The following is a 41,562-nucleotide window of genomic DNA, read 5'->3' as shown; positions in this document are numbered from 1 at the left end:
ACTAGTTGGGGAATATTTTAGAATTTCCCCAACAGGGGGTGTATTCTACCTATTCTCCTAGGATTTAGTTTTTTAAAGTCCATTAAGGAGGACAACATGTATTTAGTTCAAAGATACAAAGAATTGCGCGGACAAATCAAAGATTTTATGTGGATAGATGATCTATACACAGATGATTTGAAATGTGCATTCTTGACAGCTAAGGCATTAGAGGAAGATGACTATATCACAAGAATCTTAGAAGAAAAAGAAGACATCGGGTGGTGTGAAAAATATGTTACCAATGTCTTTTCTGACACAAGCATTCAAGAAATAGCATTGTCTTGCTAAATCTAATACAACAAAACACATAAAACACATAAGGAGAAAACAATGGAACAAACACAAACAAACTTGCAAGAAATGGTTATCGCGGCATTTTCTCACAGCGACTCTATGGAGCAAAACATTCAAGTTTTTTTCAATAAAAAAGAATTTGAAGAGTATTTGCTCAAGAAAATAGAGTATTACGAAGAAGTCAATGAAGATTTCAACGTAGATATTGTTAGAAGGGAAACTGCTATCGAATTTGTCGAACACCTTACTATTTCTGGGGATTATCTCGCAATGAACTGGGATAACGAAGGTTGCGGAGAATTTGGAGTAACAGCAAGGCTTATGGGTCCCATAAATGGGCATACTATCTATGGTATTACATCGTGCAGTGTAGATCCTACAGAGGCAGAATCTATGCGTTCTGAAACTTTTGCTACAGCAAAAGAAAGAGATGCGCGTTTTGTAGAAATCGCCCAAGAAGAGTATCAAGCAGTTCCAGAAAGCTGGGTAGGAGAAATCCATACGGTTGATGATGCAGAGACTTTCTTTGAAGAATCTACAGAAATCACACGCTTTTACAAAAGGACAGAGGATACTTTATAAGCCAAACCCGTTACTTTAAGTATTTTAGAAAATTCCTGGAGGGAATACATTTTATTCCCTCTTGGGGATTAATGTGTTCCTTTTATGGAGTTTTTTTAAACTCAAGTTGGTAAAAATTTAAAAGTCTTACTTGCCAGCGGTAAGCAAAGGAGCATATTATGGGTAGCATTACACCATTACAACAAGTACAAGGTGCGGTTATTACGCAAAATGAAGGGAAAGCTAAGGCGTTGGAGTATTTAAATTCTATGAATTTAAAATTGCCTGTGTCTCAGCAAGAGCAGTTTATTGAGCTTTGCAGCTCTTTGTGCTTAAATCCTTTCAAGAGAGAAATCTATGCAGTTCCCTATGGTTCACGCTTTAATATCATCATCGGTTTTGAGGTGTATCTAAAAAAAGCTGATGCAACAGGCAAATGCCAAGGTTGGAAAGCTTGGACGGAAGGTTCTTTGGAAACAAATAACCTTAAGGGTTGCATTGAGATCTATAGAGCGGATTATATCCACCCTTTTTACCATGAGGTCGATTACGATGAGTACAAGCAGGAATTTTTCAAAGATGGTAACCTTGTTCGAGGTTTTTGGCAAAACAAACCGAAGACAATGATTAAAAAGGTTGCTATTGCGCAAGGATTCCGCTTTGCTTTTCCAAATGATTTCAAGGAAATGCCTTTTATTGAAGAGGAGTTACAAGGTGCTGGAAACGAGGTTGAGCATCAAGCTGAAATTATTGATTCAGAGCCAACCAATCTTTCTGACATTCAAAAAGCCCTTCAACCACTAGGAATTACCCTTGTTGTTGATGGTAAAACCGCAACACCTCAAGGTAGTGCTGTATTTCACAATAGTGCGCTATTAAAAAGCTTGGGCTTCACTTATAATGCTTCCATTAAAAAGTGGCAGCATAATAATATCGTTCAAGATAGCAATAAAAGCGCAGAAAATAGCATCTTAGATGCTGTTGTAGAGACACTAAATGAGCAACCAGTGCATCATAAAACAATGCAAGAAATTGCTAGTTTTGAGGCATTGGAGAAGCATTTAGAGAGTTTGGGTGTAAAAATTGAGATTGTCGAAAATCCGAAAGGAACATATTTTGGCAAAATCAGTAATGTCCAATCAGCGCAAGAAGAAGCTATAAAAGCTTTAGGTGGTGTTGATCGTGGCAATGGAATCTATGCTCTTTCTATAGATGAACTCTATAAGGAGCATAAAGCACAGAAAAAGGCTATTCAAGAGCCTGAACTGCCATTTTAAGAGGAGCAATCCTCTTGTTTTTGGAGTTTCCTAATCTCTTTAAGATTTTTAATCCTAAAGAGGGAAGCTTCTTTTTTTAAAAAATAACTTTTTAATTACTGCCTCTTGCTGTTTTCATTCTTTCTTACAATATACATCGATGTTGATTTTTTTGGTTCTATAGGATTTGCTAAAAATGAGATAGAGTAGATATTTGGAGCATAAAACATTTCCTCATAGAGATTTAAGCTTTTCTTTTTGTCATCGTTCATAATCTCCCATTTCTCGCCTAGGTAATGATCACCCTCTAAAGTATAGACATGAATTAATGTTATGCCTAAATCTTTATATTTATATGTCTTTTTAATATTTTTAAGCTCATAACCTTTAGGTTTTTTGTCTTTATACATTGCAGCAGTTACAATGCTTAAAACTTTCTCGTGTGAGTTATTCTCAAGCCTTTTTATATTGCTTCCATTGCGAACATAAACATCTTGTTCTCTGATAACATAATAGCCTACACTAGAATTTTTATTCTTTTTGGAATTGACGACAATATTTACCACCACAGGGTATGGTCCGCCCCAAATTATAGCTTCAGCCTTACCAGTAATTGATGAGTTGATGATAAGCTTGTTTTCTTTTTGTGTAATAGAAATAGGCTGTCTTTGTTCGGCTGCATTTTGTGAGTTTGAGGCAGTAGCTAAAGAATCTGCTTCCTCTTGTGAAAGCATAGCTTCAAACTCGCCAAATTCGGCTCTTATTTCAAATGGAAACTCGATAACAGTGTATTTCTCTTGTGTTATGGGTAGCACAAGCTCTGTCCTCATTGTAATAAGCTTTGCGCCTACAGGAATAGGCATATTTGCATAGTCTTTTTTTGTTCTTACAGGATTTGTAGAGTTTGGATCATTTGTTACCGATGGTGTTTGATTCTGCGCAGGCATTGGTTGGTTTTGCATAAAACCAGTATCTTGTTGTTGCGTTGGGGTGTTATTTTGAATGCTTGATGTATCCTCAAAGATATAGTCATCTGCAGGATTTGCCCCATTTTGCATTTTTTCTTGATTGATTTCTTGTTTAAGGTTTTCCATTACATCATTAATCTTGTCGTTTCCATTCGCGTAGCCTAAGCTCCCTAATATTAATGCACTAACTATTGCTGCATGTAGCTTATTCAATTGTAGCCTCCTCATTTGGTGTTTGCTCTATTGGTTGAGCAGTGTTTTGTGATGTTGCAACATCATTGTTTGCATTTTGTATTTTTGCATTTTCTTGGGTGTCTTGCAAATCATTGTTTTTTGAAACGCTTTGGGGCTTATTTTCGCTTTGAATAGGTTGGGTGCTATTCGGAGTGCCTTGAGCTTCATTTTTGTGAATTTGATTAAGCAGAGCTTCTCTATCGATAAGCTTTTCTTTTTTCTTACTTCTTATCTCATTTTCAAAATCTGCTTGCTTTTGAACCTCTTTGTTCAATGTCTCTCTTTCAATTATCTTGTTATCTATATTTTTGTCGCTTTGTGGTTGTTGAGAACGCCTTACAATATCCTCTCTATCCTCGTCTATAGCTTTCTTTTCCTCTTTTGTTAGCTCTTTTAATGATTCGTTGTTTAAGCAGTTTGTGTAAGCGGAATCTTGAAAAATGCGCCCATCGCTAATAAAAAAACCAAATGTGTAATTGCATTGTTTGGTTATCTTTGTGAGATTAGCAATTTTTTGAATAGCAAAACCCTTATATGTAACGGTTGCTGTAGAGCCTCCATTATCCAAAACAACATCAACTTGATTTTCATCATATTGGTATTCTTGCTCTATTTTATTGGTCATAATGGATTTGTAGTAGTTATCAAACTCTGATTTTTTCAGCAAATAAGTTTCTCTATCAAAGACGGCACCAGCGCGCACAAGCTTATCTTTAATGGTGCTTGTGTTAAAGGAAGCCATATTGGTTAAAACATAATCAGCAAAAACTCTATAATAAAGTGGGTCAGCTTTCATTTTTGCCACTTCAAAATCTCCGTAAGGTGGCATTATGACTGTAACTTTCTTATCATTAGCAAGTTTAAAATAACCATAGCTCAATATCAATAAAACAAGTAGTAAGCCACCCATTATAAGCTGTAAAAGCCTATTGTTTAACAATAGCTTATCTACTTCATTAATCGCATCTTTGCCCATTGGTCCATATTCATTAATCTCTAAACTCATTGTCATATCCTTTTGGTAAAAAATCTATTGGCAAATCCTCTTCGCCTTCATATTTTGGATCTCTCAATCCTCTAGTGTATGCCCAATGCTCTAAAAAACCTCTTTTAAACTTTTCCTTATAAAAAACATATACATAGGTTGCTGTGCCTGATATACCTGCGCCGATTAAGAAAGCCTTCCCCTTTAATCCGAGGAAAGCTAACAGGAACACGATTCCTACAAAGCTAACAGCTGCAAGAAAGAATACATCAGCCTCTATTACGGTAATTAGCCTATATCTATGTATCCTATCTGGAAAGCGTATTATTCGCTCTTTTGCCATCTCTTACCTTTGTATCAAGTTCCAACCGTGCTTGTTGGTTTAAAGTTTTTAGCCCATTCTTTAAGCCCTGACAATACTCCTGGATACAAGAATAATCCAGCACTCAAAGCAATACCTGTAACAACTGCAGGTAGCCAAGGTAACCCACCAAAGCCTATGCCCATAATGATGGTAATCCAAAGAATACCAAGAACAATAAATGCTATATATTCCTCAAGAATCTGAAAGAATCCATTTTTGATAAACTCAAAAGGGTTGGTTCCAGCAGCAAGAGAAATAGCTACACCTGCAAGCAGGAACAAAAACATAATGCGAGAAACAAAGTTTTTGTTCTCAATAGTTTCTGCTCTATTGGTCAAGCAATAAGACATGCTATTTGTCATTACAAACTCCTTTTTGATTTTTTTTTGTTGAGACTGCCACTTTGTGTAGGGCTTCCTAAAATCTAATTAGGCATTTGGGTTTAAAGTCTCCAAAGGCTTGTCATTACCCAAAACGACTGTGAATATTAGTTGAGATATTTAGCGGTATTGAAACATCTCAACTAGGGTGGTAGACAATGGGTTATCCATTTAAGTAAAGAAAGATCGTTGAAGCTTATACTTGATAGGAATAGAGCCATCTCTAGCCTCCTTAAATACTAAATTTCGCCATCAAGAACATTTTTTGTTGCTTCAGCTCTATCATATTGAGCTTGAAGTGCATAGACATTCTGATGTTGCATTTTTGTAAAGCGTTTATTTGCCCAATAAACAAACAGGAAGTAGGTTACAACAAGTATAATGGATACCCCTGCTGTATGGAACAATGAATTTTCAATGATTTGCGGTGTTAATTGCACATAGTTTTTGCTGAGTTTCTGTATTTGAGAAAACAATGGTGATAAGATGTTTGCCCACTTATCAAAGGTGTATTCAGCTACAATAAGTCCTATTGATACCATAACCAGTATAAACTCAACAAAACGCCAGCCAGCTTTTACTTGGGCGTAAAACTGCTTTGTTTTAGGTTGTTTTTCACTGGGTATCACAAATTGTCGCATAGAATAAACGACATAGGCGTAGAAAAACAAAGAGCAGAAAAACATTATAAGGCTGATTGGATACACAAACGCATTTTCTGATTGTAAAACGCCAGTAAGCACAAAAAATCCAAAAGTAATGAGGAAAAAGAGGAATATAAACATTAAGCCTTTGCCCACGATCCTAAAAATCTTGAAGGGAAGCATACGATATTCAGATTCCGTAATATCAATGGTTTTTTGTTCTGTAAATGCTGAACCGCTCGCATAAAGTGATTGCAACTCATCTTGCAATTCTTGCACATCTGAGAATATTGGGTATCTACTTTTTTCTTTTGGCGACATCGGTTGTTGCCTTGGCTGAGAGCCTTGATGGTTCTTTAATTGCCAATATGCTTCTTTCTCACTCTTTGCATCTTGATACTGCGCTTTCCAATGCTGATTGCCAAAGCCTCCAGCTTTGCCCATTCCATTTCCGTTCCCGTTGTTTTGTCCAAATGAATTTCCAAACATTTATTGTTCTCCTTTTTTTAGTATGGTTGAGACTTCATCAGAAGCCTTTTTATAGGCTTCCTCAATCTGCTTCTTCATCTCTATCTTTTTTGAGATGTCAATTTTCTTGCTTTTTAACTTTCTTTCAATCTCTATAGCCAGTCCATAATATTTAACTGCTTCTGGTGTTTTAACTAACATGAAAAAATCTCCCTATATGCGGCGATATGACACTGCTGTATTTATCCCAAAATAAAAAGGCAAGAGTGATTAACAATAGAGGCAACACAATAAACATCTCAATGCTACTGCCTGTTCTTATCCTTAATATTTGTGGCAACAAAACCGCCTTGTGTTTTAAAAAACCAAAGCTAAATGGGAAGAAATAGCTAGGTATCCCACTTTTTGTAAGCATATCGCCTACTTGGTGCATAAAAACACCAAAACAAAAGGCATAGATGTAATCCTTGCAGTTTGGGAAAAGATAGATTCCAGCCAAAAGCAAAAGAACAGGGAAGATCAAAAAGTGGGTAAATCCTCTATGCCCAAATAGACACGAAACCATGTGGGAAAATCCAGGCATTTTTTTCCCAATAAAGCTATTTGGTTCATCAACATCTGGGAATACTGCACCTAAAGCTACTAGTGGCAGTAAGCCAAATATTTGCTCTTGGGTATAAGGAACTAATTTAGGCATATAGCTTAAAGCAATTCCTCCAATAAGCCCCAAAGTAATATGTGATCTAAAAGTCATCGACTTTCCTTGTCCTCAATTTCGAGCATGTTTTGTGGCAACTTTTGCCTATTAATGGCTCTTAACTCTTGTTCTCTAGCTGTTCTATCGCACTGATTGAGCATTCTTATAAACTCGTTTTCTATGACATCTTCTGGTTTCATATCTGCATTGGCAGAATGATGAAAATAAATGGCATCGCACATAGAGGCAATAAAGTCATTGCTATATTCATTCATGCTGTCCATTACAGCATTAAGATATTTAGCACTTGTATGGTTATGCTTTTCATTATTGCTTTCTCCAACAAAGTCAAATACCTTTTGGCTTTTTCCAAAATCATGCACAAGAGCCAAAAGAGATACTTGCTCTGCAAATCGATCTGGAACATTCTTATTGATTTCTAAAGAGATTAAAAATACTCGAACTGTATGAGATAAGAGATTGATTGTTTTTAGCTTATCATACCTACTTTGGTATTTTGTGTATTGTGGCTCAAACTTTTGAGGAATGGAGCTTGTCTTTTCAAAGTTGAGTCTCTCCATATCCTTTAGAAGGTAGCCAATGAGCCTCTCAAGCCTTCTCTCTGGGTATCGTTGTTGGTAAAGCGCAAAAACACTAGCAATCCTAGCATCTTGATAGGTAAAATTATTTGAAGTGTGTGCTATGCTATAAACCATCTCTTTTTCTTTTCGAGCCTTGTTGATACTTCTAAGAAGCTTTAAATTGCGGTAGAGAATCTCTACTATGCCTAACTCTTTCTTTTTGCCAAACATAAACATCATCTATTTGGATTCTCTCAGTGCCACAACAGCATTTAGAACTTCAGTGGTCATGTAAAGAATATTTTTTCGATTAAGCTTATATTGCGGAATATTTGCCTGTTTAACAAATTTCTTTGCTGTTCTAGTGCTTGTCCCTAAAATTTCAGCAACTCCATTTAAATTAAGAAATAGTCCGTAAGATTCTGATTTTAAAGGCATACTTTCTGGATTAGTTTGATTTTGCATGAAAATCCTCCTAGCTAAAATTGTCAAACTATTTTGTTTCAAATTATCGGTGCGCAAAACATAACTCTCCCTTTTTTAAAGCAAAGGACAAGACACTTTCGTGCTTTTTATGTATTGTTTGTGCATTTTTATGGAAAGAAAGATACATTTTATCTAAACTTCAAGTCAAAATCAATATGTTTTATGCCTTTGAAAGCCCTAAAATACGCAAAAATTGTAATATTACAATTTTTTTGCAATATTTGCCTACTTTAGGGGACTACAGAGGATATTTGCTGTCCCTTATTTTGCACTTTTTGAAAATGAAGTGTTTCAAACAAGGGCTATCTTTCAACCTATGCTAGGGCGTTACAGCGATTTTTTTTGCACCCCTCAAAAAAAGCACGATAATTTTAGGGGAAAATTACGCTCGTATTTTGCCCTCTCAAATCCACAGCATAGAATACTTTATTTTCCCTTATCTTTCTAGCTAAACCTGCTCCTAGCATTTTTGATATTGCTGTAATCATAACTTGCTTATTCCCATTTCCAGCAAAACCTGGAAATCTAGCAAAAAAGTTCTCGGAAAATAAAATGCAGCCTTCCTGTTTATCAAGTAAAACCATTCCGTTTTCTATGTCGTCTTTTTGAACATTTGATTCCAAAAACTCTTTGAGCTTATCCGCAAAAGCACTATCACCTACAACTTGTATCTTAAAGTCAATATTCTTTGTTTGTTGTGATTGAAAATTTTGAGATTGCTTAGATGGGTTTTCCTCTGACTTAGTATCTAAAATATTTTCTTGTTTTTGTTGTGCTGGGCTTATAAAATCATTATCAACCTGTGGCAATTTATCTGCAATATTTTCCTCTTGCTGTTTTGGTGTTCGCTCATTTTGTTTTTGCTGCTGTTTTCGTTTCTCTATAATGTCTTTTTTTGTGTTCTTTTTAGGCTGTTGCTTTTGCTCCTTTTTGAGCTGTTCATTTGGATCTAAATCATTCAAAATGTCATCAACATAAAACTCGTCTGGTTTCATATCGGCGAGCTTATCTATTGTATCCTCAACCAGATCATCAATAAAATCATTTGAGATGTCTATTTTTTGCTCTTGTTTTGCTTTTTGTATTTGTCTCTTTAAGTCCTTAGCTTTTGGTGCAGTTTTTTGGATTTCAATTTTTTCCTCTTGTGGTTGATTGAGCCAAGCAGAGTAGATGTCATTTTCTTGTTTTTGTTCTTGTCCTTTTGTAAATGTTAGTTCATTGTTGGTTTCTTTTGCAAATTCAGCACTCAATTTTTGTTGCTCAACATTTTTGTCTTTAAAAGAAACGATATTGCCATCGCTATTAAATCTTACCTCGATATTTGCAGGTAAAATCTTTTTAAGCATATCTTGCCCAGATAGCATATTGCTATCCTCAATTTTTTCTTGTTCAACTGCTTTTGTTTCCTCTATTTCAATATCTTTTTTAACCTTGTCAAAAAGAACCTTGCCGTCCTCACTACTAAAGTAATTGTATTGCTTGAAGTTTTGTATCATAAACAATGCAGTAGAGAGTGGAACTTTTAGTGGCTTGTCTTTTGCCATATCTTTTTCGATTTTACTCAAAGCTCTTGCCCTATTTAAATTCTTAAACACACTCCAAAGTCCCACTTTTTCTTCATTTTTAGAGAAATTGCTTCTATTTAGCGTTCTTTTGGGTAAAATTTCGCTTTTAATGCTTTTTGGGTGTATCTGCCTAGATTTTGGTATAAAAAGGTTTTTAAGGGCAAATAAAGCCCTAAAAAGAGTATTTATTATAGCAACGAGAAAATATACTATCAAGATTCCAAAAACCACAATAACAACTTGCTCAAAAATATTATACTCCGCACTGGTCCAAGTGGCAACAATAAGATCCTTTGTTTTTAAAAGCCACTCTTGTATTTTACTAAACTCCATTTTCGTTCTCCAGATTTTTATAAGCGTGTTTGAATTTTTTATTTCATAAAAAATTATTCACATAAAAAGACATACCAAACATATCAAACATAACTAACATACCATACATACCATACATACAAAGATTATAAGACATATACAAAATACTCCATCATAAGCAGAATATTGTGTATATATACTTATAAGACTATAAGACTAAAGAGAATAAAGAGTTTTTACTAGCTTTTTGTTCTTTTTCCAGTAGTCCTTGCACTGCGTATTTCCATAGGCAACCTGTTCATAAAGAACTTTCTTTGAAACAAACCTGCTAAGGCTATCTATAAGTTCCTCAGCCTCTTTGCTATTGTAAAATACATGCTTTAGCATTTCAGCTCTTATCGTAAGGCTAGCCATTTGCACTGCTTCTCCTGTTTCATTTACATAGACTATAGGCTTATAATATGCCCTTCCTCTAAACCTATCAGGATTGATAAAAACTACCCCTAGTGTTTCAAGCACAAAACCTAGCATTAGTGGCGCATTTGACTGCTGTCCTCTTGTTTTGCCTCTTGTTAATCCAAAATCAAGAATAAAGCTTCGTCTTGTGTCCTCACTAAAGCTTAGGCTAACACCCTCGATAAACGCATTGTATTCCACATTGTAGGCATCAAATAGCACTGTGTCTAAAATAAGTGGGAATGCTAGTTCATCGTTTTTTTCCTGCTTAATGCAAAGGTTATTTACATGTGCTAGCGCATTATAAAGCGTGTTGAACATGTTCTCCTCGCGAAAAAGCATAATGGCATCTAGTATTTCACCATACTCAAACTTCCCTACTTCTTTAAAAGCAATCTCTTTTGCTGGTGGGAATATGTTACTCATAGCTTACTCCTTTGTTTCTTTGTTTTCTGCTGGTATTTGAGTAGCTTCCTCTTTTGGGTGATTTGCTTCAAGCTTAAAATCCCTTTTGGGTGCTTTAAACCTATTGGCTCTAGCTTCCTCCTCTTTCTGCCTCGCTTTTTGCTCTTTAAGCTCATTGGCTATTGCCTTGACAAGCTCTTTTAGCTCCTTGAATTGGGTTGTTTTCATAAGAGATACCCAGCCTATTTCAGTTACGATAAACTTCAAGGAATCGTAAAAGTCGTTAGGAATCTTAACGCTTTCCCCAAAAACAACAACCTTTTTAAAGCCACTTTCTTTGTTAATTTCATTTACAAAAGACTTAGCTTTTTTGATGTTATTTTGTTTCATTTTTCACTCTCCATTTCAATTTAAAATTACTTCTTTTCTCAAAAATTCCGCCTACTGAAGCCACAAATTTGTGAATATTTTTATTCCAAATCTCTATATTTACCTCCTTTTTATTGATATAAACACCAAGAATTTTGTATTGAAAATCCTCTTTTGTGAAGGTGTTTTTTGCGTTGTTTTTAGATAAAAATTTTCTCACCATTGAGTTAAAAACTTCCATAAATTCCAGCTTAATAACACCATTATCTTTTCTTGTGCAAGAGAGTATAAAGTGTGATTTTCCAAACTCAATGTCCTTGATTTTGAGCCAAAAATTGTGTCCTATTTCCACAATATCATTTGCAAAAAACTCACTTATTTCAACATTTATAATGTAATTTCCTACCTTTTGCCCATTCTTTAAGATTGAAAAAATAACCATTTCATCTGCTATTTCGATGATATGAGCCTTGATATATTTGCCACCTATTTTGTTAAAAAACGCATTCCTTGCTATTGATGGATTGTTTTTTATGATATGTTTTTTGTGCTTATCAAGCTCTTTGATTAATAGCTTTTTGAAGCCATTAATATCCTTATTTCTTGGCTTAAAATACAAGAAAGTATCATCTTTTTTGTAGCAGAAAAGTTGCTTTTCCATATCAACAAAGATGATATTTTTTCTGCCCTTATAGAATCTTTTAGCTGTCATTAAAATGAGGTTATTTAAGCCATTTTCAGTGAGAAAATACTTCTCACAAAGCTCATTTATTTCTATAAAATTAAACATCGTATCCCTTTAAAAGCATATTTTTTGCACACCAATGCTGTTTGATAAGTAATGGTTTTGTTGCAAAAAGTTTAGTGGAAATGAAAGTATTATAAGACATTTTTTTAGCAAAAGCAATATCATTTAGCATATAAAAAAAGCTTGATATAAAGGGCTTCTTTCACTTGACTTTTGTCAAAAAAAGATTTAGTATTATGCCATCACTTGACTATCCATATTTGAACTTTACTGAAATGTATTTTTTGTTAAAACTATGCCTATGTTTTGACAAAAAGCCCATATTTTCCGAGTTTTTGGAATTTAAAGGCACAAGAATTTCGGAGAAAAAAAGCCATTTTTGTAAGCCAAATTGGAGAGTTAAGTGTCTTTTGGGATATATCAGGATACAAAAAGCTTCCCAAATGTAGCCCAAAAGTTTTCCCTAAAGCATAAAATTCTTAAAAAGCAGTTCAAAAGTTTCCAAAAAGATACCAAAAAGTATCCCAAATGGAGCCTTTATATGCTTGTTTTCAAAAAAGGTGCCTAAAAGCTTCTTAAAAGATGTCAAAAGGATTTCTAAAAGTTTCCAAAAAGCAAACTTTAAAATCTTAGAAACCTAAAAGTATCATAAAAGCTTCTCAAAAGTAGCTTAAAAGAAGCCTAAAGGTGTCTTGAAATTTTATGCTTTATTTTCCCATCTTTTAAAGTTCCCCGAAAGTGTCTCAAAAGTATCTTTTTGGGTGTCATTGTAAATGCAGAAAGATAAATTGATTTTTTCGCCTTTTATTAATGTATATATACATCAATATAGGGAAATTTTGTTTTTTTGCATTTTTTGTCTTAATCTTGAGAAAGGAGGAAGCTTGAAATACGGATTAACATGCCGTGGTAATGTTGAGAAGTTTTTGCAAAGACTTGGCAAGCAACGCTCTATAATTGTTACTGATTTGCTCTATGAAGTCATCAGCAATCATAAGAACACACTTGAATCGGTCTTAAAAAAACACAAAAACGATGATGAGGTTGATGAGATTTTGAGTTTGTTTTCTAATGCTAAGACTCAAAAGTCCCTCGCAACGCAACAACCACAAAAAATTCAAGAAAGCAAAAAGGTTGCCCCAAAGGCTGAGAAACAAGAAAAGCAAACTTATAGCGAAGAAGGTTCCACTTCCCTTAATAGCATAACAAATGAGTTTGACATGACAAAGTAAAACCAAAAAAGGAGATAGCATGAAACTAGGCATTGATACAGGATTTGGACATACCAAATACTGCTTCAAAAACAAAAAGGGCGACATATCGTTAAAGAAGTTTCCAAGTGTAGTGGCTTTATGTCCAGATGATATAGAGGAAGATGAGAGTATTTGTGTAATGGATGGTAAAAATTACTATGTAGGCTCTCTTGCTCTCAAACAGGACTTTAGGCTTATTAAAGAAATCTCTACATATAAGGACTTAGAGCTTTATGCGCCTTTGTTAATAGAGGAGATTAGGCGCAAGGAAAATCTAAAACCTAGTGATATTGAAGAGATTACCGTGGGATTGGCACTTGCTCATAAATCACATGCAGAATCTTTCAAAAAACGCTTAGAACACTTTACAATAAACGATAAAGATTATAATATAAAGGTTACCGTTATACCTCAAGGGGTTGGCGCAGTAAAAGCATTGCAAGACTTCTGGAAAGGTAAAGAACAAGAGCCACAAGACTACATTCTTGTAGATATAGGCTTTAGCACGGTTGATATTGTGCTTGTGTATGATGGTGTTATTCAGAAAGGTAGGCTAAATGAAGCCAACTCCTTTGAAAAAAAGGGTGTTGTTCAAATAGCTGAAAGTATGCAAAAACACATTAAAGAAAAGTTTAATACCAACATTACAAATAAAGAAGCTTTAAAAATCATCGTAGAGGGCAAGTATAAGCTTCGTGGCGAAGAACATGACTTATCTAGCTATATTGATGAATTGAAAAAAGCCTACACTCAAGATATAATGAATTTCTTAGAATCTAAGTATTCTAATGAGATAGATAAGCTTGATGCCTTTATTTTTGTGGGTGGTGGTGGCTACTTTATCGATACGCAATACACCAAGCACATTAGAACTTTTAAAAATTCTGAATATTATAACGCAATTGGTAATTTGCTTGCAATCGAGCCAATGGCTGATAACCAAAAGGTTAGCAAGTAAAAACCACAATTTGGAGGTTATAATGGAAGAGTATATCCAAAGACTTAACATAGCTTCTGCTTTGGCAAGTCATTTTCTGCATAAAATAAGATATTCGGAGACATTAGATAGAGTAGAGCTGGAAGAGGCTTTTAGCCAAATCCTGCTTATCTGTAATAATGTTATCTTGGATATACAAGATGATATTAATGAGCAAAATGATGGCTTATAGGGTGTAAAAATAGCACCTTTAATCCATAAATAGGAGGTGCAAGATGGTGAAGTAAAATAAATTCCCCATAAGATACATGGGCTAGGTGCGTTATGTAGGTTAGAGCGCAAGCAAATATCAACTCCTCTTTTTAGGGGACAAGTTTAAAACTTACACTACTGGATATGTCGGTAGTAAAAAACAAGGAGAAATAACATGGCTAAGAAAACAGAAGCTGTAACACAAGAGAATACAGAAACTACGACAAGTGAAGCTACTGCTACGCAGGGGAATCAAAGACAAAATAGAACACCTGCTCAAATAGAGCAGTATAGAAAAAGACAGGCGCAATACTACAAAGAAAGAAGGCGTAATATTACAAACTATCTCAAACAAGACTTTAGAAGTGGTGCTGATATTGTGCGCCAACAAGATTTTGCAAGGCTCACTAATATCTTGCTTCAAAACCTACCGCAATTAAGAAATGTTTCAATTTTTATTGCAGATAGGGAAACAACAAGAGATCTGAATGTTATCAGAAGGCTTTCAGACACAGCCAATAGGATTAATGACGCGCTTACTTACACCAACATTAACGATGCCTCAGAGGTTATTGAGATGAGCAAAGAGATTAAAGAAATTCAAGCGCAAATTTCATCTCAAATTCAAGAGTATGCTAAAAAAATTGATACTCTCTCTCAAAAAATAGGCAAACTTGGTGCCTAAACACTCTTTTTAAGGGGCTTCCCCCTTAAATCAAATTTTTATCAAAGGAATACTATGAAAAAAATAGGACTTATACTTTTAGCAGGACTTTGTAGTTTTGTATTTGCCGATAAGGTTTCTCAAGCAAAACTAGAGAAACTTTTAGTCGCAAAAACAGGACAAAATATCAAAGTGGTAAAAGAAACACCCATTAAAGAAATGGAGGGGCTTAATCTTGTAACGCTAGAATCTGGTGGACAACAAATGCTCTTTTTTGCAGATAAAAAAGGAGAAACGCTTATTGGCACGGATTCTACGCTTTTAACAGGAAATGATAAATTCTTGTTGGCTTTACAAAAAGAACTTCAAGATGTTCAAATGTTTAACAACAAGAGCGTATCTGATAAGGTTATTTATGGGCTAAAAGAGAATAAATACCCTGTTATTAGCCTCAAAAGCAAGAAAAAAACAAATAAAACGCTCTATATCGTAAGCGATCCAAATTGCCCTTATTGTAAAGATGAGTTGGCTCAAATCAACCAACGCCTAGAAGATTATAATGTTAAAATGATTGTGGTGGGTATTTTGCACCCAACTTCATTAAGCAAGGCTACTGATATTTATAATGAGCTTAACAAGTTAAAAAGCAATGAGGAAAAGATTGCTGCACTATCAAGAATTTATGCACCATCTTATAACTCTTACACAGAACCAAGCCAACAGGCAAATGGTATTACTCAACTTATAAGAGAAAGTGGTATCACCTCGGTTCCATACAAATTTGAAGTGCTAGAATAATGCTTTAAGCCTTTGGGCTTAAGCACTTAACTTCTTTTGAATCTTTGCCTGACACATTGCAAGATGTTGGTCTGCGATTTCAAAGATACTAGAAAGATCCATTCCATATTCAACTTTCCAGCTATCAATACAAAAGAATTGCTTTGTAGTGTTATCTAAAGTGATGATTTCAAAGTAAAATGTATTGTCCATTTCGCTTGGTCTAAATTCCAAAAAGCAGTCCTCACTTTCACCCTTTGCATTATTCATGCTTCCTATATGCAAACTGCTTGTTTCATTATCAAAGCATTTATTTAGCTCGATAAATTCCTCAAGTTCTTTCTTGTTGATTTTTAGTGTGCTTGCTGTTTGAGGTTTCATTGTTCGCTCCTTGTGTGTTTTGATGAGGTAATTATAATGCACTAAAGAAGCGAAAACAAATGAGATTTTAGCGGTGTTAGGATAGGGCTAGTAAAGACAGAAGCTTTCTCTTTTTATAAGCTTCTGCGCTTTTTAATAGAGGAACTAGCTTCTTTTGTAGCTCCTAGCAAAACTTCTTTATCGTCTTGCTCTAATTTATACAAATCACCATCTTCAAAATATGTTAATCCCTTAAGAATCTGGATTGATGGGTAGTCATCTCCAAAAAACTTAGAAACATTTTCTAAACCTGTTGTTAGGTTTGCTGGTGTGTGTTTTAAAATGCTCGCAATATCAAAATAATCTTTGTATTCCGCCCTATCACAAGTAGCTTTTAGTTTTGTGGCAAGCAAGGCTTCTATGTCTGCCATTATGAGTGTTTTATCATCAGTTACTACTTTATTGGCAGATTCTACAAAATCCAATCCACCAAAAAAAGACAATTTCACATTACTATCTGTAATAAAAACCAGCGTGTCTTTGTCTTGTTGTAGTATTTTGTCAGCCTTTATTGAATTAAGATTTAAGAGAGTATCCATAACCAAATCTATATCAAATTTTGCAAAAAAATCAAAATCTATAGATTGTCTGTGTCCTAACTGCAGGGCAAGTGCTGTTCCACCAAAAAGAGTGAAATCAAGTTTGGTTATTTGCCCCAAATGTTGATAGATCTTTAGCTGTTCTGGTGGTAAAATATCTAACCTTGGCTTTATTGTTTTTGTTTCCATTTATTTCAAGAATCCTCTTTTTGGTAGTGGCGGAATCTTTATGTCTAATCCATAAAGCATATAATGCCAATAATGCCAGCTTTTTTTATCAAACCAACCAGCTTGTGCTTGAGAGAGAGCTTCTTTCAATGTATCATCTCCTGCTTCTAGAAGTTTTACATATTCATTTGTGTTATTTGCATAGCGCATAGCATTTGCAATAACTCGTAGTGGGTTTTCTCTTATGATGTCATCAGGCTTTTCCCACCACACATAGCAAGCAAAATGTCTCAATACTTCTTGGTTAATCAAGCCCTCTCCTTAAGAGATTATTTTCTCGTATTATACTATAAGCCATTAAAAAGAGAAACTACAAACCCATTTTCTTTTTACAAGCAAAGCAGTTGGTGATTAATCCTCATTGATAAACATAATCGTAAGAACAGGTTCTGCGCTATCGCCTCCACTACAAATACATTTAAGCTTGTGCATATCGCTTTCCTTAGTGTTTGGAGTATTAATATGGACAGAAAAATCAATCCTATCGGTTTTCAAATCTTTGGTACCTGCAATTTTAAGGCGCAAAATATTTAGTATATCCCATAATCTCCCCTCAAAATCCTCTGTCTCAGGCTTATTTTCATTAAGCAAGGCATAAAGGGAACTGGTAATGGCTGTAGGATATTTAAACCCTGCTTCTTGTGCCATTTTACTTACATCAACTAAAACACCATCTTCTATAGCTTGTTTCCTCGAATAGGAGGAGACTAATTCAAAATCATTCATTATTGTTTTCCTTTTTTTGTATCCCTAATGATACTAGAATTTAATTAAAAGAGAGAAGTCATAAAACCACTCTCTTTTTTCATAGCTAGCCCTCATATTGAGCCAAGAACTCTTTAAGCTCCTCTTTAAAGTCATCTACGCTGATTTTAGTAGTATCGATAGTTATAGTGCCATCAAATTCGATTTCTACCAAATCATCATAGGTTTCTGTCGTTGAGATGAAATCCAGCATGCAATGCTCCTTGTTATTTGATTTTGTATTCAAATATAGGAAGTTTTCCTTTTAAAAGCCAAGCTTCAAAGCTTACAACCAATTTGCGCCCTTCTTTTGACAAAGAACAAAAGCTAAAGGTTTTACTAGAGTTTCTATAGATTTTAGCCCCTCTGGCACACGAAAAGCAGTATTCGCATGCTTTGATTGCTTTTTTTATCTCATTTTTAGAGATTTCAGCTCTTTTGAGTAGCTCCATAAAGCTTTTATCAGCAAAGATTGCTTTCAAAAGTCTTTGCTCCCCTTTATTAATGTTTCTAAAAAAGATTTCTGACTTACTCATTTAATACCTCCATTGCTTGTTTTACGGTGGCAATCTCTTGTGAGTTATTCTAATACCCTAAAATTAAACTATAGCCTATGTTTCATTTTCGCCTCCTTTAGGTAAGATTAAGCCCTTAAAGTAGTTTTGGTGGCAGTATTATAGGGCGTGAGCTTCGGGGTTTCAAATGGGGAAAATTTAGAATTTGGAAGTGAAAGTTAAAAGATAGGAGAGATTTTATGAGTTTTCTAAAGGCACTGAGATTTTAGATTATGTTTTCCTTGCCAATTACCACACCACAGCTAATTTCACCATGCAAATTTTCATTTGTGATAGCACCTAACAATACATTGAGCTTCGCATTGCCAATTGGTTCTATAATAATCTTGCCATTCTCAACTCTTACATCTACACTACTGCTAGAATTAAGATTAAGCTCGCGCAAAATACTATTTGGAATCCTAAGCCCTACGCTGTTACCCCACTTGTTGAGTGATACTTGCATGTTTAACTCCTTATGTCATAAGCGTACAATATATCATATTTTCTAAGACTCTGATTACTTTTTGAATGAAGTTAAGAAGTGGGGTGGGGACTCTCTATAAAATCCCCAAAGGATTGAAATTATATCCAAAATAGTTTAACAATGGGATGTCTTTAAATAAACACAACGCCTCTTTGTTGCGCGAGAGACAAGAATATCTTATATTTACTTATATCTTTGCCAACTATTCTTTTGCCAGCAACTTCTTTTTCCTGTTGCTTTTTTAATAGCTCTTTATGGGTTTTAGGGCTATGGGTTAAATATTGAGCCAGTAAAGAATGGATGAATGCCAAGCCTGCTGGAAACACAAGCGTTTTAGCATGTGTTTGTATGCCATAGCTTATTGGTCTGTTTCTGACAACCACTGCAAAATAGCCTTTATCGATATATTCTTGGTAGGGATGATTGCCAATTGTTAAAATGCCTTCATTGCGCAAAAAAGCATAGAGTCTCGCCTTATCCATTCCTTGGATATTGAGGACTTTAGCAACTTCTTGCATTTCCATAGCTTCCTTAGGTTTTCTCACCATATCATGAAAAAATGATATAGCTTGTGCATTCTTCTCTAAAAGATCCTTTAGCTTGGCATTTTTGCTTTCTAGTTCTTTGATTTTATTCATTTTCAAACTCCATTGTCCAAGATAGATAGGCTTTGTATTCCTTTGTTTGTTTGAAGTTCTCTTTAGCGAATCTAAAAAGTTTCTCATTTCGAAAGTAGTCATCATCCCAAACAAAGGTAATCCTGCCGCTTTCTATGTCATTAAGCAATTGATCAAAATCAATACCAAAAGCTTTTTTGATCCTGTAAGCAATATCTAAATTATGTCTCACATCATAAAGCAAGTTTAGTCGCAATGAAATGAGATGTTCTTGCCTATTAACTTCATAGCAAAGAGGCTTGTTATGCAAAAAGGCTTTACCTTCGTCATCTTTGCTAAATAATCTAAATTGCCTCTGTTTATCCTCATGTTCTATTAGCACTACATTGTATTCTGAATAAGGGCTGAGGTAGCTTATATCTAATCCTGCTTTAATAGCTTTTTGTGTTGCTTCCTCAAAACTATTTGCTACAACCTTGACACAGGAATCTGTATCAAAATGTGCTAAATCTAAAGTTTGGGGTAGTAGCTCCCTATGTTCTATGATTTGAGTCCCCTCTCTTTTGAAGCCATAGATCTTATAATTTTCCTTAGGAAAACGCACATTGTGAAAGTAATAGGTGGCATTTTGCATAGGAGATAGCTCAAAAATATATTTATCAAACTGCCATGTAGTAGAATCTATTTTTTGCAAATATGATGCAAAATCTTTGTAGCATACCATAACTGCCTCTTGGTATGGTTCCAAAGGTTGAATGTGTGGTTCAGTGAAACTATCTTGGTGCCTAAAGCTAAAGGCAAGCGATAAATCATTTCCTGTCGGCAGTTTGTGGCAAATCAAGTCTTTATATATTCTTATCTTTTCACCTTTTTCAATAAGGTATGATTTCACTCTAGCACTTGATTTAAGGTGCGTGTAGAATTCATCTCCTAAAATCTTATCTCTTGCTAAACGCTCCTTTTCTTTTGCTTTTAAGCTCTCTTTTTTTCTTGAGAGAAAATCCATTGCCGATTGGCAATATTCTAAAGATTCTCTTATGGTATGCAAATCCATATCCTGTGTCATAATGACTCCTTTTGTTTTTTGCCACAATTATATATGGATAGAAAATGGGTTTCAAATGGGAAAATTTTAGGATAAAAAAGATACCCAAAAGTTTCCAAATAAGACAAAAAAGATTTCCAAAAGTATCTATGAAGTGGTGTCAAGCACGAAAGTAGTAAATATATTCCCAAAAGATACCCAAAAGCTTCTCAAAAGATTTTCATAGAGATATAAAAGTTTCTAGGTAAGAAGCTTGTTGTGTAAAAATTTGGAATGTCAAGTGGGAGTTACTAGTTGATTTGTTGTTGCAAGAAGAGATCGATTCTTTCTTTAATAGGAGGTAGATATTCTTTGATGGTTGCCTCAATAATTGCGAAATTAAGTCCATCGTAATCATGTGTTGCGATATTTCTAATAGCTTTAAATCCCCTCATGTCTTCTTTTGTTAGAAATTCAAATACATTGTTCCCGCTAAAAACTATCTTTTCTATATTTTTTTTGCACACGATAAGGTGCATAACAATAGCAGGTTGAGCCATCTTTGAATCTTGTAATGCGTTGCAAATGCCACCAAACTCATTACAAATATCAAAGATATTTTGTAGTCTCATAGAAGTATCTTTTAATCTTTCAAGGCTTTTTTCATCAAGCATATACGCTCCCCTTTAGCATTAAGTGAATTTGCGAATCCTCAACAACTCTTTTGCTTGTATGTCTTGGATGAAATCTAGCATTTCTGCATCCATCGTCCCACTTCTCAAATACGCAATATATGAGGCTTTGTATTTTTTTGGAATAACAATAGGCACTAGATTATTTTCAAGACAGCTGTAAATAATTAAAAGTCTGCCTGTTCTACCATTGCCATCGCTAAATGGATGTATTCGTTCAAATGCTATATGTGCTTCAAAAATTGCTTCAAGTTTTTGACTATCATTGCTAGCACGCTCAAGCCTAAAATACAAGTTATTGCACATTTCTTTAAGTAGAGTTGGCACTAAATAAGGTTTGGCAGTATCAAATTCAGCTCCTATTATAGCATTATCTAATTTTTTAAACACACCTGCTTGCTCATGTAAATCGCGCATTATGAAAGAATGGAAAAATTTAATAAGTTCATTATCAATAGCTACTTTATTTTTCAGCTTCTCTACAAAATGGGGCAAAAGCAATTTATAGTTTCGCACCTCATAGAATTCTCTATCATTTATGGCGCGAGGAATAAAATCATTTAGAATAATAGATGCAGTCTCATCTAAACTAAGTGTATTGCCTTCAATAGCAGTGCTATGATGTGCCATTCTAACATATAAATCAAGAAAATACTCCCTATTTGTAAGTAAAGCTCCTAAGTCTATTGTATTGCCCACTGCCTTTCCTTTGTGTTTTCTGCAGGCATTATACCACCAAAATACGCCTGCATGTGAATGCTTAGAATTTTGTTTTTGCAAGATTTTCACAACAAAGATTCTAAGCAACCAAATCGCCTTACTATTGCCACACCAACCTTATCCGCTAGTGAAAAGGAAAAAAAAGGTTTAATTTTTAGAGGGGGCGCGGGGTCTCCCCGCAAGTGGAGTGGGTGTGGGGATACTTCCCCACGAAAAGAAAGGTTGTTTTAAGCAGTATTTGCTTATTTCCTTTTTTTCTTAAATTCACACACAAATTTCTCTCCTTCCTCATATTTTATTGTTCCGTCCTCGTTTTTTAATAATTTGAAAGTAGTGAGGGTTACCCCATTATCCTTTGGAGATTCTCTGAAATTGATTGAATTCCCCTTGTCGTCTTTAATTGCTGTTTCATAAATAACTTCTCCATTACAATAAAACACCATTTTGTTGGGAATTATGTTATACAAAATACGATACTCGCTAAAATACTTTGCCCTACCGATTGATGCGGTTACAAATATGAAATAGATTGCAGCCGCGCCTGCCATTATTCCTATCAAAATTTGAACAATTGTTACAAATACCTTTGCAACGGGATTTAAATCCGAATGCACTTTTTGCAGTTTTTCTCGTATTGTTCGTATTTCCCCACACTTTAAGGCTTTGATATCGCTAACCGTATTTTGCTCTGTGTTTGTAAGTTCTTTAGTTCGTTTAATGATTAGATACGCCACTGTAAATGAAATCCCAATTATTGCACAAACAATAACATCTCCCATGTCGCCAATCAGAAACAATATAGGCGCACAGAATATGAAAAACCAAATCCAAATAGAATCTTTCATTTTTCACCTCCTACAGACTCTAAAAGTTCGGGGTTTTCATGGATATTGCCAATGACTTCAAACTCTGTCGCACTAAAATGCGTTACAAAGCCCAAATCATCTTTATACTCGCCAAAGTCAAAAAGCCAAGTGCAGTTTTCATACACCACAATGCCAGCATATTCCTCGCCTTTATCCAAAACGCGCACAATATCGTTAGAATATACGCGATTGCCATTTTTATCTACTAGCCCACTCCACAGCTCTATTTCTGCACCTTCTGGCAAACCCGCATAAAGTGCGCTTAGTGCTTGCTTGCCGTAGGTAAAGCCATTGCATTTGCAGTCTTTATTTCCGCAAAGCTCCTTACTCCACACCCTAAAATCAAACTCACTTAGTTTCATTTTATTGCTCCTTTTGTTTTTATGGCAATATTATATTGGTACTTGCTTCATATATCAAATGGGGTTTGATGCCTTAAGCTCTCTATACAGCTTTAAAGCATCATCATACACTCTTTTTTCTTTTAATAGCGCAGTCAAATGCTCGGTCATATAATCATCGTAATTCACATATCTTTCGTCTTTTAGCAAATCATCAAGGCTTTTCTCTTGCAGATCGTATTTCACGCTCTCACATTCTTCTATACATTCTTTTACTATGTGTTTTGAAAGTATATGTTTTCGTGCTTTTAAGAATCTATCCTCATTCTCTTTCAAATATGCAAAAAAACTTGATACATCTGCAAATAATTTAATGTCATCTGGGTCTTCTTGGGGCTCAATGAATATATTCACAAATTTTTTTAATTCATGAAAGCGTGAGTAAATATTCTCTAAATCTCCACCGAGTGAAGCATAAAAACGCTCTAAGAGTTCATAAAACTTAAGCTCTGGCGCGTATGTGCCTAATAAACAATTAATCACAGAAGGGGAGGCAAAAGAGTATCCAACACCACTTTCTAGTAAATAGTAAATATACAATGCCTTTTCGCAAACATTATTTTCTTTAGCCTCTTTCTCTAGCAAATCTTTAAATTCTTTGTAGTTCATTTTACACTCCTTTTTTTTGGGTTTAATTTCTGCAAGCTTCATAATCTGCTTTATACCATTTGGCAAAGATTATGTTATCGATCTTGTTGTCTCCTGAGCCTACATCAAATACAACTTTAATCTCAAATGAATTGTCAAGCTCTTTTATTTCCGCTTCTTTCACACTTTTTTCTTTAAATAAGCCTTCTTTAAAACATTCGGCTTCTTGTAGGTTGTAAAAACCTGTATCTTTAACAAACTTTTTAAGTTTATCGTCATACTCGCCTGTCCTGCTAGATATTTCTTTGATTGTTTCTTTCATGCACAGGTAAGGGTTGAAGCCTAATCCCTGTATAATATTAATACACACTCCTATAAATCTTTTCAAAAATAAGCCTACACCATTGGTTAATATATCTGTAGGACGAGGATTAAAGTTATATGTCTTACTTACTACAGATTTGCTCAATTCTTCTAATAAAGAAGATGTATCTTTTTGATAACTAAAAACTCTTAATTCATCTGTTTTAAAAGCGTTTAAACAAAATACTACCATATCACACAAAGCATCAATTCTTTCTAAATCATCTTTAGCTCTTGCATACTCAGTTAGCTCCTCGAGTAAGTTACCAATTAAACCCTCTCTTTGGCTTTCCTGTGTTAAATGCCTTTCATCACGCCATTTTTTAAGCTCGTCTTGTATTTCTTGAAATTGTTCTTGTGTCATTGTAACTCCTTTACTTTTTTAAGTTCTTCATTAATCATTTTTTTGAACCTCTTATATATGAGATCTACATTCGTAGCTGAATGTATTGTATGAGCTTTACAAGGCTTTCTTAAATAAACCCAAGTAAAATTACCTGTTAATGATAAATCCCTTATATCACCATACTCGTGATACTCAATATTAAAGCTATTATGAAATAAATCAGCTACTTCCTCATAGTCATTTATATGAATATCATAGCCTTGTTGTTTTTTGTTCCTTGTATTCTTTTAAAACTCTTTCTTGTAAGTCTTTAAGTGCTGTGTCAATCTTAATTCTTAGATTTTTCATTTCATTTCCTTTAAATTTTGTGGTTTCATTGTTTTACTCCTCTTGATTTGCTTTTATGGCGGTATTATATAGGTCTTTAGTCTATGTTTCAAATGGGATTTGGCATCTTTGCGAAGAGCTAAATCTGTTATTATTGTCGGCTTATTTTAGGTATTTGTATTGTTCTTTTTAGATCTCCTCTTTTTAATTGGTCCAAACTTTTCACCATTTGAAAGATCCGATTTTTGTGCCTGTGTCAATTCTGCTTTCATTGTTTTTGTCCTATTGCATTTTGCAAGCACTATACGCTAAGAAGTGCTTATTTTCAAGTAAGCTGGTAAAAAAGGGGGAGCAAAAAGCTCCCTTTCCTTTGCTAGCCAAAGTTATCTATAGTAAAATTCCCACATAAAGCGTAGCCGCTGGGTATGTTTGCCTACTCATACGCGCATTATCGTGGTAGTGTGGTGATAGGTAGAAATTATATCCTATTTTGACTTCTATAGGATATGACTTAACGCCCAAAAATACATTCCCCTCATCAATTAGCCCGCCTTTATAGTATGAAGCACCTAAAAATAAGGCTAAATCATTTTTGAAATAATAGAGAAAGTTTAACTCCATAGGCACTGCGTAGGATATATAGGTTATATCCTTATAGTCTCTTTTTAGGTAGTTGTAGTCAAATGCCTGCCACGATACAAGATTTAAAAAATCATTTAGATTGCCACTTGTTACAGCGGCTTGTATTTGTTGTATTAATTGTGGGTCTGTAATCATTGACTGCAGTTTGGTTAGATCATCATTGCTTAAAGAAATTGGAATTCTTTGGGCATCAAATCTTGAAGTTTGCATACCTATGCCCACATAAGCACTTACGCCAAAGCTTTGTATTGGTCTATAAGTTAATCCTGCTTTTAGCATTAATGTCGTAGTGTTAGAATTTGAGTAATTCACCATATCGCTTTTAAACTTTGAAAAGTTCCCACTATAGCCAAAGCCTAGTTGCCACTCTATTTTCTTAAAAGCTTCTTTTTGCGATTCTTGTTCTTGCGTGTTGTTTTGAGCTTGAATGTCTTCTTTATGGATAGTCAGAGACTTTAGCTCGCTTTCTGCATGCAAAAAACCAAATAATGTAAGAAATGCTAAAATTATCTTAAACATAGATCCCCCTTGTAGTTTTGAGCTTGCAATTATAATCAAACTAAATAGAATTATCAAAAACCCTACAAGCTATACAGCACTTTCTTGCAGGTAGCTTTCCACCTGAGCTTCAATATCAATTTTTGTGTCAGTTTCTTTTTCGTTTAACACCATCATATTGAGTTTAAAGATACAATCCTTAATACGCAATTTTGCGATATTTGGAGTGTTGTGAGCTTCCATTTCTTTTAAAACCCGCTTTAGTTCCCTTGCAACAAAATCTACTTCCATTAAAGAAATCATGCGTTCCCCCTTTTCTTGTTTTTTTATGTAAAAAAGACAAGGGAGTATAGAAAAAACAAAAGTATTTCGCAAGTGTATAAAAAAGTAGAGGAGGAGATGACAAATTAATTATTGTTTGGTGAATTGTGTGAGAAGCGTTTTACTGCAACAAGCTATAGAATCCAATTTTCCAATTTTAGTTCAGCTATCCTTGAAAAATCTTTTTCATTATTTGTTACCAAGATTAAATCATTTGCAATAGCTACAGCCGCGATAAGCATATCCATGTTGCCTATCAGTTGTCTATTTTGTTCCTGTTTGGCTCTAATTGCGCCATAGGCTTTTGCTTCTTTTAGCCCAAAATCAAGAATGACTAAATTATTAAGCATTTTATCTAGGGCAATCTCGTTTTGTGTTTTGTATGTAGATTTTGCAACTCCAAAACAAAGCTCACTAGCCACTATAGAGCAAGTTGCAATCTCACAAATATCACATTTAGCAATTCTTTCTAGCACGCTTTTGTGGGTTTTGTTAATTGCATAAATTATTGTGTTTGTGTCAAGTAAATATTTTACCAAAATTACGCTCCTGTGGGACTTCATCATGCGGAATTTCTATTTTTTCAGCAAATTCATCTAAAGCTTCAAAAAATGCACCCCATTGATTTTTGTTTTTAATGGGATTTAAAAGTAAAGATAAGCCAATTTGCTTTATTTCAAACTCATTGATTTCTGATAAATTAATGCCTTTAGGTATGCGTATAGCCATAGAGTTACCGCTTTTAAACACTTTTGCTATCATTTTTTTTTACCCTTGTATATATTTTGATTGTAAGTATATACAAAATGTGTCAATATTGCAAATCAAAAAAGCAAATTTTAAGCTTTGAGCTTTAGAAACTTTTTGTTTTTGCGCTCATGATTATGTGGCTTTTCATAAAAAACAAAGATACATAGCTACCAAGCGAGCCTGCTATGCAAAAAAAGTGTATGGTTTGGTAAGGAGATAGAGAGAAAAAACATAAAAATTTTAGAGGGGGCGCGGGGTCTCCCCGCCAATCGATGTGGGTGTGGGGATACTTCCCCACGAAAAGAAAGGTTGTTTTGTGCTTAAAACTAAAATCTTAACAGCGTAGGAGTATAGTCGTAGCGAACTTATCACTCAAAGAAGTATATAATTCCTCACATGTCATTTGCTCGTCTTCTGCTTCTGGAATCTTTTTCATTCTTGATGCCATACCTGCCACACTACTTGTAATCGTTTCTAGCTCTTCTATCCACTCTCTTATTTTTGAGCAAACTTTCAGAAGCGAACAAAAAATTACAATTAAGAAAAATAGCACATATAAAATTTTTGTATCTATGTTGAGTATTGCTGTGAATATTATGGCGAATATCAATACAGACATGGTCAAATAAAGCTTACCACTAAGTTCTTTGAGATTAAGCATAATGACACTAATTTTTTTGTCATAGCATTTTAATGCTAGCACAAAAAGACACAGTTTTGCGATGAAGTGATAAAGACATAAACCTATTACGCAATAAACGAGGAGGGCTAATAACGCGCTGAGGTTCGGTAGAAGTTTCCCTGCCACAACAAAATAAGCAATTGTGATAGCTCCAAAATATAATGAAAGCATCAATGTTGCTTTAAGATTGATTTCTACCCATTTTAGACTTTCTTTGTTGTCGCGAATATTGCTAAACATACCCAACTCTTCTTCAACTGCTATGATTCTATCTGCCATATAATCGCCTGAAGTTGTCATCTTTCTTCTCCTTTTTTAAATCTTATTGTAGCTTCAGTTAAGAACCTTATCAAATTAATGCCCTATTTTACTTAAAGTTTCCTTTCGTAGTTCTTGTTCTAAGGAGATTTAAGGATAGTAAAATAAAAGACAAGCTAGAATCCCAACTTTACCTTTAATATTTTTAACTAAGGGCAGGCATCATGAGCGAAGAAAAGCGAACAGAGGAAGAAAAGGCACAGCAAAAAGATCTTTTTGCAAATGACCTAGATAGCAATCAAGAGCAAAATAAAATTTCTATTGAGGGTTTTGGCACTAAAGATATTGAAAATTTCAGAAAAGAACAGGAAGCCAAAGCGCAAGCGGATTTAGAGCGTCTCAATAAACTTTTTGATGAGTCAAAAGAACAAAAACTAAAAAATAAAACCGTTTTTGGCAATCCCGTAAAGCCATTGTCTAAGACAGATGAAGAAGGCATAAAAGATCCAAAGCGAGAAAATTACTCCTATGCGCACAATTACGACATATTAGAAATCGATATAGATGAGTTGATGCCAAGTATAGAACAACCAAGACTTGGTTACCCAGATAGATTTACTTTGGAGGAAGCAAAAGAATTGGCAAAAACTGATCGTGGTCTTCTTGAATTGGCTAAATCAATTGAACAACACGGAGTTTTACAACCCATATCATTTACAGAGATTAAATACAGAAAAAATGAGGAAGAGGAACCATCAATTAGAAAGATGGTCATAATGGGGCATAGAAGAATTATGGCTTCTCTATTAGCTGGTGCAACAACTATCAAAGCAATCTACCAAGTAACTCGATCAAGCAGATCAAATTTCCTCACAAAAGGTTTAATTGAAAACACACAAAGAAAAAAGCTTAATGCAATGGAAATAAGTTTGGCTGCACATGCTTTACTAAAAGAACATCACCCTGATGATGTAGCCAGAAAATTAGGAATAGATTTACCAACATTAACGCGCTATAAAAATTTAAGAAATTTAGCTCCAAGTATTAAGGATTCCATTAGAAGGGGAGAATGTGGTAATAATATTGCTATCTTGGATTTGATTTCCAAATTAGAAAATCGAAAAACACAAGCACAATTTTACAATTATTACAAAGATGGCAAGTATTCACTAAAAATGCTCACTGATATGCTTAAAAAAATTCTCAAAGGGAAAAGAAATGTAAAATATAAGTATGTTAGTAGGGTTAAGATCTCTGCAGAAGGTTCAATAAAAAAAGTATTAGTTGAAAATGAGGAAGAGTTTTTAAAGTTTATCAACCGCCAAATAAAGCGTTTTGTTAAGAAGCAATCCCCTGAGGTTTATGAGCAATATTTTGGAATGCAAGCCAAAGAAACCGAAGCAAATAAAGAAAGTGAAGACATAGAAGATATAGAAGAATATATAGATATGGAACAAGTAAATGGAGAAGGCGAAGACACAGAAGACAATACGGAGCAATAAGTCTCCGCTAAAAAGCGGAAACTTGTTTTTAAAGAGGGAATGTTAGAGGGACACTAAGTCCTATAGTATAAATTCCATCGGCATCAATCATTACTTTTTCTTTGCCACCGCTAAGATTTGTAGGCACTTCTACATTGATACCACCTGCAAAACCATAGCCAAGTTTAACCGCCATGGTGCCTGTGTAGAAAGTTACATAAAGTTCTGTTTTTGAAAATTGCGGAGAATAAGCATAGCTTAAACCTACAACTACCGAAGGATCTTCTTTTGTGCTATCAGCATATCCAACTTCAACACCAAAAGGTACATAAAATGATGTTATATCACCTGCTGTAAATCCAGCTCCTGTTAAAGCACGAAGCTCAATATTTTGGAATCTTTTAGCAATACCCACTCTTGGTCCAACTTGAAACATGCTGCTTGTCAATGAGCCACCGCTAACTTTATAGCTAAAAATATTTGCAGAAAAATCAAAGTCAGCCGCTATCCCCCAGCCACCTCTGCGCTCAATCCATCGGCGTGTATTGCCAATTTGCACATATTGTGTTTGCTCTTGCACGCGCAAAGTTTGTGCTTGCAAGTCCTCTGCGGCTTTCTGAAGTTTTTTGCCTTCATTTGCCCATTCCTCATCACTCATTTCAATAACACGACTTGAATTAGCATCCCAAGTGCTTTTATTTGTTTCTGCTTTCTGCTCGTTTTCTGCAAACAAGCCACTTACTAATGCCAACATAGCAATAAATGCTAATCCTAAATGCCTGCTCATTTTTCTCCTTTTTTAAATTTTTTAGAGTCCAGAGCAAAAGGACTCCATTAAGACAAAATGCTTTATCTTAGTGGAATCCTTCACAAACAACAATCACTATGCAAAATATGAAAAATTTTAGTATTATGTTGGGACAAAACACTATGTTTTGAGAAATGGTTATGTCAAAAAGAGTTGGAAGTATAGCAAAAATCTGCATCTTTCCAAATGCTCAAAAACGATCCTAATAAGGCTTAAAAAATGAAGTTAAAAACACCAATAACACTGCTGTGCGCATTTTTATTTACAGCTAATATGCAAGCTAGAGAGAAAGTGAATGCTTGGTTAAGCTATTCCTATGAAAATTATCGCTACGAAGAGCCTAATGTTATGCACACAAAAGGCGATATGGCTGGCTTCAATGTCGCATTTCGCTACAATTCAGACGAGCATAGACACACGCTAAAAGGTTCTTTTTATAGTGGAAACCTCACCTACTATGGAGCAGTTTGCGTAGTAGGTAACGCAAATGCCTGTCAAAATGTGGTCAATCCATCAAAAGATAAGTACTATTCAATCGAATATCTTGGACAATGGGCTTTGAGTATAGATGAAAATCCGCATGTATGGATGAATGGCGGAATCGGATACCGCTTTTTGGTAAATAAGGTTGATAATCCAAATGCTTACAAAAGAGAGCAGAGCTACATTTATGCTTTTCTTGGAGGTAGTGGCGAATACTTTGTTACAAGAGATATGATGTTTTATTTAAATCTCAATGTAAGAAAGCTCATAAGAGGGTACAATACAAGTTACATGACTGGTATAGGTTTTGATAAGGATTTAGACTTTCTTCAAAAAGATGGCTATGGAGCAGTGCTTGAAATAGGTGCCAAATATCGTTTGATCTATGTAGATTTTGGGATAGAAGGCTATGTAGATTATTGGAATCTTAAAGATTCTGATAATGTGCTTGCTACCATAAATGGTGCTTCTGTTGGGTATTATACGGAACCAAAAAAACTATACACTTGCTTTTGGCGGGAGAGTTATCATAGGATTTTGAAAATCTCCTGCCACAAAAAATTCTAGTTAGCTATCAGCAAACGCTCGGTCTCATGGATATTGCCAACAACATGCCTAGACAACATGTCGCAAAATCTCACTGTTGAGCCATCATCTTGTTCCACATTCCAATGAAAAACACTATTTATAACCACCCCCTTAATTTTTCTGCCAAACATATCTACACCAGCAATAATATCTTTGTCAAAGATCTTTATGCCATTGATGTCAAAATAACCACTCCAAAGCTCGATTTCTAAGTCTTTTGGTGTTGGCATATCTTTGCGTGCAAGAACTTTTTGGGTTTCTAAACGCCCCAACTCAAGAAAGCGACAAAAGTTTGTACTCTCACCTTTGTCAAACCAAACACTATTTTTTGTATCCCAAATCCTAAAGTCAAAATTTTTGTCCATTCGCATGCGTGTCTCCTTTGTGTGTTTTTGACGAGATAATTATATAGCTTAAGATTCGGGGTTTCAAATGAGGAAAATGGTTAAGCTTCTGCTAAGAAGCTATTGTGAGTAAGTGTGTGCTTTCTAAAGAAGCTTGCGCTTTGAGAGGTTGCGTAAGAACCTTAAGCCCAAACGCGGGAGCTTAAGGTGTTTATATCTTAGTAGGCTGACTTGACAAATACTATTAAAAGTAATATCATTGCTACTAAGATTTTTACCGAAATCTTACGCATTGCGTCCTCCTTATCTTTGATTTGGAGGAAGCCCAGCGGAGGCTACCACCTCTTTTGGGCAACCTCAAACATAATTCTACAAAAATCTTAGGAAAAATCAAGACAAGATTTAGATAGCAAAAACCGCTATTTTAGGAAGTTTTTGCTTTTAGAGCGGGGTTAGTGAGCTTTAAGATTTACACCTCCATTACGCCCTTGTCCTTGAAATATTTTTTCAATAACCCATTCACGCCATTCGTGATTACTGCGATCACAAGGCACAGAAATTTCATTACCATCTCGCAAGATCATCACGATTCCTCTTGGATGGCGTATAATTCTTTCAACCTCATTGTATGTAAAGGTTTTGTTGCAATGTGCCATATCTGTGGCATCATACATAACTGCGAACTTATCGTCAAAAAATTCAAAATTAACACCTCTATTGTTTTCCAAGCCCTCTCCTTATTCTCTTAAAAATATTTGGGATTATAGCATATTATTCTTTTCTGCCTCATATATCCAATTTTTGAATTAATGCTCTCATCTTATATTCTCGCTCTTGCTTTTGCTCTTGCTTTTGCTCTTGCTCAAACTTCTCAAACTCTTCCTTGTTCTTTAATTTTTGTGCTTTCTTTTTTGTATCATCGATAATATCATTCAGATAATCTATACATCTTTGGCTAGAATAGTCATCTCTGTTACAGATACGAAAGCCATATCTATTTAAACTATAACGCTCTTTAAATACCTCTTGTTCTGTTTCGTCCATTGAAGCTAGAATCTCATTTTTTAGTGTAGTGTTTATTTTATCAGGCAGGAATGAAAAATAAATAAATGCCACAAAAATAACAGGGATACCAACAAGTGCCATAGACTTAAAAAATCCAAAATCTGGAATTTCATCTCCAATATAATGCCCAATGCAAAAAATGTAAAGAAATGCTGGCACAATAAGAAGAAAAGAAAAAAGTGCGCTAAAAAAATTATCTACATAAGAAAGATTAGTGATTTCATTTATACACCACGAAATACCCAAATTTATAAGCACATAAATAAAGCCTATTATTACCGCATTTCTAATCTCGTTTGTCTCGGTTGTTGCTTTTATTTGATTTCTTTCTAGATTCTCTGCAAATTCTGTCCGTTCATTTGTATTCTCTATCACCCCTTTCTTGCGTGATAATTCCTTAGGCATTGCGTGTTTATAAAGTTCATGTCCTTTCATTTTAGCTCCTTGTTGCATCTATTTTTGTACTTTTTATCGTAGCGCGCTTACCAAGCCCATATTTTTTAAAGAGCTTGTTGAGTATCTTGTCTGTCTTTTTTAGTGCTTTTTTTAGCTTTTTATTTTGTTTCATTTATGTTTCCTTTGTTTATTTTTTGTGTTTCTTGCACTCGTGGAGTTTTAGAAAAAACTCGGAAACAAGAATCTGAATGCAAAAAACAGCAATAACATGGCTACAAAAAAACCAAGATAAAAAAGCGTAAAGTAATTATTTTCTACTGATGTGTTATTATCAAAACAAAAAAGTTTTTGAGGTAACAACTCGCTTATGCAGATTCCTATAAAATTCCCTATGAGAGCAAATGAGAAAAACGATACGCCACAAAAAGTCGCCCCAATCAAGAAACGATATTCCAAGCTAAATCCCGAAAATAAAGCTTCTTTTATTTCTTCTATTGCACATATTGCCAATGGTAGAATTATAAGTCCTATGCTAATGGCAAACACAAGCCCAAAAATAACACTAAAGCTGTCTCTATCTACAAAAATTCCCTTCTCGGTTCTTTTATTTTCTCCTGCAGAACTTATTTTTTTCATTTCTTATGTCTCCTTATTTTTTAGTTTTTCCAACTATTTCTCTATATTCTCCTTGTTTTCACCACCCCAAAGCTCAGGATTTTTTGTTCGCTTAGTTTTGGTAGCAGTATTATATGGGTGCTGGTGCTATATTTCAAATGGAATTGCACAAGCTGGTAACCCTCTCTACTTGGAAATGAGGGCTTTTAAAATTTCAGATCTCTCCTTGTCTCTATCCTTTAGCTCTCGTGCTTTTGTCTTTGTATTCTCAATGATTTGGTTAATATATTCTTTGCAATCCTGCCCAGAATAGTTATTTCTCTTGCATACACCAAAACCACCAGTGTCTTTGTTGTCGTATAGGTTTAGGAATACTTGCTGTTCTGTTTTGTCTAATATAGTTAAGATTTCTTGCTTTACATCAGAATCTATTTGTTCAAGCTTGCCTCCATAGGAAAAAACCGAAAAAGCAATAAAAAAACTTATCACAAAAAAAGGCGCAAGGAAAAAACTTACAACTCCAATAAAATCTAGCTTTAAAATCCCACTAAGCGTACATCCAGAAAGAATCAACACAATAGCGGTGAGTACAAACACAACGAAGAATGCGTGCATTGGTTGCAATTCTATAAATTCAGCTTCTATGGGTTTAATTTGAAGTTTAAAACTTAAATATGCTAACACAACAGGTATAAATATCCCCACAATAAATCCAACCAAAAGCACACCGCAACACTCAGATTCTGCAAATTTTTCTTCCATATTGTTACTAGCACATATCATGGTGTACAATCCGATAGGTCCGACTACAATAAGATCTATTACAAGCAGTTCAGAAAAAGCAATTGATTTAGCATTAAAAACATATAAAAGCGATCCAGATATTAAGAGCCACAAACCCAGCAAACAAAAAACATGAAATGCCATTTTTGAAGTATAGTCTTGTGGCGACTTATGCTTGTTTGCATCTAAATATCCACCCGCAAATAAGCAAAACAAGAAAAATGCGCAATAACCCAAGAAAAAGACAACAAAAAGAATAGTATAAAGCATAAGTCTTTTTATGCCTAAATATTGGTTCATCTCTAAAATAATGTATCCATACCTGCTACACAAAAAATCATCATAGATACACAAACAAACATTGTTGTAAAACAAATTACAAGAGGAGCCTTATTATTCGAAGCCTTTTTTTTTCATTTCTTATATCTCCTTAATTACTATTATTTGTGTTCCCGCTACCTAAAAAGCGGGAAGTTTTATACCTAATTAGGACGAGTTGCTCTGTTGTCTATATTGCTAAATATGCTAAAATAGCCCAAAATAATAGATACAATTGTGGTTGCAAGCAAGACACAAAAGATTGCTACTGTTTCCAAATTGACAATTTGTGTTTCCAAAAGTTCAGGTAGAAAGCTTTTTGAGATGTATAAAATTGTTGAAAACATCAAAAAAGCCGACACCAATGTACCAAATGCTCGAAGTCCAACTTTTGCTGATTCTGCGCTATTTATTGCATATTTCGTATCTGTATGCGTAATATAGTCCAAAAATGGCTTATATTTGCTTGCGTAGAATCCTATATATGCACCTACAGAGAACAACAACATAAAAGGTATCAGGTAAAAGGAGAGTACAATGGCACTTTCCTGCGGTTTTTCTGTATTTAAATGTTGCTTTGCTAACGACAATAGGCTGTCTAAAACTCCTATTTTTTCTGCCACCATACTTAAAATTATCGTAGTGATCACAGCAAACACAACACCAAAGACAGCACCAAGGTCATTTCTACTTTTAAAAATTGCTTTTTTCATATTTTTAACTCCTTTTTATTTTTAAATCCACGCATATATAACGCAAATGCTTATTTGCCCTTCATTTGTGAATGGGTAAAAGTTCAAATAATGAGTGTTATATGGTGGCAATGTCAAAGCATGTTTAAATACCATTTAAGCATTTAATGCTCGTATTTATTCCAAACTCAAGCTTCTGCATTTCTCAAAGAAGCACTCGTATTCCTCTAGTTTTGTCAATTTGCTTTATGTGTTATTGCGAAAAACAAATCATTGTGCTACCTCCTTTTGGTTTTTATGGTGGTATTTTATGAGAGTTTATGTTGCATTTCAAATGGGATTTATTTCGCAGAATTGCTTCATTTTGGTAGAATTTTTTAACTTTTTAAGCAGAAAAAACACCAAAAAAGTTTCCCAAAAGCTTCTCAAAAGATGTCAAGCACTCTCAAACACAGCAAGTTATTGAATATATTCCTAAAGGCTTCTTAAAATACACCCAAAGGAAACTCAAAAGCTTCTCAAAAAGCAACATTACTTCTCAAATTCGCATACAATTTCTTCAAGCTCTATGTTGTCTGGCGTGCTACCTTCTTTTATTATGGTAAAGGCTACGCTATCTTTGGTTTCCCTTGGATTGGTGCGGTAATTCCACGAATTATCTATTTTGGCAACAATTTTTCCATTGCAATAAATTGCTGTTTCATTGGGAAATACATTTTTTAATACAAAATATCTACTATGTTCTGCCACAAAAATTGATACAGCCAAATATACAATATAACCAGCGGCGAGAAACACAAAGGCTTTAGCAATCATTGAAATTAAATTGCAAACAGGCTTTAAATTTAAATAAGCTTTTTGCAGTCTTTCAAGTATTCTCTCTTTTATTTCTTTCAACTTTTTCATTGTTCGCTCCTTTTTATTGGTATAGCATTGGAAAATGCGCCATAATGACATCTGAGTTTCTGTAAAGATAAAAACCAGCAATTGCAATAAGTCCGTAGAAAACAAGTTTTACCGAACTTTGGACAATAAACTTGAGTAAATATATACCCACAGCGATGAATATTGGCAGATAGATTCCAGCATTTGCAGATAAAACAGCAAGAATTTGATCTGTATTCACGAGTTGCTTTCCTCGCAAAGTTCATGAGAGAGTATCTCTAAATCCTCATCATCATAGTATTCTGCTATCCTTTTGCACAATGCGATAATCTTTTGAATACGCCCGATTTCAGACTTACCTACTTCCTCTATAATTTCTTGCAAACTCGCACCTCTTGTTATCTCTAGCTTATTCAGGCAAGTGAGTGCATTTTGGTATCGTCTATCATTCATTCTCGTGCCTTATTGTTGTGATTTTGTCTCTTGTGTAGATACTTGTATTTAAGGTTCTTAGCAAACTCTAGGAAGTGTGCAATAAAAACAAATATCCCAAGAATCAAAAAGCTGGGGATTATAAGAAAACACACAACTATTGTGGACAAAGCCCATTGTTTAAATGTGCCAATAGGTTCTTTATCATACATTTATGCCCCCTTTCAGTATGATTTTACGACAGCCCAGATTTGTATCGCGAGAAGTATCACATAGCTATTTTTAGGCTTTTCAAATGACTTTAGAATCAACACTTTCATTTTGGAATACCTCTTCATTGGTTTTTTGCAAGTCCGTTTTTCTCTCTAGCAAATCTTTGTTTTCGTGGATATTGCCCATTACCTTGCACTCAAAATTTAAGCATAGATGTGCCACATTGATATTTGGTGGAATATGGAAAGTGCCAAATATATTCTGAAGCACAGTTGTCATAAGGTATCTATCATCATTCTTGCTAATAAGCCTAAGAATATCGCCTACATAGATTTTTACTCCATTGTCATCGTAGTAGCCAGTCCATTGTTCGATTTCAAGCTCAAGATTTGAACACTGGATTTTATTTTCTGCAACAAAACCTTTTGAATTATCCCAATAAAACCTCACATATTTTTGGGCTTTATTATCCCATACCCTAAGATCAAATTCATTTAGCTTCATCATGATCCTTTGTTTGGTTGTCAAGTAATTTTGTTACTTCTCTATGGATATTTCTTGCGCAAAAATACCCATAATTCCAATTAAGATTGTCTTCATTTTTCACATTAAAAGATAAGCCCAAATTTGTTCCTAGCAAACAACCATCATCAACATAGCCTACATTGTCTTCATAAGAGGGCAATAGGCTTTCTAGTGTTTCAAGTGTGGTTAATGGATTCATAAGCCTATCGCCAAGCACAATGTTAATTTTTTCGTATAAGGTATTGGCTTTAACATCTTTTAGCTTTTCATCTAAAATAGCTCTTTCTTCGTGCGAAATTTTCACATAAATAAGCAAGTAGCGATAAGGAAGTCCTGTATCAGCTTCGCATAAAAAACACTCTCTTCCTTCTATCTCATACATTTTTCCATTGGTTGTGTTAATCATAAAGTTTCCTTTCTAAAGTTTAAAATGGTATTTCTACTTTTTCTTCCACCCAGTTACCGCTTGGTGTTGGTCTTAGGATTTTTCCTTCTTCATAGAAATACACCCTTACAATATCTTTCGCCTCAATACTTCCACTCCAGCTTCTGCCATAGTAAAATACGGTAGCATGCACCCTACCTTGATTGATTTCAACTAAAGCTTCATATTCATAAATTTGCGTATTGCCTAGCTCTTTGTCAATCAAGCCAATCAAGCCAACTCTACCTCTTGTTCTAAGCTTGGCTTTTCTCATTAAAGAAGTCCTGCGATATTCTCATAGATTGTTCCTACTTCAAAAAACATGTGCGTAGAACAATCGCTCTTTATTGTGTCGACAAAAATATTGTAAAAACACACACAAGATATTACGCCAACAAGAAGGCTTAAGGTTAAGGCAAACACATATTCAAGGTAGTTTTTCATTCTTTTTTCCTTTACACTAAGATTCTTAAAACACAGAACACAACAAAAATCCAAAACAAAATTTTCAAAAAAATGCGTATCCTCTTTTTAGATGGCGGGATTCTTTGGGTTAAAAGCTTTTTTAAAAATTCTTTACTCAATATGCCTCCTTGCCTTTTTGTTGCCTTTTTTTGTTCTCTTTTCTATATTCCTGCGGATACACTGGGTTTTTTTCACTCCATAATCCCCTAGAATCAAGTCTTGCGCTTATTTCTTCGCGTATGTAATCAGTGCTAAATTCCTTGTATGCCCAAGCAAAGCCATCAACAACCTGTTTTTTATTGGCATCTACACCATTGCAATACACGACACCCACCAAACGCCCATATCTATCTTTTGATTTTACAGACACATTAGCTATGCTCTCAAGCGGACATGTAGCCAAAAGATTTTCTTGTGATTGTTTGCCAAAGCTTTGGTCAGATTCTGGCGCATCAATTCCATAGAGCCTAATGCGTGTCTTTTTAGAATCTCCAATATCTAGTGTGATAGTATCGCCATCATAGACTTTTATAATCTTGCCCTGTATATTTTCTGTGCTATTGATATTTAGCCCAAGTGAAGCTGAAATAATCGCCACAAACCCTACGATTGCTAAAATATTTTTCCTGCCCATTGTCTTTCTCCTTAATATTTTCATAGCTCAATCCCATCAAACAAAGAATTGCTCTGGTAGTGTTCTACTTTGGTTCTTTTGGCTTTTTCATTCTTTCGAGAAGCATCAGAAAGAGCCTTTAATTCTTTATCTCTTTCTGAGCCAGTAACTTCTGCCTCAAGTATCAAAACTTTTCTCTCATTGCCTTTGTAACAGAATGTAAAATCTTTTTCATTAAGCTCTATGCCGATAGCATCTAAAAATCTTTTGTTTTCTAGAATCTCGTTTTTGATTCTACGCCATTTCTGATCTTGTTTCTCTCTGTCAATTTTGTAGCCAATACGCTCAAGCATTGTTTCTAGTTTTACAGCCATATCATCATGAGTAACACTAGAGCGTATAATAGCTTTAACAACAGCACTTTTGCAAGCGATAATATCAGGAAGGATCTCTTTATGACAAACTACCATTTCTGTTCGATAAAGGGCTATATAGCTTGGATCAAACTCAATATGGCAAAAACTCCCATCTTCGGAATGCGCCACTTTGTGTAAAATATTAAAATCAACGCTAAAGCCATCAACTTCAATCTCTATGGTTGTATCTCGTATTTGCTTTAGCATTTCAAGGAGCCATACACCATTACTGCCAGAATTTAACTCTTCACTATTTTCGTTGTAATATCTTAATACTTCTCTAGCAGAAAATGAAGCGCAAATAGTCATTTTATCCACCATATAAGAGAGTTTAGCGCAAGCTAAGACACTATCGAGTATGTCTCTATGAAGCTGAGTTAGCAAACACCTTCCCCTCACAAATCCCTTTCCCCATTTGGTGTCCATTTTTCTTATGTTTCTGCCTTTTTTAAATTCCTTAACCAAATCAGAAGTTGGGCTTGCTTTAAGAATCGGAGCAAAAATAGGCACTCTACATTCTAAGAGTGTTGGCGCAACCTTTGAGATTTTACTTGCAATATGTTTTAGGCATTCATTCTTTGTGTTATTATTTATGCTTAACTCATCAATGATTTCACTTAAAATAGTTTGTTGCTTTACAATTTGTTTCAAATGTTGCTCCAAAGGTATGATTTTGAATATAAAATACTTAACATTTCCCCTAAAATTATCGTGCTTTTTTTGAGGGGTGCAAAAAAAATCGCTGTAACTCCCTAGCATAGGTTGAAAGATAGCCCTTGTTTGAAACACTTCATTTTCAAAAAGTGCAAAATAAGGGACAGCAAATATCCTCTGTAGTCCCCTAAGGTAGGCAAATATTGCAAAAAAATTGTAATATTACAATTTTTGCGTATTTTAGGGCTTTTCAGGGGTTTAGCTAGGATTACAAATTTTATCACAAGGGTGAAATATCCTAAATCTAAAAAACGCTGTAAGTTTAGTAAAAAAGCAAAGCCTTGTCAAATGGTTTTCTAAAAAATCATTAGGAATTTTGCTAAGATACTTTTACCATTTTTTCAAGCTTCTTTTAGGCTAAAAATTAATTTTTTCAATCTTATCGGTACCTTTTAGGCTATGACTCCCTAAAATTGAATTTTAAGCCCTTATACGAATGCAAATGAAAAATAGCTTTTTTCCATTCCTGAAACTTTGTTCTTTTTGCCATTAAAAAGAGGAGAGGCTACCATTGGCTTGGCATTTTTACCATCTCCCTATCTTTTTAACCAAAAGCAACCAGCCAGCACCTATCCTCGCCAAGAGAGCAGAACAAATAAGCTCCTTCTTTACCAGCCCACCTCTTAGTGCAAAACACAAAAATACTTCGGGAGATTTTTTAAGACATATTTTGCACGAATGAGATCCTGCATTTTGCTTTCTGAAAATTTTGCCTTTATCTATAATTTATCTATAATCTAATGGAATTATGAATTAAATAATCTATAAAATATCTATAAATTAAAAAACATTATATATAGCCCTCAATTTCTAAAAAAATAGCAAAAAAGGTGCATTAAATAATGACCAAAAGTGCATTAAATAATGATTGCCTGCATTAAATAATGACCAAAAGTGCATTAAATAATGATAAAGCTCGTGTGCATCGTTGTTTGAAGCGAACCTTGAAACGCCCTGCTGTGTTCGTTCCATCATATTGGGGCGTTTCAGCGTTTTTTATTGAAAAAAATCAATGCAGAAGCCTTAAATGCGTTGATTGAGACATCTAAAGACACTTAAAATAAAAAAATGATGAGTTAGCACAGTGTGGAAATAAAAGCTCTTAAAGGGGTGCATTAAATAATGACCAAGCCCATAACACAGGTGCTTGTAGCGACTGCATTTTGGAGCAAAAAATTGAATTTTGAAAGATTTGGCTATTTTGGAAAAATTTAAAAATCCTCTGAAGTAACGCATGTAGCGATATTTTTTGGCATTTTGCAATTTTTAGATTTTTTGTTTTATGTGAGGTGCATTAAATAATGACCAAAACTCGAGTAAATACGCACAGAGCTTGTTTGTAGAGATTTATTATTTTTTGTGTATTTTTGAGAATATTTTAGACAAAAATAGCTTTTTTCTTTGGAAAAGAATCTTGAAAATTTGTATTTTGAATCTTTATTTACTTTCCCAAACTATAATAACCCCATAATTTTATTTTCATTTCATCATTTGATGATTTGCACGGTCTCACAAATATTTCTTTTTGAGAACCCTA

59 protein-coding genes are annotated in these 41,562 nt (G+C 34.5%); 10 read left to right on the top strand and 49 right to left on the bottom strand.

What is annotated here, in order from left to right; translation table 11 throughout:
• The first annotated feature begins 96 nt into the window (after positions 1–96).
• The 3 genes from CQA49_RS06915 to CQA49_RS06905 all read left to right on the top strand — a co-directional run bounded on the left by CQA49_RS06915 (position 97) and on the right by CQA49_RS06905 (position 2,174).
• Positions 97–330, top strand: a complete 234-nt coding sequence (locus CQA49_RS06915; protein WP_115575238.1) for a hypothetical protein — start codon at positions 97–99, stop codon at positions 328–330.
• A 42-nt stretch (positions 331–372) separates the two neighbouring features.
• Positions 373–918 (top strand): hypothetical protein, encoded by a 546-nt coding sequence (locus CQA49_RS06910; protein ID WP_115575237.1) that lies wholly within the window; start codon positions 373–375, stop codon positions 916–918.
• A gap of 158 nt (positions 919–1,076) precedes the next feature.
• On the top strand, positions 1,077–2,174 hold the full coding sequence (locus CQA49_RS06905; RefSeq protein WP_115575236.1) for a RecT family recombinase: 1,098 nt from the start codon (positions 1,077–1,079) through the stop codon (positions 2,172–2,174).
• A gap of 95 nt (positions 2,175–2,269) precedes the next feature.
• Here CQA49_RS06905 and CQA49_RS06900 read toward each other — a convergent pair whose 3' ends face one another.
• The 13 genes from CQA49_RS06900 to CQA49_RS06840 all read right to left on the bottom strand — a co-directional run bounded on the left by CQA49_RS06900 (position 2,270) and on the right by CQA49_RS06840 (position 11,857).
• Positions 2,270–3,334 carry a type-F conjugative transfer system secretin TraK gene (locus CQA49_RS06900; RefSeq protein WP_181882632.1) on the bottom strand — a complete coding sequence of 355 codons (1,065 nt, stop codon included), beginning with the start codon at positions 3,332–3,334 and terminating at the stop codon, positions 2,270–2,272.
• On the bottom strand, positions 3,327–4,361 hold the full coding sequence (locus tag CQA49_RS06895; protein ID WP_181882631.1) for a TraE/TraK family type IV conjugative transfer system protein: 1,035 nt from the start codon (positions 4,359–4,361) through the stop codon (positions 3,327–3,329). Before CQA49_RS06895 ends, CQA49_RS06900 begins: the two co-directional genes overlap by 8 nt.
• On the bottom strand, positions 4,345–4,683 hold the full coding sequence (locus CQA49_RS06890; protein WP_115575233.1) for a hypothetical protein: 339 nt from the start codon (positions 4,681–4,683) through the stop codon (positions 4,345–4,347). The genes CQA49_RS06895 and CQA49_RS06890 overlap by 17 nt, the downstream gene beginning before the upstream one ends.
• A 14-nt stretch (positions 4,684–4,697) precedes the next feature.
• A complete protein-coding gene (locus CQA49_RS06885; protein WP_115575232.1) occupies positions 4,698–5,066 on the bottom strand; it encodes a hypothetical protein in 369 nt (122 codons plus the stop codon).
• Positions 5,067–5,323: 257 nt separating this feature from the next.
• Entirely contained in the window at positions 5,324–6,217 is an 894-nt protein-coding gene (locus CQA49_RS06880) for a hypothetical protein (protein ID WP_115575231.1), read from the bottom strand.
• A complete protein-coding gene (locus tag CQA49_RS06875; RefSeq protein WP_115575230.1) occupies positions 6,218–6,397 on the bottom strand; it encodes a hypothetical protein in 180 nt (59 codons plus the stop codon). It lies immediately after the preceding gene.
• On the bottom strand, positions 6,387–6,950 hold the full coding sequence (locus tag CQA49_RS06870) for a metal-dependent hydrolase (protein ID WP_115575229.1): 564 nt from the start codon (positions 6,948–6,950) through the stop codon (positions 6,387–6,389). The genes CQA49_RS06875 and CQA49_RS06870 overlap by 11 nt, the downstream gene beginning before the upstream one ends.
• Positions 6,947–7,705, bottom strand: coding sequence for an HD domain-containing protein (locus tag CQA49_RS06865; RefSeq protein ID WP_181882630.1), 759 nt, complete (start codon positions 7,703–7,705; stop codon positions 6,947–6,949). The genes CQA49_RS06870 and CQA49_RS06865 overlap by 4 nt, the downstream gene beginning before the upstream one ends.
• A gap of 9 nt (positions 7,706–7,714) precedes the next feature.
• Positions 7,715–7,939, bottom strand: coding sequence for a hypothetical protein (locus tag CQA49_RS06860; protein WP_115575227.1), 225 nt, complete (start codon positions 7,937–7,939; stop codon positions 7,715–7,717).
• Positions 7,940–8,331: 392 nt separating this feature from the next.
• Positions 8,332–9,858: a hypothetical protein gene (locus CQA49_RS06855; RefSeq protein WP_115575226.1), complete on the bottom strand. Its 1,527-nt coding sequence runs from the start codon at positions 9,856–9,858 to the stop codon at positions 8,332–8,334.
• Between the two features lie 195 nt (positions 9,859–10,053).
• Positions 10,054–10,719 carry a hypothetical protein gene (locus CQA49_RS06850; protein WP_115575225.1) on the bottom strand — a complete coding sequence of 222 codons (666 nt, stop codon included), beginning with the start codon at positions 10,717–10,719 and terminating at the stop codon, positions 10,054–10,056.
• Positions 10,720–10,722: 3 nt separating this feature from the next.
• Positions 10,723–11,088 carry a hypothetical protein gene (locus tag CQA49_RS06845; protein WP_115575224.1) on the bottom strand — a complete coding sequence of 122 codons (366 nt, stop codon included), beginning with the start codon at positions 11,086–11,088 and terminating at the stop codon, positions 10,723–10,725.
• Positions 11,075–11,857: a hypothetical protein gene (locus CQA49_RS06840; RefSeq protein ID WP_115575223.1), complete on the bottom strand. Its 783-nt coding sequence runs from the start codon at positions 11,855–11,857 to the stop codon at positions 11,075–11,077. The genes CQA49_RS06845 and CQA49_RS06840 overlap by 14 nt, the downstream gene beginning before the upstream one ends.
• A gap of 842 nt (positions 11,858–12,699) precedes the next feature.
• Between CQA49_RS06840 and CQA49_RS06835 the strand changes: the two genes are divergently transcribed.
• The 5 genes from CQA49_RS06835 (at position 12,700) to CQA49_RS06815 (ending at position 15,719) form a co-directional block, all read left to right on the top strand.
• Complete coding sequence (locus tag CQA49_RS06835; RefSeq protein WP_147288666.1) at positions 12,700–13,047, top strand: hypothetical protein; 348 nt, start codon at positions 12,700–12,702, stop codon at positions 13,045–13,047.
• Positions 13,048–13,066: 19 nt separating this feature from the next.
• A complete protein-coding gene (locus CQA49_RS06830) occupies positions 13,067–14,026 on the top strand; it encodes a ParM/StbA family protein (RefSeq protein WP_115575221.1) in 960 nt (319 codons plus the stop codon).
• A 22-nt stretch (positions 14,027–14,048) separates the two neighbouring features.
• A complete protein-coding gene (locus CQA49_RS06825) occupies positions 14,049–14,237 on the top strand; it encodes a hypothetical protein (RefSeq protein WP_115575220.1) in 189 nt (62 codons plus the stop codon).
• Between the two features lie 195 nt (positions 14,238–14,432).
• A complete protein-coding gene (locus tag CQA49_RS06820) occupies positions 14,433–14,942 on the top strand; it encodes a hypothetical protein (protein WP_115575219.1) in 510 nt (169 codons plus the stop codon).
• A 54-nt stretch (positions 14,943–14,996) separates the two neighbouring features.
• On the top strand, positions 14,997–15,719 hold the full coding sequence (locus CQA49_RS06815; protein ID WP_115575218.1) for a hypothetical protein: 723 nt from the start codon (positions 14,997–14,999) through the stop codon (positions 15,717–15,719).
• Positions 15,720–15,737: 18 nt separating this feature from the next.
• On the opposite strand, the gene CQA49_RS06810 is transcribed toward CQA49_RS06815, so the two are convergent.
• The 19 genes from CQA49_RS06810 to CQA49_RS06720 form a co-directional block, all read right to left on the bottom strand.
• Entirely contained in the window at positions 15,738–16,079 is a 342-nt protein-coding gene (locus CQA49_RS06810) for a hypothetical protein (RefSeq protein WP_115575217.1), read from the bottom strand.
• A gap of 113 nt (positions 16,080–16,192) precedes the next feature.
• Complete coding sequence (locus tag CQA49_RS06805) at positions 16,193–16,846, bottom strand: nucleotidyl transferase AbiEii/AbiGii toxin family protein (RefSeq protein ID WP_115575216.1); 654 nt, start codon at positions 16,844–16,846, stop codon at positions 16,193–16,195.
• A complete protein-coding gene (locus CQA49_RS06800; protein WP_115575215.1) occupies positions 16,847–17,137 on the bottom strand; it encodes a hypothetical protein in 291 nt (96 codons plus the stop codon).
• 99 nt (positions 17,138–17,236) lie between these two features.
• On the bottom strand, positions 17,237–17,611 hold the full coding sequence (locus CQA49_RS06795) for a DUF6573 family protein (protein WP_115575214.1): 375 nt from the start codon (positions 17,609–17,611) through the stop codon (positions 17,237–17,239).
• 85 nt (positions 17,612–17,696) lie between these two features.
• On the bottom strand, positions 17,697–17,843 hold the full coding sequence (locus CQA49_RS10040; RefSeq protein WP_181882629.1) for a hypothetical protein: 147 nt from the start codon (positions 17,841–17,843) through the stop codon (positions 17,697–17,699).
• Between the two features lie 566 nt (positions 17,844–18,409).
• Entirely contained in the window at positions 18,410–18,649 is a 240-nt protein-coding gene (locus CQA49_RS06785; RefSeq protein ID WP_115575212.1) for an AbrB/MazE/SpoVT family DNA-binding domain-containing protein, read from the bottom strand.
• Positions 18,650–18,801: 152 nt separating this feature from the next.
• A complete protein-coding gene (locus CQA49_RS06780; RefSeq protein WP_115575211.1) occupies positions 18,802–19,308 on the bottom strand; it encodes a phage antirepressor KilAC domain-containing protein in 507 nt (168 codons plus the stop codon).
• Positions 19,301–20,353 carry a hypothetical protein gene (locus CQA49_RS06775; protein ID WP_115575210.1) on the bottom strand — a complete coding sequence of 351 codons (1,053 nt, stop codon included), beginning with the start codon at positions 20,351–20,353 and terminating at the stop codon, positions 19,301–19,303. The genes CQA49_RS06780 and CQA49_RS06775 overlap by 8 nt, the downstream gene beginning before the upstream one ends.
• Before the next feature lie 269 nt (positions 20,354–20,622).
• Positions 20,623–20,985 carry a DUF86 domain-containing protein gene (locus CQA49_RS10495; RefSeq protein ID WP_258864252.1) on the bottom strand — a complete coding sequence of 121 codons (363 nt, stop codon included), beginning with the start codon at positions 20,983–20,985 and terminating at the stop codon, positions 20,623–20,625.
• Between the two features lie 18 nt (positions 20,986–21,003).
• On the bottom strand, positions 21,004–21,810 hold the full coding sequence (locus CQA49_RS06765; RefSeq protein WP_258864251.1) for a Fic family protein: 807 nt from the start codon (positions 21,808–21,810) through the stop codon (positions 21,004–21,006).
• A 155-nt stretch (positions 21,811–21,965) separates the two neighbouring features.
• The gene (locus CQA49_RS06760; RefSeq protein WP_115575209.1) at positions 21,966–22,568 is read right to left on the bottom strand and encodes a hypothetical protein; all 603 of its coding nucleotides are present in this window, start codon (positions 22,566–22,568) and stop codon (positions 21,966–21,968) included.
• Positions 22,565–22,951, bottom strand: a complete 387-nt coding sequence (locus tag CQA49_RS06755; RefSeq protein WP_115575208.1) for a YopX family protein — start codon at positions 22,949–22,951, stop codon at positions 22,565–22,567. Before CQA49_RS06755 ends, CQA49_RS06760 begins: the two co-directional genes overlap by 4 nt.
• A gap of 54 nt (positions 22,952–23,005) precedes the next feature.
• Positions 23,006–23,599 (bottom strand): hypothetical protein, encoded by a 594-nt coding sequence (locus tag CQA49_RS06750; protein WP_115575207.1) that lies wholly within the window; start codon positions 23,597–23,599, stop codon positions 23,006–23,008.
• A gap of 22 nt (positions 23,600–23,621) precedes the next feature.
• Entirely contained in the window at positions 23,622–24,305 is a 684-nt protein-coding gene (locus CQA49_RS06745) for a hypothetical protein (protein WP_115575206.1), read from the bottom strand.
• Between the two features lie 696 nt (positions 24,306–25,001).
• Positions 25,002–25,775, bottom strand: a complete 774-nt coding sequence (locus CQA49_RS06740; RefSeq protein WP_115575205.1) for a hypothetical protein — start codon at positions 25,773–25,775, stop codon at positions 25,002–25,004.
• Positions 25,776–25,844: 69 nt separating this feature from the next.
• Entirely contained in the window at positions 25,845–26,057 is a 213-nt protein-coding gene (locus CQA49_RS06735) for a hypothetical protein (RefSeq protein ID WP_115575204.1), read from the bottom strand.
• A gap of 152 nt (positions 26,058–26,209) precedes the next feature.
• Positions 26,210–26,614 (bottom strand): type II toxin-antitoxin system VapC family toxin, encoded by a 405-nt coding sequence (locus CQA49_RS06730; protein ID WP_181882628.1) that lies wholly within the window; start codon positions 26,612–26,614, stop codon positions 26,210–26,212.
• Positions 26,595–26,837 (bottom strand): antitoxin, encoded by a 243-nt coding sequence (locus CQA49_RS06725; protein ID WP_115575202.1) that lies wholly within the window; start codon positions 26,835–26,837, stop codon positions 26,595–26,597. Before CQA49_RS06725 ends, CQA49_RS06730 begins: the two co-directional genes overlap by 20 nt.
• A gap of 322 nt (positions 26,838–27,159) precedes the next feature.
• On the bottom strand, positions 27,160–27,807 hold the full coding sequence (locus CQA49_RS06720) for a hypothetical protein (protein ID WP_115575201.1): 648 nt from the start codon (positions 27,805–27,807) through the stop codon (positions 27,160–27,162).
• A 182-nt stretch (positions 27,808–27,989) separates the two neighbouring features.
• On the opposite strand from CQA49_RS06720, the gene CQA49_RS06715 reads away from it, so the two are divergent.
• Entirely contained in the window at positions 27,990–29,267 is a 1,278-nt protein-coding gene (locus tag CQA49_RS06715) for a ParB/RepB/Spo0J family partition protein (RefSeq protein ID WP_115575200.1), read from the top strand.
• A gap of 28 nt (positions 29,268–29,295) precedes the next feature.
• Here the strand turns inward: CQA49_RS06715 and CQA49_RS06710 are convergent, their stop codons facing one another.
• A complete protein-coding gene (locus CQA49_RS06710) occupies positions 29,296–30,033 on the bottom strand; it encodes a hypothetical protein (RefSeq protein ID WP_115575199.1) in 738 nt (245 codons plus the stop codon).
• 240 nt (positions 30,034–30,273) lie between these two features.
• Between CQA49_RS06710 and CQA49_RS06705 the strand changes: the two genes are divergently transcribed.
• A complete protein-coding gene (locus CQA49_RS06705) occupies positions 30,274–31,104 on the top strand; it encodes a hypothetical protein (protein WP_115575198.1) in 831 nt (276 codons plus the stop codon).
• Here CQA49_RS06705 and CQA49_RS06700 read toward each other — a convergent pair.
• The 16 genes from CQA49_RS06700 to CQA49_RS06630 form a co-directional block, all read right to left on the bottom strand.
• Positions 31,101–31,496, bottom strand: a complete 396-nt coding sequence (locus CQA49_RS06700) for a YopX family protein (RefSeq protein WP_115575197.1) — start codon at positions 31,494–31,496, stop codon at positions 31,101–31,103. The genes CQA49_RS06705 and CQA49_RS06700 overlap by 4 nt on opposite strands.
• A gap of 425 nt (positions 31,497–31,921) precedes the next feature.
• Entirely contained in the window at positions 31,922–32,197 is a 276-nt protein-coding gene (locus tag CQA49_RS06695; protein ID WP_115575196.1) for a hypothetical protein, read from the bottom strand.
• 58 nt (positions 32,198–32,255) lie between these two features.
• Positions 32,256–32,969 (bottom strand): hypothetical protein, encoded by a 714-nt coding sequence (locus CQA49_RS06690; RefSeq protein ID WP_115575195.1) that lies wholly within the window; start codon positions 32,967–32,969, stop codon positions 32,256–32,258.
• 1 nt (position 32,970) lies between these two features.
• A complete protein-coding gene (locus CQA49_RS10490) occupies positions 32,971–33,102 on the bottom strand; it encodes a hypothetical protein (RefSeq protein WP_258864250.1) in 132 nt (43 codons plus the stop codon).
• A gap of 47 nt (positions 33,103–33,149) precedes the next feature.
• On the bottom strand, positions 33,150–33,566 hold the full coding sequence (locus tag CQA49_RS06685; protein WP_115575194.1) for a hypothetical protein: 417 nt from the start codon (positions 33,564–33,566) through the stop codon (positions 33,150–33,152).
• Between the two features lie 165 nt (positions 33,567–33,731).
• Positions 33,732–34,628 (bottom strand): hypothetical protein, encoded by an 897-nt coding sequence (locus CQA49_RS06680; RefSeq protein ID WP_147288665.1) that lies wholly within the window; start codon positions 34,626–34,628, stop codon positions 33,732–33,734.
• A gap of 182 nt (positions 34,629–34,810) precedes the next feature.
• Positions 34,811–35,359 (bottom strand): hypothetical protein, encoded by a 549-nt coding sequence (locus CQA49_RS06675; protein WP_115575192.1) that lies wholly within the window; start codon positions 35,357–35,359, stop codon positions 34,811–34,813.
• Positions 35,360–35,869: 510 nt separating this feature from the next.
• Positions 35,870–36,244, bottom strand: coding sequence for a hypothetical protein (locus CQA49_RS06670; RefSeq protein ID WP_115575191.1), 375 nt, complete (start codon positions 36,242–36,244; stop codon positions 35,870–35,872).
• 13 nt (positions 36,245–36,257) lie between these two features.
• Positions 36,258–36,464, bottom strand: a complete 207-nt coding sequence (locus CQA49_RS06665) for a hypothetical protein (RefSeq protein ID WP_115575190.1) — start codon at positions 36,462–36,464, stop codon at positions 36,258–36,260.
• Positions 36,461–36,676, bottom strand: coding sequence for a hypothetical protein (locus CQA49_RS06660; protein WP_115575189.1), 216 nt, complete (start codon positions 36,674–36,676; stop codon positions 36,461–36,463). Before CQA49_RS06660 ends, CQA49_RS06665 begins: the two co-directional genes overlap by 4 nt.
• Before the next feature lie 270 nt (positions 36,677–36,946).
• Positions 36,947–37,372 (bottom strand): YopX family protein, encoded by a 426-nt coding sequence (locus CQA49_RS06650; protein ID WP_181882627.1) that lies wholly within the window; start codon positions 37,370–37,372, stop codon positions 36,947–36,949.
• Positions 37,359–37,799: a hypothetical protein gene (locus CQA49_RS06645; RefSeq protein ID WP_115575186.1), complete on the bottom strand. Its 441-nt coding sequence runs from the start codon at positions 37,797–37,799 to the stop codon at positions 37,359–37,361. Before CQA49_RS06645 ends, CQA49_RS06650 begins: the two co-directional genes overlap by 14 nt.
• Before the next feature lie 19 nt (positions 37,800–37,818).
• Positions 37,819–38,091, bottom strand: a complete 273-nt coding sequence (locus tag CQA49_RS06640) for a hypothetical protein (RefSeq protein WP_115575185.1) — start codon at positions 38,089–38,091, stop codon at positions 37,819–37,821.
• Positions 38,091–38,261, bottom strand: coding sequence for a hypothetical protein (locus tag CQA49_RS10035; protein WP_181882626.1), 171 nt, complete (start codon positions 38,259–38,261; stop codon positions 38,091–38,093). The genes CQA49_RS06640 and CQA49_RS10035 overlap by 1 nt, the downstream gene beginning before the upstream one ends.
• Positions 38,262–38,397: 136 nt before the next feature.
• Positions 38,398–38,916, bottom strand: coding sequence for a thermonuclease family protein (locus CQA49_RS06635; protein ID WP_181882625.1), 519 nt, complete (start codon positions 38,914–38,916; stop codon positions 38,398–38,400).
• Between the two features lie 20 nt (positions 38,917–38,936).
• Positions 38,937–39,962, bottom strand: coding sequence for a hypothetical protein (locus CQA49_RS06630; RefSeq protein WP_181882624.1), 1,026 nt, complete (start codon positions 39,960–39,962; stop codon positions 38,937–38,939).
• Positions 39,963–41,562 lie beyond the last annotated feature (1,600 nt).

Source organism: Helicobacter sp. MIT 00-7814, from assembly GCF_003364115.1.
Taxonomy (GTDB): Bacteria; Campylobacterota; Campylobacteria; order Campylobacterales; family Helicobacteraceae; genus Helicobacter_F.
The sequence above is the reverse complement of the archived record's forward strand: the minus strand, read 5'-3'. Positions and strand labels throughout refer to the sequence as shown.

Excerpts from the sequence above, each read along its gene's own strand:
- CQA49_RS06915 (WP_115575238.1), top strand. The coding sequence starts at position 97 with ATGTATTTAGTTCAAAGATACAAAGAATTGCGCGGACAAATCAAAGAT.
- CQA49_RS06910 (WP_115575237.1), top strand. The coding sequence starts at position 373 with ATGGAACAAACACAAACAAACTTGCAAGAAATGGTTATCGCGGCATTT.
- CQA49_RS06905 (WP_115575236.1), top strand. The coding sequence starts at position 1,077 with ATGGGTAGCATTACACCATTACAACAAGTACAAGGTGCGGTTATTACG.
- CQA49_RS06895 (WP_181882631.1), bottom strand. The coding sequence starts at position 4,361 with ATGAGTTTAGAGATTAATGAATATGGACCAATGGGCAAAGATGCGATT.
- CQA49_RS06890 (WP_115575233.1), bottom strand. The coding sequence starts at position 4,683 with ATGGCAAAAGAGCGAATAATACGCTTTCCAGATAGGATACATAGATAT.
- CQA49_RS06885 (WP_115575232.1), bottom strand. The coding sequence starts at position 5,066 with ATGACAAATAGCATGTCTTATTGCTTGACCAATAGAGCAGAAACTATT.
- CQA49_RS06880 (WP_115575231.1), bottom strand. The coding sequence starts at position 6,217 with ATGTTTGGAAATTCATTTGGACAAAACAACGGGAACGGAAATGGAATG.
- CQA49_RS06875 (WP_115575230.1), bottom strand. The coding sequence starts at position 6,397 with ATGTTAGTTAAAACACCAGAAGCAGTTAAATATTATGGACTGGCTATA.
- CQA49_RS06870 (WP_115575229.1), bottom strand. The coding sequence starts at position 6,950 with ATGACTTTTAGATCACATATTACTTTGGGGCTTATTGGAGGAATTGCT.
- CQA49_RS06865 (WP_181882630.1), bottom strand. The coding sequence starts at position 7,705 with ATGTTTGGCAAAAAGAAAGAGTTAGGCATAGTAGAGATTCTCTACCGC.
- CQA49_RS06860 (WP_115575227.1), bottom strand. The coding sequence starts at position 7,939 with ATGCAAAATCAAACTAATCCAGAAAGTATGCCTTTAAAATCAGAATCT.
- CQA49_RS06855 (WP_115575226.1), bottom strand. The coding sequence starts at position 9,858 with ATGGAGTTTAGTAAAATACAAGAGTGGCTTTTAAAAACAAAGGATCTT.
- CQA49_RS06850 (WP_115575225.1), bottom strand. The coding sequence starts at position 10,719 with ATGAGTAACATATTCCCACCAGCAAAAGAGATTGCTTTTAAAGAAGTA.
- CQA49_RS06845 (WP_115575224.1), bottom strand. The coding sequence starts at position 11,088 with ATGAAACAAAATAACATCAAAAAAGCTAAGTCTTTTGTAAATGAAATT.
- CQA49_RS06840 (WP_115575223.1), bottom strand. The coding sequence starts at position 11,857 with ATGTTTAATTTTATAGAAATAAATGAGCTTTGTGAGAAGTATTTTCTC.
- CQA49_RS06830 (WP_115575221.1), top strand. The coding sequence starts at position 13,067 with ATGAAACTAGGCATTGATACAGGATTTGGACATACCAAATACTGCTTC.
- CQA49_RS06825 (WP_115575220.1), top strand. The coding sequence starts at position 14,049 with ATGGAAGAGTATATCCAAAGACTTAACATAGCTTCTGCTTTGGCAAGT.
- CQA49_RS06820 (WP_115575219.1), top strand. The coding sequence starts at position 14,433 with ATGGCTAAGAAAACAGAAGCTGTAACACAAGAGAATACAGAAACTACG.
- CQA49_RS06815 (WP_115575218.1), top strand. The coding sequence starts at position 14,997 with ATGAAAAAAATAGGACTTATACTTTTAGCAGGACTTTGTAGTTTTGTA.
- CQA49_RS06810 (WP_115575217.1), bottom strand. The coding sequence starts at position 16,079 with ATGAAACCTCAAACAGCAAGCACACTAAAAATCAACAAGAAAGAACTT.
- CQA49_RS06805 (WP_115575216.1), bottom strand. The coding sequence starts at position 16,846 with ATGGAAACAAAAACAATAAAGCCAAGGTTAGATATTTTACCACCAGAA.
- CQA49_RS06795 (WP_115575214.1), bottom strand. The coding sequence starts at position 17,611 with ATGAATGATTTTGAATTAGTCTCCTCCTATTCGAGGAAACAAGCTATA.
- CQA49_RS10040 (WP_181882629.1), bottom strand. The coding sequence starts at position 17,843 with ATGCTGGATTTCATCTCAACGACAGAAACCTATGATGATTTGGTAGAA.
- CQA49_RS06785 (WP_115575212.1), bottom strand. The coding sequence starts at position 18,649 with ATGCAAGTATCACTCAACAAGTGGGGTAACAGCGTAGGGCTTAGGATT.
- CQA49_RS06780 (WP_115575211.1), bottom strand. The coding sequence starts at position 19,308 with ATGAATAAAATCAAAGAACTAGAAAGCAAAAATGCCAAGCTAAAGGAT.
- CQA49_RS06775 (WP_115575210.1), bottom strand. The coding sequence starts at position 20,353 with ATGACACAGGATATGGATTTGCATACCATAAGAGAATCTTTAGAATAT.
- CQA49_RS10495 (WP_258864252.1), bottom strand. The coding sequence starts at position 20,985 with ATGCTTGATGAAAAAAGCCTTGAAAGATTAAAAGATACTTCTATGAGA.
- CQA49_RS06760 (WP_115575209.1), bottom strand. The coding sequence starts at position 22,568 with ATGAAAGATTCTATTTGGATTTGGTTTTTCATATTCTGTGCGCCTATA.
- CQA49_RS06755 (WP_115575208.1), bottom strand. The coding sequence starts at position 22,951 with ATGAAACTAAGTGAGTTTGATTTTAGGGTGTGGAGTAAGGAGCTTTGC.
- CQA49_RS06750 (WP_115575207.1), bottom strand. The coding sequence starts at position 23,599 with ATGAACTACAAAGAATTTAAAGATTTGCTAGAGAAAGAGGCTAAAGAA.
- CQA49_RS06745 (WP_115575206.1), bottom strand. The coding sequence starts at position 24,305 with ATGACACAAGAACAATTTCAAGAAATACAAGACGAGCTTAAAAAATGG.
- CQA49_RS06740 (WP_115575205.1), bottom strand. The coding sequence starts at position 25,775 with ATGTTTAAGATAATTTTAGCATTTCTTACATTATTTGGTTTTTTGCAT.
- CQA49_RS06735 (WP_115575204.1), bottom strand. The coding sequence starts at position 26,057 with ATGATTTCTTTAATGGAAGTAGATTTTGTTGCAAGGGAACTAAAGCGG.
- CQA49_RS06725 (WP_115575202.1), bottom strand. The coding sequence starts at position 26,837 with ATGATAGCAAAAGTGTTTAAAAGCGGTAACTCTATGGCTATACGCATA.
- CQA49_RS06720 (WP_115575201.1), bottom strand. The coding sequence starts at position 27,807 with ATGACAACTTCAGGCGATTATATGGCAGATAGAATCATAGCAGTTGAA.
- CQA49_RS06715 (WP_115575200.1), top strand. The coding sequence starts at position 27,990 with ATGAGCGAAGAAAAGCGAACAGAGGAAGAAAAGGCACAGCAAAAAGAT.
- CQA49_RS06710 (WP_115575199.1), bottom strand. The coding sequence starts at position 30,033 with ATGAGCAGGCATTTAGGATTAGCATTTATTGCTATGTTGGCATTAGTA.
- CQA49_RS06705 (WP_115575198.1), top strand. The coding sequence starts at position 30,274 with ATGAAGTTAAAAACACCAATAACACTGCTGTGCGCATTTTTATTTACA.
- CQA49_RS06700 (WP_115575197.1), bottom strand. The coding sequence starts at position 31,496 with ATGCGAATGGACAAAAATTTTGACTTTAGGATTTGGGATACAAAAAAT.
- CQA49_RS06690 (WP_115575195.1), bottom strand. The coding sequence starts at position 32,969 with ATGAAAGGACATGAACTTTATAAACACGCAATGCCTAAGGAATTATCA.
- CQA49_RS10490 (WP_258864250.1), bottom strand. The coding sequence starts at position 33,102 with ATGAAACAAAATAAAAAGCTAAAAAAAGCACTAAAAAAGACAGACAAG.
- CQA49_RS06685 (WP_115575194.1), bottom strand. The coding sequence starts at position 33,566 with ATGAAAAAAATAAGTTCTGCAGGAGAAAATAAAAGAACCGAGAAGGGA.
- CQA49_RS06680 (WP_147288665.1), bottom strand. The coding sequence starts at position 34,628 with ATGAACCAATATTTAGGCATAAAAAGACTTATGCTTTATACTATTCTT.
- CQA49_RS06675 (WP_115575192.1), bottom strand. The coding sequence starts at position 35,359 with ATGAAAAAAGCAATTTTTAAAAGTAGAAATGACCTTGGTGCTGTCTTT.
- CQA49_RS06670 (WP_115575191.1), bottom strand. The coding sequence starts at position 36,244 with ATGAAAAAGTTGAAAGAAATAAAAGAGAGAATACTTGAAAGACTGCAA.
- CQA49_RS06660 (WP_115575189.1), bottom strand. The coding sequence starts at position 36,676 with ATGAATGATAGACGATACCAAAATGCACTCACTTGCCTGAATAAGCTA.
- CQA49_RS06650 (WP_181882627.1), bottom strand. The coding sequence starts at position 37,372 with ATGAAGCTAAATGAATTTGATCTTAGGGTATGGGATAATAAAGCCCAA.
- CQA49_RS06645 (WP_115575186.1), bottom strand. The coding sequence starts at position 37,799 with ATGATTAACACAACCAATGGAAAAATGTATGAGATAGAAGGAAGAGAG.
- CQA49_RS06640 (WP_115575185.1), bottom strand. The coding sequence starts at position 38,091 with ATGAGAAAAGCCAAGCTTAGAACAAGAGGTAGAGTTGGCTTGATTGGC.
- CQA49_RS10035 (WP_181882626.1), bottom strand. The coding sequence starts at position 38,261 with ATGAAAAACTACCTTGAATATGTGTTTGCCTTAACCTTAAGCCTTCTT.
- CQA49_RS06635 (WP_181882625.1), bottom strand. The coding sequence starts at position 38,916 with ATGGGCAGGAAAAATATTTTAGCAATCGTAGGGTTTGTGGCGATTATT.